This is a genomic window from Actinomycetes bacterium (assembly GCA_035489715.1).
Classification (GTDB): Bacteria; Actinomycetota; Actinomycetes; order JACCUZ01; family JACCUZ01; genus DATHAP01.
The window spans coordinates 1-41,687 of the sequence record DATHAP010000023.1 but is presented as its reverse complement, the minus strand read 5'-3'; the positions used below and the strand labels follow the sequence as shown (position 1 = coordinate 41,687).

Annotated in this window: 42 protein-coding genes and 2 pseudogenes; 25 read left to right on the top strand and 19 right to left on the bottom strand. The window is 72.7% G+C overall.

The window, feature by feature from the left end; genetic code table 11:
• The coding region (locus tag VK640_02100; GenBank protein ID HTE71976.1) for a transketolase at positions 1 to 525 on the bottom strand (525 nt) is incomplete at its 3' end.
• Between the two features lie 238 nt (positions 526 to 763).
• Here VK640_02100 and VK640_02095 point away from each other — a divergent pair.
• Positions 764 to 1,714 carry a heme o synthase gene (locus VK640_02095; GenBank protein ID HTE71975.1) on the top strand — a complete coding sequence of 317 codons (951 nt, stop codon included), beginning with the start codon at positions 764 to 766 and terminating at the stop codon, positions 1,712 to 1,714.
• A 21-nt stretch (positions 1,715 to 1,735) separates the two neighbouring features.
• Here VK640_02095 and VK640_02090 read toward each other — a convergent pair whose 3' ends face one another.
• The 3 genes from VK640_02090 to VK640_02080 all read right to left on the bottom strand — a co-directional run bounded on the left by VK640_02090 (position 1,736) and on the right by VK640_02080 (position 4,481).
• On the bottom strand, positions 1,736 to 2,467 hold the full coding sequence (locus tag VK640_02090) for a L,D-transpeptidase family protein (protein HTE71974.1): 732 nt from the start codon (positions 2,465 to 2,467) through the stop codon (positions 1,736 to 1,738).
• Between the two features lie 83 nt (positions 2,468 to 2,550).
• Entirely contained in the window at positions 2,551 to 3,789 is a 1,239-nt protein-coding gene (locus tag VK640_02085; GenBank protein ID HTE71973.1) for a HAMP domain-containing sensor histidine kinase, read from the bottom strand.
• On the bottom strand, positions 3,786 to 4,481 hold the full coding sequence (locus VK640_02080) for a response regulator transcription factor (protein HTE71972.1): 696 nt from the start codon (positions 4,479 to 4,481) through the stop codon (positions 3,786 to 3,788). The genes VK640_02085 and VK640_02080 overlap by 4 nt, the downstream gene beginning before the upstream one ends.
• 122 nt (positions 4,482 to 4,603) lie before the next feature.
• On the opposite strand from VK640_02080, the gene VK640_02075 reads away from it, so the two are divergent.
• The 3 genes from VK640_02075 (at position 4,604) to VK640_02065 (ending at position 6,532) form a co-directional block, all read left to right on the top strand.
• On the top strand, positions 4,604 to 5,095 hold the full coding sequence (locus tag VK640_02075) for a hypothetical protein (protein ID HTE71971.1): 492 nt from the start codon (positions 4,604 to 4,606) through the stop codon (positions 5,093 to 5,095).
• A gap of 103 nt (positions 5,096 to 5,198) precedes the next feature.
• On the top strand, positions 5,199 to 5,660 hold the full coding sequence (locus tag VK640_02070; GenBank protein ID HTE71970.1) for a hypothetical protein: 462 nt from the start codon (positions 5,199 to 5,201) through the stop codon (positions 5,658 to 5,660).
• An 8-nt stretch (positions 5,661 to 5,668) separates the two neighbouring features.
• Positions 5,669 to 6,532 carry a serine/threonine-protein kinase gene (locus VK640_02065; GenBank protein HTE71969.1) on the top strand — a complete coding sequence of 288 codons (864 nt, stop codon included), beginning with the start codon at positions 5,669 to 5,671 and terminating at the stop codon, positions 6,530 to 6,532.
• Here VK640_02065 and VK640_02060 read toward each other — a convergent pair.
• From VK640_02060 to VK640_02045, 4 genes are read right to left on the bottom strand one after another with little or no spacing between them, the layout of a single operon-like run.
• Positions 6,474 to 7,457: a COX15/CtaA family protein gene (locus tag VK640_02060; protein HTE71968.1), complete on the bottom strand. Its 984-nt coding sequence runs from the start codon at positions 7,455 to 7,457 to the stop codon at positions 6,474 to 6,476. The genes VK640_02065 and VK640_02060 overlap by 59 nt on opposite strands.
• A 39-nt stretch (positions 7,458 to 7,496) precedes the next feature.
• On the bottom strand, positions 7,497 to 8,279 hold the full coding sequence (locus VK640_02055; GenBank protein HTE71967.1) for an ABC transporter permease: 783 nt from the start codon (positions 8,277 to 8,279) through the stop codon (positions 7,497 to 7,499).
• Positions 8,276 to 9,208, bottom strand: coding sequence for an ABC transporter ATP-binding protein (locus VK640_02050; GenBank protein HTE71966.1), 933 nt, complete (start codon positions 9,206 to 9,208; stop codon positions 8,276 to 8,278). Before VK640_02050 ends, VK640_02055 begins: the two co-directional genes overlap by 4 nt.
• A gap of 22 nt (positions 9,209 to 9,230) precedes the next feature.
• Positions 9,231 to 10,040, bottom strand: a complete 810-nt coding sequence (locus VK640_02045) for an AAC(3) family N-acetyltransferase (GenBank protein HTE71965.1) — start codon at positions 10,038 to 10,040, stop codon at positions 9,231 to 9,233.
• Between the two features lie 111 nt (positions 10,041 to 10,151).
• Here VK640_02045 and VK640_02040 point away from each other — a divergent pair, with 111 nt between their 5' ends.
• Genes VK640_02040 through VK640_02005 form a run of 8 tightly spaced genes read left to right on the top strand, consistent with a single transcriptional unit; the run spans position 10,152 to position 16,714 of the window.
• Positions 10,152 to 10,853 carry an ArsR family transcriptional regulator gene (locus VK640_02040; protein HTE71964.1) on the top strand — a complete coding sequence of 234 codons (702 nt, stop codon included), beginning with the start codon at positions 10,152 to 10,154 and terminating at the stop codon, positions 10,851 to 10,853.
• On the top strand, positions 10,850 to 12,271 hold the full coding sequence (sufB, locus tag VK640_02035) for a Fe-S cluster assembly protein SufB (GenBank protein HTE71963.1): 1,422 nt from the start codon (positions 10,850 to 10,852) through the stop codon (positions 12,269 to 12,271). The genes VK640_02040 and sufB overlap by 4 nt, the downstream gene beginning before the upstream one ends.
• A 3-nt stretch (positions 12,272 to 12,274) precedes the next feature.
• Positions 12,275 to 13,504 (top strand): Fe-S cluster assembly protein SufD, encoded by a 1,230-nt coding sequence (gene sufD, locus VK640_02030; GenBank protein ID HTE71962.1) that lies wholly within the window; start codon positions 12,275 to 12,277, stop codon positions 13,502 to 13,504.
• A gap of 1 nt (position 13,505) precedes the next feature.
• The gene (locus VK640_02025) at positions 13,506 to 13,829 is read left to right on the top strand and encodes a non-heme iron oxygenase ferredoxin subunit (protein HTE71961.1); all 324 of its coding nucleotides are present in this window, start codon (positions 13,506 to 13,508) and stop codon (positions 13,827 to 13,829) included.
• Positions 13,826 to 14,593: a Fe-S cluster assembly ATPase SufC gene (gene sufC / locus VK640_02020; protein HTE71960.1), complete on the top strand. Its 768-nt coding sequence runs from the start codon at positions 13,826 to 13,828 to the stop codon at positions 14,591 to 14,593. Before VK640_02025 ends, sufC begins: the two co-directional genes overlap by 4 nt.
• Positions 14,590 to 15,873 (top strand): cysteine desulfurase, encoded by a 1,284-nt coding sequence (locus tag VK640_02015; protein ID HTE71959.1) that lies wholly within the window; start codon positions 14,590 to 14,592, stop codon positions 15,871 to 15,873. Before sufC ends, VK640_02015 begins: the two co-directional genes overlap by 4 nt.
• A complete protein-coding gene (locus VK640_02010; protein ID HTE71958.1) occupies positions 15,870 to 16,367 on the top strand; it encodes an SUF system NifU family Fe-S cluster assembly protein in 498 nt (165 codons plus the stop codon). The genes VK640_02015 and VK640_02010 overlap by 4 nt, the downstream gene beginning before the upstream one ends.
• On the top strand, positions 16,364 to 16,714 hold the full coding sequence (locus VK640_02005; protein ID HTE71957.1) for a metal-sulfur cluster assembly factor: 351 nt from the start codon (positions 16,364 to 16,366) through the stop codon (positions 16,712 to 16,714). The genes VK640_02010 and VK640_02005 overlap by 4 nt, the downstream gene beginning before the upstream one ends.
• 128 nt (positions 16,715 to 16,842) lie before the next feature.
• Here VK640_02005 and VK640_02000 read toward each other — a convergent pair whose 3' ends face one another.
• Positions 16,843 to 17,721 carry a neutral zinc metallopeptidase gene (locus VK640_02000; protein HTE71956.1) on the bottom strand — a complete coding sequence of 293 codons (879 nt, stop codon included), beginning with the start codon at positions 17,719 to 17,721 and terminating at the stop codon, positions 16,843 to 16,845.
• Between the two features lie 168 nt (positions 17,722 to 17,889).
• Here VK640_02000 and VK640_01995 point away from each other — a divergent pair, with 168 nt between their 5' ends.
• The 8 genes from VK640_01995 (at position 17,890) to VK640_01960 (ending at position 28,662) form a co-directional block, all read left to right on the top strand.
• Positions 17,890 to 19,506, top strand: a complete 1,617-nt coding sequence (locus tag VK640_01995) for an ABC-F family ATP-binding cassette domain-containing protein (GenBank protein HTE71955.1) — start codon at positions 17,890 to 17,892, stop codon at positions 19,504 to 19,506.
• Between the two features lie 234 nt (positions 19,507 to 19,740).
• Entirely contained in the window at positions 19,741 to 19,950 is a 210-nt protein-coding gene (locus tag VK640_01990; protein HTE71954.1) for a helix-turn-helix domain-containing protein, read from the top strand.
• Entirely contained in the window at positions 19,947 to 20,711 is a 765-nt protein-coding gene (locus tag VK640_01985; protein HTE71953.1) for an enoyl-CoA hydratase/isomerase family protein, read from the top strand. Before VK640_01990 ends, VK640_01985 begins: the two co-directional genes overlap by 4 nt.
• Positions 20,712 to 20,718: 7 nt before the next feature.
• Positions 20,719 to 21,867 (top strand): acyl-CoA dehydrogenase family protein, encoded by a 1,149-nt coding sequence (locus tag VK640_01980; protein ID HTE71952.1) that lies wholly within the window; start codon positions 20,719 to 20,721, stop codon positions 21,865 to 21,867.
• Positions 21,868 to 21,987: 120 nt separating this feature from the next.
• Complete coding sequence (locus VK640_01975) at positions 21,988 to 24,345, top strand: PAS domain-containing protein (protein ID HTE71951.1); 2,358 nt, start codon at positions 21,988 to 21,990, stop codon at positions 24,343 to 24,345.
• Positions 24,346 to 24,445: 100 nt separating this feature from the next.
• A complete protein-coding gene (locus tag VK640_01970) occupies positions 24,446 to 26,344 on the top strand; it encodes an ABC transporter ATP-binding protein (GenBank protein HTE71950.1) in 1,899 nt (632 codons plus the stop codon).
• Between the two features lie 33 nt (positions 26,345 to 26,377).
• Positions 26,378 to 27,616, top strand: a complete 1,239-nt coding sequence (locus tag VK640_01965) for an acyl-CoA dehydrogenase family protein (GenBank protein HTE71949.1) — start codon at positions 26,378 to 26,380, stop codon at positions 27,614 to 27,616.
• On the top strand, positions 27,613 to 28,662 hold the full coding sequence (locus VK640_01960) for a phosphotransferase family protein (GenBank protein HTE71948.1): 1,050 nt from the start codon (positions 27,613 to 27,615) through the stop codon (positions 28,660 to 28,662). The genes VK640_01965 and VK640_01960 overlap by 4 nt, the downstream gene beginning before the upstream one ends.
• A 32-nt stretch (positions 28,663 to 28,694) precedes the next feature.
• Here the strand turns inward: VK640_01960 and VK640_01955 are convergent.
• The 3 genes and pseudogenes from VK640_01955 to VK640_01945 all read right to left on the bottom strand — a co-directional run bounded on the left by VK640_01955 (position 28,695) and on the right by VK640_01945 (position 30,872).
• Positions 28,695 to 28,847 (bottom strand): annotated as a pseudogene (locus VK640_01955) (aldo/keto reductase).
• A 309-nt stretch (positions 28,848 to 29,156) separates the two neighbouring features.
• A complete protein-coding gene (locus VK640_01950; protein HTE71947.1) occupies positions 29,157 to 30,083 on the bottom strand; it encodes a phosphotransferase in 927 nt (308 codons plus the stop codon).
• Positions 30,084 to 30,107: 24 nt separating this feature from the next.
• Positions 30,108 to 30,872 carry an SDR family oxidoreductase gene (locus VK640_01945; protein HTE71946.1) on the bottom strand — a complete coding sequence of 255 codons (765 nt, stop codon included), beginning with the start codon at positions 30,870 to 30,872 and terminating at the stop codon, positions 30,108 to 30,110.
• Between the two features lie 29 nt (positions 30,873 to 30,901).
• On the opposite strand from VK640_01945, the gene VK640_01940 reads away from it, so the two are divergent.
• A complete protein-coding gene (locus VK640_01940; GenBank protein ID HTE71945.1) occupies positions 30,902 to 31,822 on the top strand; it encodes an LD-carboxypeptidase in 921 nt (306 codons plus the stop codon).
• Entirely contained in the window at positions 31,822 to 32,505 is a 684-nt protein-coding gene (locus tag VK640_01935) for a GNAT family N-acetyltransferase (protein ID HTE71944.1), read from the top strand. The genes VK640_01940 and VK640_01935 overlap by 1 nt, the downstream gene beginning before the upstream one ends.
• On the opposite strand, the gene VK640_01930 is transcribed toward VK640_01935, so the two are convergent.
• Both VK640_01930 and VK640_01925 read right to left on the bottom strand, forming a co-directional pair.
• Entirely contained in the window at positions 32,432 to 34,267 is a 1,836-nt protein-coding gene (locus VK640_01930) for a glycoside hydrolase family 15 protein (protein ID HTE71943.1), read from the bottom strand. The two genes, VK640_01935 and VK640_01930, sit on opposite strands and share 74 nt — an antisense overlap.
• Positions 34,264 to 35,070: an SURF1 family protein gene (locus tag VK640_01925; GenBank protein HTE71942.1), complete on the bottom strand. Its 807-nt coding sequence runs from the start codon at positions 35,068 to 35,070 to the stop codon at positions 34,264 to 34,266. The genes VK640_01930 and VK640_01925 overlap by 4 nt, the downstream gene beginning before the upstream one ends.
• Positions 35,071 to 35,121: 51 nt before the next feature.
• Between VK640_01925 and moaA the strand changes: the two genes are divergently transcribed.
• Complete coding sequence (gene moaA, locus VK640_01920) at positions 35,122 to 36,105, top strand: GTP 3',8-cyclase MoaA (protein HTE71941.1); 984 nt, start codon at positions 35,122 to 35,124, stop codon at positions 36,103 to 36,105.
• Here moaA and VK640_01915 read toward each other — a convergent pair whose 3' ends face one another.
• A complete protein-coding gene (locus VK640_01915; GenBank protein HTE71940.1) occupies positions 36,106 to 36,372 on the bottom strand; it encodes a hypothetical protein in 267 nt (88 codons plus the stop codon).
• A 124-nt stretch (positions 36,373 to 36,496) separates the two neighbouring features.
• A complete protein-coding gene (locus VK640_01910; GenBank protein HTE71939.1) occupies positions 36,497 to 36,829 on the bottom strand; it encodes a DUF3099 domain-containing protein in 333 nt (110 codons plus the stop codon).
• A 53-nt stretch (positions 36,830 to 36,882) separates the two neighbouring features.
• Between VK640_01910 and VK640_01905 the strand changes: the two genes are divergently transcribed.
• Positions 36,883 to 37,095, top strand: a complete 213-nt coding sequence (locus VK640_01905) for a dodecin (protein HTE71938.1) — start codon at positions 36,883 to 36,885, stop codon at positions 37,093 to 37,095.
• Between the two features lie 112 nt (positions 37,096 to 37,207).
• Here VK640_01905 and VK640_01900 read toward each other — a convergent pair.
• From VK640_01900 to VK640_01890, 3 genes and pseudogenes are all read right to left on the bottom strand, one after another.
• Positions 37,208 to 37,757, bottom strand: a pseudogene (locus tag VK640_01900) (sugar O-acetyltransferase).
• 61 nt (positions 37,758 to 37,818) lie between these two features.
• Entirely contained in the window at positions 37,819 to 39,153 is a 1,335-nt protein-coding gene (locus VK640_01895; GenBank protein HTE71937.1) for a sulfatase, read from the bottom strand.
• A 721-nt stretch (positions 39,154 to 39,874) separates the two neighbouring features.
• Positions 39,875 to 40,054, bottom strand: coding sequence for a hypothetical protein (locus VK640_01890; GenBank protein HTE71936.1), 180 nt, complete (start codon positions 40,052 to 40,054; stop codon positions 39,875 to 39,877).
• Between the two features lie 527 nt (positions 40,055 to 40,581).
• Between VK640_01890 and VK640_01885 the strand changes: the two genes are divergently transcribed.
• Complete coding sequence (locus tag VK640_01885) at positions 40,582 to 41,523, top strand: threonine/serine dehydratase (GenBank protein ID HTE71935.1); 942 nt, start codon at positions 40,582 to 40,584, stop codon at positions 41,521 to 41,523.
• Positions 41,524 to 41,687: the final 164 nt, after the last annotated feature.

The window sequence follows — 41,687 nt, the reverse complement described above, 5'->3', positions numbered from 1 at the left end:
GCTGATGCCCTCCTCGATGTCGCCGTCCGAGGCGATGCACCACACCCGGTGGTCGAAGGGGCTCTCGCCGGGCGCCGCGTCCGGGTCGAGGAGACCGCGCTCCCGGCGGGCGGCCATCGCCATGCCGACCGCGTTGCCGATACCCTGGCCGAGCGGGCCGGTGGTGGTCTCGACGCCGGCGGTGTGGCCGTGCTCGGGGTGCCCGGGGGTCAGCGAGCCCCAGGTCCGCAGCGACCGGAGGTCGTCGAGCTCGAGGCCGTAGCCGGACAGGTAGAGCTGGATGTAGAGCGTCAGGCTGGAGTGGCCGGCCGACAGGACGAACCGGTCACGACCGGGCCAGCCCGGGTCGGTCGGGTCGTGGCGCAGGTAGCGCTGGAAGAGCAGGTACGCCGCCGGGGCCAGGCTCATGGCCGTCCCAGGGTGCCCGTTGCCCACCTTCTGCACGGCGTCCATCGCGAGGACACGCACCGTGTCGACGGCCTTCTGGTCCAGCTCGGACCACTCGAGCTTCTGCTGGGGGCTCACGGGCGTCAGGGCTCCTTCGACGAGTGGCTCGGCAGACCTGGTGGGGCTCAGGCGTGCTCGAGGACGGGCTCCAGGCAGTGCGCGACCTGATCTGCCCGGAGCGTACTCACGGCGGGCCGGTCGCGCCCTCCCCGTTCCGGGCGGGCGGATACAGTGGGGCTGCCCCGGATCACCCCTCCGAAACGGCCGCCCGCGGACCTTCGGGGACATCGCCTGGCACAACGGAACGAGGTAGCGCGTGACGGCTCTCGACGGACGCGTCGTGGTGCCCGTCGGGCGTCCGCCCGCAGACCGTCCGCCGCGCACCGCACGGCAGGTCGTGGGTGGGCTGGTCGCCCTCACCAAGCCCCGGATCATCGAGCTGTTGCTCGTCACGACCGTGCCGACGATGCTGCTGGCCGAGGGCGGCGTCCCCGCGCTGTGGCTGGTCGCCGCCACGTTGATCGGGGGCAGCCTCGCGGCGGGCAGCGCCAACACACTGAACTGCTACCTGGACCGCGACATCGACCAGGTGATGCACCGCACCGAGCGCCGGCCGCTGGCCACCGGGTTGATCAGCCCGGGCGAGGCGCTGGCGTCCGGTGGCGTGCTCGGTGTCCTCGCGGTGGCCTGGCTGTGGGTCACGACCGGCTGGCTGCCCGCGCTGCTCGCGCTGGCCGCGATCGCTTTCTACGTCGGGGTCTACACCCTGGCCCTCAAGCGGCGCACCCCGCAGAACATCGTGTGGGGCGGGGCGGCCGGCTGCATGCCGGTGCTCATCGGCTGGTCGGCGGTGACGGGGTCGCTCGCCTGGACGCCGGTGGTGCTCTTCGCCGTCATCTTCTTCTGGACGCCGCCGCACTACTGGCCGCTGTCGCTGCGCTTCCGCGACGACTACGCCGCGGCCGGCGTGCCGATGCTGCCGGTCGTCGCCGACGCGGTGACCGTCGCCCGCCAGGTCGTCGCCTACAGCTGGGTGATGGTGGCCGTGTCCCTGCTGCTGTGGCCGGTGGCCGGCACCTCCGCCGTCTACGGCGTCGCCGCGCTGGTGCTGGGCGCGGGCTTCCTGCGTGAGGCGCACGTCCTGCTGGGGCGGGCCCGCGGCGGTACGTCCGTGGAGGCGGCCGCGATGCGACTCTTCCACGGGTCGATCACATACCTGACCCTGCTGTTCGTCGCAGTCGGCATCGACCCGCTGCTGCCCTTCTGAGCCGGTCCTCGGCGGGGGCCGTCAGACGTTGTTGGCCACCCGCGGATCGGCCTCCGGGCGCAGCCAGGTCACGATCCACCGCATCTCGGCCGGCTGGCCGACCTGGGTGCAGCCCTCGGTCGGCGCCCACTCCTGCCCTTGCCGGCTGGTGTGGTAGAAGATCCCGCTGCCCTTCCCCTGGACCGCGTAGGGGCCGGGGTCGCCCCGGAACCGGGCGTTGTTGTAGTTCACCCAGAACCCGTAGCGCATCGCCGGCCGGTTGCCGTCGGTGCGACCGGGCTCCTCGATCCACACGTTGTAGAGGCGGCCGGAGTAGTTGGTCACCGACGACGTCGGCAGCCGCCGTCGCCACGGCATCAGGCCGGGGTTCGTCGTGGTGGTCGAGAACGTCGTCTTGATCCGGTAGACCCCGGTGGGGCTGCGATCGTCGTTCTGCCGCTTGGCGCCCGGGGCGGCGAACCCACGCGGGCCGACGGTCGAGCGGAAGACGGCCACCCGGCCGTCCTCGAGCCGGGCCAGCGCCCAGCCGTCGCCGACCTTCTGCCACGCCTGCGTCTTGGTGCAGTAGACCTGGTCGCACCACCGGTGGGTGCGCACCGTGCGCACGACCTGCGTGGTGGTCGCCGGCACCCGATCCGCGAAGGCCGGCTGGCCCGTGGCGGCAGACGCGGCGGGAGCGGTCACTGCCGTCAGGGTCACCGCGACGGTGGCAAGGGTCGCGGCGAGCGCCGCTGCAAGGGGGCGACGGGTCATGGGGGCGCTCCGGGACATGGGTCGATGGTCTCCGAGGGTCATCGGGAGGTCGAGGAGGCTGGTGAAGCGTTTTCTCGTGTCGGTCAGCCGGCGGGGGGCCCGAGCCGCATGGTCACCTCGCCGCCCCCACCTGGGGCGCGGGCGATGGTGAGCTCGCCGCCCGAGGCGCCGGCTGTCCGGCGGGCGATGTCCAGGCCCAGACCGGTCGAGCCGGCCCGGCTCTCGCCGCGGCGTAAGACCTCCGGGTCGGCGAAGCCCGGTCCCTCGTCGCTGACCACCACGACCCCGCCGCCGCCGGCCAGCGGCCGCAGCCGGACCGCCAGCCCCACCCCCTCCGGGGTGTGGGCGACGACGTTGCCGAGCAGCGCGTCCAGCGCCGCCTCGAGATCAGCCGGGCTGACCCGCACCGGGCAGGCCTGATCGGGGAGGTCCAGCCGGACCGCGCGGCCCTCCTCCTCGGCGAGCGGGGTCCAGAAGGCGACCCGCTCGGCCACCACCGCCCGGGCGTCGGCCCGGGCGTCCACGCCCTCGCGGACCGGCCGGCGGGCCTCGCGGATCAGCCGGTCCACCTCACGAGTGAGCTCCTCGACCGAGCCGGTGAGTCGGTCCCGCTCCGGCCCCTCGGGCAGGGACTCCACCTCCAGCCGGAGCGCGGTGACCGGCGTGCGCAGCCGGTGCGACAGGTCGGCGACGGACTCCCGCTCGCCGGCCAGCAGCTCGCGGATCCGCCCGGCGAGCAGGTTGATCGCTGCCCCCACCTCGCGCACCTCCTCCGGGCCGTCCGGCTCCACCCGCGTGCTCAGGTCGCCCTGGCCGAGCCGGTGGGCGGCGTCGGCGAGCTCGCTGATCGGCCGGGTGATCCGTCGCGCCAGGCGGTCGGCGACCACCAGCGAGAGCCCGATCAGCACCAGGCCGAGGAGGAGCAGCACGATCCGCGCACGGGCCACGCCCTCGCGCAGCTGGTCGGGCGGGATGACCGTCTGCACGACCCGGGTGCGCCCGTCGACCACGACCGGCTGGCGGATCAGCGCGGCCCTGTCGTCGGTGCGGGTCACGGTCGCCCTCGGCCGGGTGGTCGCGCCGGTCTCGTCGACGACGGTGACCGCCAGGCCGTTGGCGGCGAGCTGGTCGGCGAGGGAGGCGACCGCCTCGTCGTCGGCGCCGGCCGCCACGGCCGACACCACCGACTGGCTGCGCGCGGTGGCCAGCGACACCGCGTTGCTCTCCGCCGCGCGCGCGACCAGGACGGCAGCCGGCAGCAGGAAGGCGAGCAGCACCACCGAGGTCGTGGCGGCCACCAGCAGGGCGAGCCGACGCCTCATCGCGGCGCGGAGCCGGGTGGCTCGACCAGCTTGACGCCGACGCCACGCACGCTGTGCAGCAGCCGAGGCTCGCTGGCCGTCTCGCCGAGCTTGCGGCGCAGCCACGACAGGTGGACGTCGACCGTCTTGTCGGCACCGCCCATCGGCTGCTGCCACACCTCGGCGAGCAGGGTGCGCTTGCTCACCACCTCGCCGGGGCGCGCGGCCAGGTAGGCGAGCAGGTCGAACTCCCGCGGTCGCAGCTCCAGCTGCTCGCCGGCCAGCTCGACCGTCCTGGCGCGCAGGTCCACGACCAGGTCGCCGACCTCGAGCCGGGTCACCGTTTCGTCACCCGCGGTGCGGCGCAGCACCGCGCGGATCCGCGCGTCGAGCTGCTCGGCGCTGAACGGCTTGACGACGTAGTCGTCGGCGCCGGCGTCGAGCGCGGCCACGGTGGCCGCGTCGTCGTCGCGGGCGGTGGCGACGATGACCGGGACCCGGCTCACCGGCCGCAGCATGCGCAGCAGCTGGATGCCGTCGACGTCGGGCAGGCCCAGGTCGAGCACCACGAGGTCGGGCGGGTCGTCGAGCACCCGCTGCAGCCCCCGCAGACCGGCCGGCTCGGACGAGACGGCGTGCCCCCGGTCGGTCAGGGCCCGGGTCAGGGCGGTCCGGATGCGGGGGTCGTCCTCGACGAGGAGCAGCACGGCCACCCGCCGACCGTAGTGCTCGACCGGCCGCCGGCAGCGCAGGTCGGCGGGCGGGAGGGACAGCGATGGCTGCACGTTAGGAGCCGCTTAACCCGGCACCGGCAGACCGGCCGCAGACTTGGGGCATGGACCGACGACTCGCCCTGGTCGCCGTGTGGACGCTCTTCGCCGCGGCGGCCGTCGGCGTCGGCTTCGGCGCCGCCGGCTTGGTGGGTGACCCCTTCACCGACAGCGGGGTGAGCGCCGACGCCGTCACGTCGTCCGCGACCCCGACGACGAGCAGTGCTGCCCCGACCACGAGCAGCGCTGCGCCGTCGACGACGACGACGGCGGGGCCGCGACCGGTGAAGCGCAGCGTCTCGACACGGGGCGGGCTGGTCACCGGCACCTGCCGCGGTGGGCTGGTGACCCTCGGCGCCGCCCCGAGCGTCGGCTGGGAGATCGACGACCTCGACGACGAGCCCGAGCGCGAGGCGAAGACGAAGTTCGAGCGGGTCGACGACGGCGACGGAGAGGTCGAGGTGCGGGCGCGCTGCGTGGGCGGCGTGCCCACCTTCTCCGTCGACGAGGACTCGTCCGGCTCCGGTCCCGGCGGCTCCGGGGACTCGGGCGACTGACGGGCGCGGGGCGACGCTTGCCCAGCGGTGACCGTGGGTTGGGGCGGCGTTAGGGCCGGTGCCGCGAACGTCGTGGAGACACACCCCGACGTGAGGAGACCCGATGAACACCCTGGTCCGTGCCGCTGTCGCGTTCGCCGCCGCCCTGCTTGGGCTGGGCGGCTTCGTCACCGTGCAGGCGGCCACCGGCCCCGACGACCAGCAGGCGGCCAAGCGGGAGGACAGCCTGGCCGCCCTGACCACCGTGGACGACACCCCCTCGCCCGACGACACGCCCTCCCCGGACGACAGCCCGTCGCCGGAGGACGGCGTGGTCCAGCAGGACACCCCCGCGCTGCAGGACGACTCGGTGACCCCCGGTGCCGACGACCCGTCGACCCGAACCCGCACCGGGCACGACGCCGTGACGTCCGGCCCGACGAACGACGCGAACACGTCCGGCCCGACCAACGACGTCGACACCTCCGGCCCGACGAACGACGTCGACACCTCCGGCTCCGACACCCGCGGTGACGACGACGGCTCGGACGATGACCGGTCCGGCTCCAGCTCGGGCCGCGGGTGACGACCCGGATGACCGTCACCACCGTCACCACCATCAGCACCAGCCGCACCGACAGCTGGAACCTCCGGGCCGGGGACGAGCTCGTCCCCGGCCGGGCGGTCCACGCCCTGCTCGGCGGCGGCACGTCGTACGAGGCCTACCTGGTGTTCGACCAGGAGCTGCATTACGCCGCCGTGGCGAAGGTCCTCCGGCCGTCGCGGGCCGAGGACGTCGGGGCGCGCCGTGGGCTGGCGCGCGAGGCCGCCCTGCTGGAGCAGCTGCGCCATCCGGTCGTCGTCCGCTCCCTCGGGGCGGTCCTCGACGGTCCGCGGCCGCACATGCTGCTCGAGCACCTCGAGGGCCCGCGACTGTCCACCCTGGTCCGGCGACACGGTCCGCTGGCCCTGGAGCAGCTGCTGCCGCTGGCTCTGGAGCTGGCCTCCGCGCTGCACCACCTGCGGGTCCGGGGGCTGGTCCACCTCGACGTGAAGCCGGGCAACGTCGTGATGGGCGCGCCGCCCCGGCTGATCGACCTCAGCGTGGCGCGGACCGTCGAGCAGGCGGCCGCCCTGCAGCACGTCGTGGGCACCGACGGCTACCTGGCGCCCGAGCAGGAGCACCCGTGGACCGGCGAGGTGGGCCCGGCTGCCGACGTGCACGGGCTCGGGGCGACCCTGGTGCACGCCGCCACCGGTCGGCCCCCCACCGGTGGCGGCTTGGGCGGCCTGCCTGACGGCGTGCCGGCCCGCCTGCTCGGGATCGTCCGCTCCTGTCTGGCGCCGCGGCCGGCGGACCGGCCGACCCCCGCTCAGGTGGCCGAGGCGGTGGAGCCGCTCATCGCGCTGCTGCCGAGACCCGTGCTGGCGGGCTTCCGGCCGACGCCTCGTCGGTGACGGCCGGACCGGCTCCCTCGTCCCGCCGCGCAGGCACCGCGGCGAGCAGCACGAGCAGCGTCGCGATCCAGACCAGGCAGGCGCCGAGCACGTGCGAGGCGACCAGTGCGACCGGCAGGTCGGTGACGTACTGCACGTAGCCCACCAGCCCCTGGGCCAGCACAACCAGCAGCAGCGCCGCCAGCCGCCGGGACAGCAGCCGTGGTGCCCGCGCCGCGACGGCCGCGACCACCAGCCCGATGGTCAGCCCGAGCACCAGGAACACCGCGTCAGCGTGCAGCTGGGTGACCGCTTCCAGGTCGAAGGGCAGCCGGTCGGCGGCCTGCTTGTCGCCGGAGTGCGGCCCGGTGCCGGTCACGACCGTGCCGAGCGCCAGGGTCGCCGCGACCGCCGCGGTCAGGATGCTCGCCCCGACCGCGAGGGCCTGGTCGTACGTCGCGGCCGGCCCGTCCGGCGAAGGCACCCGCCTGCCGGCGGCCCGCTCGTAGGCCACGACCGCCACGGCGATCAGTCCCATCGAGAGCAGGAAGTGCGCCATCACGGTGAGCGGGTTGAGCCCGGTGAGCACGGTGACACCGCCGAGCAGCGCCTGCGCCACGATGCCCAGGAGGAGGAGCCCGGCCGGGCGGAGCAGGTCGCGCCGGCCGGCCCGCCAGGCGGTGACCAGCGCGGCCAGCACCGCCGCCGAGAGCGCGAAGGTGAGCAGCCGGTTGCCGAACTCGATCGCCCCGTGCGCGCCCATCTCGCGGGTCGCCACCAACGACTCGTCCGTGCACCGCGGGAAGGTCGGGCAGCCGAGCCCCGACGCGGTCAGCCGCACGGCGCCGCCCGTCACGACGATCACCGTGTTGGCCACCAGGGCACCGAGGAAGGTGCCGCGGAGCACCGCCTCCGTCGGCCGCCACGACCGCACCCGCTGGAGCATGCGCCCAGCGTACGGGCCGGCCCGCCGGCGGTCGGCGCCCTACTCCCAGCGGAACCAGCGGGCCGCCAGCACCGAGCCGACGGCCCCCCACACCAGCAGCACCACCAGGTCGCCGACCGGGAGCCGGGCGCCCTCGGACAGGCAGTCCCGCAGTCCGTCGGCCAGCGCCGCCGACGGCAGCAGCTCGAGCAGCGGGCGCAATCCGTCGGGGAACCGGTCCAGCGGCACCGCGATGCCGCCCGTGACGAGCAGCAGCAGGTAGACCAGGTTGGCCGCCGCGAGCGTCGCCTCGGCGCGCAGCGTGCCGGCCATCAGCAGCGCGAGCGCCGCGAAGGCGCCGGTGCCCACCAGCAGGAGCAGCAGCGCGCCGGCCCAGGCGGCGGCATCCCGCGGCGGGTCCCAGCCCAGCAGCAGGGCGACCCCCAGGAGCAGCACGACCTGCAGCGCCTCGACCGTCAGCACGGCGAGCCCCTTGGCGCCCAGCAGTGCGCCCCGCGGCAGCGGCGTCGCGCCCAGCCGCTTCAGCGCGCCGTACCGCCGCTCGAAGCCGGTGCCGATCGCCAGCCCGGTGAAGGCGGTGGACAGCACCGCCAGGGCGAGCACCCCGGGCACCAGGAAGTCGAGGCGCTCCGACCGGCCGCCGAGGTCGACGACTTCGACGCTGCCGAAGAGGAGCAGGACCAGCACCGGGATGACCACGGTGAGCAGCAGCTGCTCGCCGTTGCGCAACACCATCCGGGTCTCGAGACCGGCCTGGGCGCGCAGCATCCGGGGGAGTGGTGCCGCTCCGGGTCGCGGGACGTACGTCCCCGGCCCGGTCATCCGCGCAGCTCCGACCCGGTGAGCTCGAGGAAGACGTCCTCGAGCGAGCGCCGGCCCACGGTCAGCCCCTCGGGCATGAGGTCCCGGGCCGCGCACCAGGCGGTGAGGTCGGCGACGAAGCGGCTGTCCACCTCGCCGTCGACCCGGTAGCTGCCGGGTGACGTCTCGTGCACCTCGGTCGCCGCCGGCAGTGCGGCGCCCAGCGCGGCGAGGTCCAGCCCGGGGGCGGCGCGGAAGCGCACCGATCCGACGGCTCCCGCCGTCAGGTCGGCGGGGGAGCCGGCCGCGACCACACGTCCGCGGTCGACCACGACGACGTGGTCGGCGAGCTGCTCCGCCTCGTCCATGTGGTGGGTGGTCAGGACAACGGAGACACCGTCGCGGCGCAGGTCGGCCACCAGCTCCCAGGCTGCCCGGCGGGACTGCGGGTCGAGACCCGCGGTCGGCTCGTCGAGGAAGACCAGGTCCGGGCGGCCGATCACGGCCAGGGCGAGTGCGACCCGTTGCTGCTGGCCGCCGGACAGCCGGCGGTACGGCGTCCGGCTGACCGCGCCGAGGCCGAGCCGCTCGACCAAGCCGTCGGGGTCGAGCGGGTCGGCGTGCAGGGCGGCGACGTGCCGGAGCATCTCCGCGGCCCGGACCGACGGGTAGACGCCGCCGGACTGGAGCATGACGCCGACCCGTGGCCGCAACCGTCGCCCGTCGCGCGCCGGGTCGAGCCCGAGCACGCGGACCGTGCCGGCGTCCGCGGTGCGGTAGCCCTCGCAGATCTCCACCGTCGTCGTCTTGCCGGCGCCGTTGGGGCCGAGCAGCGCGGTCACCGCCGCGGCCGGGAAGGCCGCGGTGAGACCGTCGATGGCCGGCCGGGCGCCGTACCGCTTGACCAGGTCGACCAGCTCGACCGCGTGGTCCCCGCGCTCGACGCTCACGGGCGGGCAGTCTAGGCAGTGCTCAGCCGGCCCCCTGCGTGCCTCGGTCGCGGTGCCCGGTCATCCAGCCGACCGCGAACGCGACCGCGGTGGACAGCTCGACCAGGTGGCAGTCGGCAGCGCCTACCCGGCCGGTGCGGACCGACCCGGTGGCCAGCAGCGCCTCGCCGATCTGCTCGAAGTCGTCTTCGTCGAGGTCCAGGTCCTCGTACGTCGCCCAGGTCCGCCCGCCGCCCTCGGTCCGGACCGCCGCGCCGTCGGTCTTGGTCGGAGCCGCGCCGGGCACGCGGTACTCGGCGAGGTGGAACGCGGTGCACGAGCCGAAGTCGGCCCCGAGGACCAGCACCCGGGCGCCGAGCCGCTCGAGGGTGGCCAGCGGCGACCGCTCGCCGCACTGCGAGTCGAGGTCGTGGACGGCCACCACCTGCTCGGCGAGCGGGCCGAGCGCCGCGAACGACGTCTGCGGGTGCGCGCTGCGCCGGGCACCGGGCCAGGTGCGGACCACCTCGGGGACCTTGCCCATCCACTCGCTGGGCGTGATGGCGGGCTCGAACGCGGGGGTGTGCTCCCGGATCACCGGCCACCACTCCGCCGGCACCGGCGGGTGCTGCCAGGCGCTGGGGTCGCTGTTGCCCGCGGTCTGGGTCGGCACCACGATCGTCCCGTCGGCGCCGACCGCGTCCCGAAGGGCCTGCACGACGGCGACCGCGCCGCCGGGGATCCAGCCCAGGGCCTTGACCGACGTGTGGACCAGCAGGAGGTCGCCGGGCGCGACTCCCAGGTCGCGCAGGCCTGCGGCGATCTCCGGGCGGGTGTGGATCTCGCTCACCATGCCAGTGTGGCCGGGCGGGGCGGCCGCTGGCACCTCAGATGTGAGAGACGCCACGGCAGCCCGATGGCCCGGTCGTTTGCGATCGGTCCCGAATAACGCGACACTGGTGTTGTGAAAAACGCGCTGGAGGACTCGACCCGCAACCGGGTCGCGCGCACCATCCTCGAGACCGGCCCCACCACCGCCGCCGGCCTCGCCGCGGCCCTGCGCCTCACCCCGGCGGCCGTGCGGCGCCACCTGGACGCCCTGCTGTCCGACGGCCTGATCGAGGAGCGCGCGCCACGCCCCACCGCGGTCCGCGGCCGGGGCCGTCCGGCCCGCCTCTTCGTGCTCACACCCGCCGGTCGCGACGAGTTCGACCAGGCCTACGACGACCTCGCCGCCAGCGCGCTGCGCTTCGTCGAGGAGCGGGGCGGCCGCGAGGCGGTCGCCGCGTTCGCCCGGCAGCGGGTCGCCGAGCTCGAGGGCCGCTACCGCGACCGGGTCGCCGGCGCCCCGGCCGGTCGCCGGGCCGAAGCCCTTGCCGAGGCGCTGTCGGCCGACGGCTACGCCGCCTCGACCCGCCCCGCGGCAGCCGCACCGGGGGAGCAGCTGTGCCAGCACAACTGCCCCGTCGCCCACGTGGCCGAGCAGTTCCCCGAGCTCTGCGAGGCCGAGACCGAGGTCTTTGCCCGGCTGCTCGGCACCCACGTCCAGCGCCTGGCCACGATCGCCCACGGCGACGGGGTCTGCACGACGTACGTGCCGAGGACGTCCGACCTGCCCAGCACCCCGACCCTCCCCAGCACCCCGATCCGGAGGAACGCTCAGTGACTGCCATCCCCGAGACCACTCACGCCGAGGTCGACGCCCTCGGCCGTTACGCCTTCGGCTGGGCGGACTCCGACATCGCCGGCGCGACGGCTCAGCGCGGCCTGTCCGACGCCGTTGTCCGCAACATCTCGGCGCTCAAGTACGAGCCCGAGTGGATGCTCAACCTGCGCCTCAAGGGGCTGCGGCTGTTCGGCAAGAAGCCGATGCCGACCTGGGGCTCGGATCTCTCGGGCATCGACTTCGACAACATCAAGTACTTCGTCCGCTCCACCGAGAAGCAGGCCACCTCCTGGGACGAGCTGCCCGCAGACATCAAGAACACCTACGACAAGCTGGGCATCCCCGAGGCCGAGAAGCAGCGGCTGATCGCGGGCGTCGCGGCGCAGTACGAGTCCGAGGTCGTCTACCACCAGATCCGCGAGGACCTGGAGGAGAAGGGCGTCCTCTTCCTCGACACCGACACCGCGCTGCGCGAGCACGAGGAGCTCTTCAAGGAGTACTTCGGCACCGTCATCCCGGTCGGCGACAACAAGTTCGCCGCGCTCAACACCGCGGTCTGGTCCGGCGGCTCCTTCATCTACGTCCCGCCCGGCGTCAAGGTGGACATCCCGCTGCAGGCCTACTTCCGGATCAACACCGAGAACATGGGCCAGTTCGAGCGGACGCTGATCATCGCCGACGAGGGCTCCTCGGTGCACTACGTCGAGGGCTGCACCGCCCCGATCTACTCGTCGGACTCGCTTCACTCGGCCGTCGTCGAGATCATCGTCAAGAAGGACGCGCACGTCCGCTACACGACGATCCAGAACTGGTCGAACAACGTCTACAACCTGGTCACCAAGCGCACAGCGGTGCAGGCCGGGGGCCGGATGGAGTGGATCGACGGCAACATCGGCTCCAAGGTGACCATGAAGTACCCCGCCTGCTACCTGCTCGGCGAGCACGCGCAGGGGGAGACGCTTTCAGTCGCCTTCGCGGGCGAGGGCCAGCACCAGGACGCGGGCGCCAAGATGGTGCACTCGGCGCCGCACACGTCGTCGACCATCATCTCCAAGTCGGTGGCCCGCGGCGGCGGCCGCACCTCCTACCGCGGGCTGGTCCAGGTGCTCGAGGGTGCCAACGGGTCCCGGTCGACGGTGAAGTGCGACGCGCTTCTGGTCGACACCGTCAGCCGCTCGGACACCTATCCCTACGTCGACGTGCGCGAGGACGACGTGACGATGGGCCACGAGGCCACGGTCTCCAAGGTGAGCGAGGACCAGCTCTTCTACCTGATGAGCCGCGGCCTGTCCGAGGACGAGGCGATGGCGATGATCGTGCGCGGCTTCGTCGAGCCGATCGCCAAGGAGCTCCCGATGGAGTACGCCCTCGAGCTCAACCGCCTGATCGAGCTGCAGATGGAAGGAGCCGTGGGCTGATCCATGTCCACCACCCCTGAGACCGTCACCCCCTCGGTGGCCGGCGAGATCCTCTCGCCGGAGACCGGCGGGTTCAGCGGGAAGCCCCACTCCCACGGCGCCGTCCCGGTCCCCGGCGACAGCCGCGGTGAGCGGGCGCGCTCGTTCGACCTCGCGGCGTTCGGGGTCCCCACCGGCCGCGAGGAGGAGTGGCGCTTCACCCCTCTCGACCGCCTCCGCCACCTGCACGAGGACGACGGCGCCGGCACCGGCACGGTGACCGTGGAGGTCGACGCCGCCCCGGAGGTGGTGGTCGAGACGGTCGACCGCGGTGACGCCCGGCTCGGTGGTGGCGGCGAGCCTGCCGACCGGGTGGCCGCTCGGGCCTGGAACGCGTTCGAGAAGGCGACGGTGCTCACCGTGCCCACCGAGGCCGTGGCCAGCCGGCCCACCACGGTGAACGTGCGCGGCACCGGTGTCGACGCGGGGCCCGCCTTCGGGCACCTGCTCGTCGACGTGCAGCCCTTCGCCCGCGCCGTCGTGGTGCTGGACCACACCGGCTCGGGGACGTACGCCGACAACCTCGAGCTGGTCGTCGGCGACAGCGCGGAGCTGACCGTGGTCGTCGTCAACGACTGGGCCGACGACACCGTTCACCTTTCGCAGCAGTCGATCCGGCTGGGCCGGGACGCCAAGCTGCGCACCATCGCCGTCGGGTTCGGCGGCGACGTCGCGCGGGTGTCGTCCGAGGCGCGCTTCACCGCGCCGGGCTCGGAGGTCGAGATGCTCGGCCTCTACTTCGCCGACGACCACCAGCACCTCGAGCACCGGCTCTTCGTCGACCACGCCGTGCCGCACTGCAAGAGCAACGTGGTCTACAAGGGCGCGCTGCAGGGCGAGGAGGCGCACACGGTTTGGATCGGCGACGTGCTGATCCGGGCCGAGGCCGAGGGTACCGAGACCTTCGAGCTCAACCGCAACCTCGTGCTCACCGACGGCGCCCGTGCCGACTCGGTGCCCAACCTCGAGATCGAGACCGGCGAGATCGTCGGCGCCGGCCACGCCTCGGCGACCGGCCGCTTCGACGACGAGCAGCTGTTCTACCTGCAGTCCCGGGGCATCCCCGAGGACGAGGCGCGCCGGCTCGTCGTCCGCGGCTTCTTCGCCGACGTGATCAACAAGATCGGGGTCCCGGAGGTCCGCGACCGCCTGCTGGCCCAGGTCGAGCGGGAGCTGGAAGGCGCGGTGCACTGAGGTGGCCGACTACCAGCGCGCCTGCGCGGCGGCCGACGTGGCCGACGGCGCGGCGGTCCGGGTCGTGGTCGACGGGGTCCCGGTGGCGATCGTGCGCAGCGCCGGCGAGGTCTACGCCATCCACGACGTGTGCTCGCACGCCAACGTCGCCCTGTCCGAGGGCGAGATCGAGGACCAGACGATCGAGTGCTGGCTGCACGGCTCGCGCTTCGACCTGGTCACCGGCCGTCCGACCGGGCTCCCGGCCACCCAGCCGGTCCCCGTGTACCCCGTGAAGATCGACGGAGACGACGTCCTCGTGTCCGTCATGAAGGAGAACCAGTGAGCACGCTCGAGATCCGCGACCTGCACGTCACCGTCGACACCGGTGACTCCGGCACGCGGGAGATCCTGCGCGGGGTCGACCTCACCGTCCGGGCCGGTGAGACCCACGCCATCATGGGGCCCAACGGCTCCGGCAAGTCGACGCTGGCCTACTCGATCGCCGGGCACCCCAAGTACACCGTCACCGGCGGCACGGTCACGCTCGACGGCGACGACGTCCTCGCGATGACGGTCGACGAGCGGGCCCGCGCCGGGCTGTTCCTGGCGATGCAGTACCCCGTTGAGGTGCCGGGAGTCTCGGTCTCCAACTTCCTGCGCAGCGCCAAGACCGCTGTCGACGGCGAGGCGCCCAAGCTGCGCACCTGGGTCAAGGAGGTGAAGGAGGCGATGGAGCGGCTGGCCGTCGACCCGTCCTTCTCCGAGCGCAGCGTCAACGAGGGCTTCTCGGGCGGCGAGAAGAAGCGCCACGAGATCCTCCAGCTCGAGCTGCTCAAGCCAAAGATCGCCGTCCTCGACGAGACCGACTCCGGGCTCGACATCGACGCGCTCAAGGTCGTGTCCGAGGGCGTCAACCGAGTCCGCGCGGGTGGTGAGACCGGTGTCCTGCTGATCACGCACTACACCCGGATCCTGCGCTACATCGCCCCCGACTTCGTGCACGTCTTCGTCGACGGCCGCATCGTCGAGGAGGGCGGCCGGGAGCTCGCCGACACCCTCGAGGCCGAGGGCTACGAGCGCTTCCTCAAGGCGGGCGCTCAGGCATGAGTTCCTTGTCTGTCGCGTCGCCGCTCGACGTCGAGAGGATACGCAAGGACTTCCCGGCGCTCGAGCGGCTGGTGCACGGCGACCGACCGCTGGTCTACCTCGACAACGCGGCGACGTCGCAGAAGCCCCGCCAGGTCCTCGACGCCCTCGACGACTACTACACCCGGCACAACGCCAACGTGCACCGCGGCATCCACACGCTGGCCGAGGAGGCCACCGCGCTGTACGAGGGCGCACGCGACAAGGTGGCGGCCTTCGTCAACGCCGCCGACCGCGCCGAGGTGGTTTTCACCAAGAACTCCACCGAGGCGCTCAACCTGGCGGCCAACACCATCGCGTGGGGCGGCTCCGCCTTCCGTGGCCTGCGCGCGGGCGACGAGATCGTCGTCACCGAGATGGAGCACCACTCCAACCTCGTCCCGTGGCAGATGGTCGCGGAGCGCACCGGCGCGACGCTGCGCTGGATCGGGCTGACCGACGACGGACGGCTCGACCTCAGCGACCTCGACGCGCTGGTCAACGAGCGCACCCGCGTCGTGTCGTTCGTGCTGGTCTCCAACATCCTGGGCACCGTCAACCCGGGCGCCGAGATCGTGCGGCGGGCCCGCGAGGTGGGCGCCCTGGTCGTCGTCGACGCCTCTCAGGCGGCCCCGCACATGCCGCTCGACGTCCAGGCGCTTGGCGCCGACCTGGTGGCCTTCACCGGGCACAAGATGTGCGGCCCCACGGGCATCGGCGTGCTGTGGGGACGTCGCCAGGTGCTCGAGGACCTGCCGCCCTTCCTCGGTGGCGGCGAGATGATCGAGGCGGTCAGCATGACCGGGTCGACCTACGCCGCGTTGCCGCACAAGTTCGAGGCGGGCACCCCGCCGATCGCCCAGGCGGTCGGCCTGGGCGCGGCGGTCGACTACCTCTCCGCCCTCGGCATGGAGACGGTCGCCGAGCACGAGCACGTGATCACCGCCTACGCGCTGGAGCGGATGCAGCAGGTCGAGGGCCTGCGCGTCGTCGGGCCGCCGACCGCGGAGAACCGCGGGGCTGCGGTCTCCTTCACGCTGGGCGACCTGCACCCGCACGACGTCGGCCAGGTGCTCGACGAGCTCGGCATCGCGGTGCGGGTCGGTCAGCACTGCGCCCGACCGGTCTGCCTGCGCTACGGCGTGCCGGCCACCACCCGGGCGTCGTTCTACGTCTACTCGACGATGGCCGACGTCGACGCGCTGGTCGACGGGCTCGAGCACGTGCAGCGGTTCTTCGGGCGCACGGGAGGCGCGGCGTGAGGCTGGAGTCGATGTACCAGGAGATCATCCTGGACCACTACCGCAACCCCCACCACAAGGGGCTCCGGGAGCCGTTCGACGCCGAGGTCCACCACGTCAACCCCACCTGCGGCGACGAGGTCACCCTGCGGGTGCGGCTCGGCAGCGACGGCACCACGGTCGAGGACGTCTCCTACGACTCGCTCGGCTGCTCGATCTCGCAAGCCTCGGTGTCGGTCATGACCGACCTGGTGATCGGGCGCAGCCTCGGCGAGGCGACGACCGCCTACGACGCGTTCCTGGCCCTGATGCGGGCCAAGGGCGACGCGTCCAGCGCCGCCGAGTCGGTCGAGGGTGACCTCGAGGAGGTGCTCGAGGACGCCGTCGCGTTCGAGGGGGTCTCGAAGTACCCGGCGCGCATCAAGTGCGCGCTGCTCGGCTGGATGGCATGGAAGGACGCCACGGCCCGTGCCGGTGGCGTGGATGAGCACGAGACGGCGGAGGAGATGGCATGAGCGAGACCGCGACCAGTGCGGCCACCGGGGGACCGGGCCTGGCCAAGGTCGAGGACGTCGAGGAGGCCATGCGCGACGTGGTCGACCCCGAGCTCGGCATCAACGTGGTCGACCTGGGCCTGGTCTACGGCATCCACGTCGACGGCGACAACGCGTGCACCCTGGACATGACCCTCACGTCGGCGGCCTGCCCGCTGACCGACGTCATCGAGGACCAGACCAACTCGGCATTGTCCGGCCTGGTCAAGGAGACCCGGATCAACTGGGTCTGGATGCCGCCGTGGGGCCCCGACAAGATCACCGACGAAGGTCGTGACCAGCTGCGCGCCCTGGGCTTCAACGTCTGACCCGGCTGCGGGAATGATCACGTTCACGTGATCACTCCACCCCGTGCATGGCCTACATGCCGTGCATGGCGTGCATTGATCATGTAACCGTGATCATTTCGGGTGTGGATGCTGGGCGGCGCCGGTCCTCAGCCGAAGGTGTTGCAGCGGTTGACGTCGCCCGAGCGGCGGCCGGTCAGGAACCAGTGGCGCCGCTGCTCGGCGGACCCGTGGGTCCAGGACTCGGGGTCCACCCTGCCCTGCGTCTTCTGCTGGATCCGGTCGTCGCCGACCGCCTCGGCCGCCCCGATGGCCTGGTCCAGCTCGGCCTCGCCGACCGAGACGTTGCCACGGTCGTCGGCGAGCCGGCTCCAGACGCCGGCGTAGCAGTCGGCCTGCAGCTCCATCGCGACCGATAGCTCGTTGGCCGCGTTCGGCCGGGCCTGCTGGGAGGCGCGGACCTTCTGCTCGGTGCCGAACAGCGTCTGCAGGTGGTGCCCCGCCTCGTGGGCCATGATGTACGCCTGGGCGTAGCGCCCCTCGGCGCCGAACTCCTGCTGCAGCTGGTCGAGGAAGCCGATGTCGATGAAGATGCTCCGGTCCGGCGGGCAGTAGAACGGACCGACCTGTGACGACGCGGTGCCGCAGCCGGTCTGCACCGCCTGGGTGAAGAAGGTCAGCCCCGGCTGCTCGTACTGCTCGCCGGCCCGCGCGAACTCGTCGGTCCAGACCTCGTTGATCTCGTTGTAGACCTTCACCAGGAAGCAGTCGTCGTACTGCTCGATCGCACCCTCGGTGTTGCACCGCTGCTCGAGGTCGCCGGTGCCGGCCCCCTCGCCCTGGACCGCGCCGTCCTGGGGCACCAGCTGCGTCGTGTCGACACCGTTGCCGCCGCCGAGCACGGACACCAGCACGAAGATGATCAGGCCCACGATGCCGAGACCGCCGCCCCCGACCGCGATCGGGCCGCCCATGCCGCGCCGGTCCGAGACACCGGAGGTGTCGACGGACTGGTCGTCGAAGTCGATACCCACGGGAAACGCGCTCCGTCCTGTCGGCGGGCCGTCCGTAGACTAGGGCGCATGCCGTCGTCGCCGTCCCGCTGAGCCGCTGGCCGATACCCCGCCAGGCCGCCCGCCACACGGATCCGATGCAGATCCGACGCGGGAACCTCCCATGCAAAAGGACGCACGACGATGATCACCGCCACCGGTCTGGAGCTCAGGGCCGGCTCCCGGATCCTGCTCGGCGACGCCACGTTCCGGATCGCGCCGGGTGACCGGGTCGGGCTGGTCGGCCGCAACGGCGCCGGCAAGACCACGCTGACCCGGGTGCTGGCCGGCGAGGGCCCGGCCGCGTCGGGCGAGGTGACCCGGTCCGGTCACGTCGGCTACCTGCCGCAGGACCCGCGCACCGGCGACCTTGACGTGCTGGCCCGCGACCGGATCCTGTCCGCACGCGGCCTGGACGCCGTCGTCCGCCGGATGCGCGAGACCGAGGGGGAGATGGCCAGCGCCGACCCCGCGACGCACGAGCGGGCGATGAGCCGCTACGCCCGGCTGGAGACCGAGTTCCAGGCCGCCGGTGGCTACGCCGCCGAGAGCGAGGCGGCTGCCATCGCGTCCAGCCTCGGGCTGCCGGAGCGGGTCCTCGGCCAGCCGCTGCACACCCTCTCCGGCGGCCAGCGGCGCCGGGTCGAGCTCTCGCGGATCCTCTTCTCGTCGACCGGGACCGGTGCGGACGGCTCGACCTTGCTGCTCGACGAGCCGACCAACCACCTGGACGCCGACTCGATCGTCTGGCTGCGCGAGTACCTGCGGACGTACAAGGGCGGCCTTGTCGTCATCAGCCACGACGTCGGCCTGCTCGAGCACACGGTCACCCGGGTCTTCCACCTCGACGCCAATCGGGCCGAGCTCGACGTCTACAACCTCGGCTGGTCGGCGTACCTGGCGCAGCGCGAGACCGACGAGCGGCGGCGCAAGCGCGAGCGGGCCAACGCCGAGAAGCAGGCCGACGCGCTCAAGGCGCAGGCCGACCGGATGCGCTACAAGGCCACGAAGGCCAAGGCGGCGCAGAGCATGGACCGACGGGCGCAGCGGCTGATGGCAGGTCTGGAGCAGGTGCGCCGCAGCGACAAGGTTGCCAAGCTGCGCTTCCCGGAGCCCGCGCCGTGCGGCCGGACCCCGCTGACCGCCGAGGGCCTGTCGAAGTCCTACGGGTCGCTCGAGGTGTTCACCGACGTGGACCTGGCCATCGACCGCGGCAGCCGGGTCGTGATCCTCGGGCTCAACGGCGCCGGCAAGACCACCCTGCTGCGGCTGCTGGCCGGCATCGAGACCCCGGACACCGGTGCGGTCCGCCCGGGGCACGGGCTCAAGGTCGGCTACTACGCGCAGGAGCACGAGACCCTCGACCCGGAGCGGACCGTGCTGGAGAACATGCGCTCGGCCGCGCCCGACACCAGCGAGGTCGAGCTGCGCCGCATCCTCGGGTCGTTCCTCTTCTCCGGCGACGACGTCGAGAAGCCGGCCCGGGTGCTCAGCGGCGGGGAGAAGACCCGGCTCGCGCTGGCCACGCTGGTGGTGTCAAGCGCCAACGTGCTGATGCTCGACGAGCCGACCAACAACCTCGACCCGGCCAGCCGCGAGGAGATTCTCGGAGCCCTGCAGACCTTCTCCGGCGCCGTCGTCCTGGTCACCCACGACGAGGGCGCGGTCGAGGCGTTGGCCCCGGAGCGGCTGATCCTGCTGCCCGACGGGGTCGAGGACCTGTGGAACGAGGACTACGCCGACCTGGTCGCTCTCGCCTGACGCCGGGTCGGCCGACTGCAAGATCGTTTGCGACGTCCGCGGCTGCGACACGCCGTCGACACGGCGTGTCGTCGACGAACGCGTCGCAAACGATCGCGTCGTGGTGTGCAGAAAGGATCTTTCGGGCAGAACACCGAGCCGCCCCAACTGCCTATGGCGCGATGGGGCACGGGCGACGATCATGGCGGCACGACCCACTCACCCGACGGGCCGAGTGACGATGAGGAGGCCGGCGTGGTCGAGCTCAAGAAGGGCGCCCGGATCACCGGCGGAGACCGCAGCAAGCTCGCGGCGGACCTGAAGAAGAAGTACTCGGGCGGGGCCAGCATCCGCGAGCTCGCGGCCGAGACCGGCCGGTCCTACGGGTTCGTGCACCGCATCCTGGCCGAGTCCGGGGTGACACTGCGCGGTCGCGGCGGCGCAACCCGCGGCAAGAAGTCCTGAGCGTCGAGCTGGCGCGGGACGGCGCTCTGGCGACCGTCTCGCTCGACCGGCCCGACAAGCGCAACGCGCAGACCCCGCAGATGTGGCGGGACCTCACGGCGATCGGGCACGACCTGCTCGCCGACGACACCGTGCGGGTCGTCGTGCTGCGCGGGGAGGGCGAGTCCTTCTCGGCCGGCCTGGACCGGGCGATGTTCGGCGCAGGCACCGGCGACGAGCCCGGCCTGGCCGCCCTCGCCGGCTCCGACGACGCGGCACTCGACGCCACGATAGCCGGCTTCCAGGAGGCGTTCACCTGGTGGCGCGACACGCGCGTGGTGAGCATCGCGGCCGTGCAGGGGCACGCGGTCGGTGCCGGGTTCCAGCTCGCGCTCGGCTGCGACCTGCGGGTCCTGGCCGACGACGCCCAGCTCGCGATGAAGGAGCCCAGCCTCGGCCTGGTGCCCGACCTGGCCGGCACCAAGCCACTGGTCGACGCGGTCGGCTACTCCCGCGCGCTGGAGATCTGCGCGACCGGACGCTGGGTCGACGCGGCGGAGGCGATCCGGATCGGGCTGGCCAGCGTCGTCGTACGTCGCGAGGAGCTCGACCAGGCCGCCCGCGACCTGGCGGCCGCGCTGCTGGCCGCGCCGGCCGAGGCGGTGCGGGCCACGAAGAGTCTGCTGCTCGGGGCGGCGGGCCGATCGCACGCCGAGCAGCAGGCAGCTGAGCGGACGGCCCAGGCCGGGCGGTTGCGCGACCTGGCCGGCGGCGCGGGATGATCGCCGGGTGCAGCTGACTCTCAGCGAGGACCAGCGGGCCGTCCGCGCCGCCGTGCGCGAGTGGGTCGACGAGGTCGTCGTGCCGCGAGCCCTGAGCAACGACCGCGAGGAGCGCTTCCCGCAGGAGGCGCTCGACGGGCTCAGGCAGACCGGCTTCGTCGGCATGTCCATCGACGAGGCCTACGGCGGCGGCGGGGCCGACCCGCTCACCTACTGCCTGTTCATGGAGGAGCTCGCGCGGGGCGACGCCAACGTCCGCTCGATCATGTCGGTGCACCTCGGGCTGGTCGCCGGCTCGGTGCAGCGCTGGGGCAGCGAGGAGCAGCGTCAGGAGTGGCTCCCCCGAATGGCCACCGGCGAGGTCCTGGGGTGCTTCGGGCTGACCGAGCCCGACCACGGCTCCAACCCGGCCGACCTGCGGGCGACCGCCGAACGGAAGGCTTCGGGGTGGCGGATCTCCGGGCGCAAGGTGTTCATCACCAACGGGTCCATCGCGGGTGTCGCCCTCGTCATGGCGCGCACCGGCGGGCCCGGCGCCCGCGGGGTGTCCGCGTTCCTGGTGCCCACTGACCGCCCCGGCTTCTCCGCGGCGCCGCTGCACGGCAAGCTCGGGCTGCGCTCCTGCGACACCGCCGAGCTGGTGCTCGACGGCGTCGAGGTGGGCGAGGAGGCCGTCCTCGGCGCCGAGGGGGAGGGCATCAAGGTGGCGCTGTCGGCGCTGGACGACGGCCGGATGTCGATCGCCGCGTCGTGCACCGGCATCGGGCAGGCCGCGCTGGACGCGATGGTGGCCTACGCCGGGTCGCGGGAGCAGTTCGGCAAGCCGATCGCGGGGCACCAGCTTGTGCAGGAGCTCCTCGCCGACTCCGCCGTCGATGTGGACGCGTCGCGACTGCTCACCTGGGCTGTGGCCGACCTGAAGACCCGCGGTGAGCGCTACTCCCTCGCCGCGTCGAAGGCCAAGCTCTTCGCCACCGAGGCGTCGGTGCGGGTGGCCAACGCGTGCATCCAGGTGCACGGCGGCTACGGGTACGTCGACGAGTACCCGGCCGCGAAGTACCTCCGCGACGCCCGGGTGACCACGCTTTACGAAGGCACCAGCCAGGTGCAGAAGCTGCTGATCGGCCGCGCCCTCACCGGCATCAGTGCCTTCTGAGGTCCAGGATCGATCCTGGGCTGCTCCCAGGCCGCTCCGGGCCCGCTCCGGGGCCGCACGGGTGAATGGGTGCGTCATGACCCGCGGAGCGGTTACGTTGGGGGGTCGGCTGGAGGGGACATGCCGGAAGGCACCGTGCGCGCGGGTCCGCCCTGGCAGGTGCTGGCTGTCGATTCCCTGGATCTGGCGGTCACCCTGGTGGTGGAGGGCACGCTCCGCCACGCCAACGCCGCTGCGTCGCGCCTTCTGCGCCTGGGACAGGAGGGGCCCGACGGCGCACCCGGCGTCCCGACCTACCGCCTGTTCGACGAGCACGGCGCACCCGTCGACCCGGGCGGTGACCCGATCGCGGTCGCCCTCGCCGACGGGTGCGGGGCGGCGGCGACCATGGAGCTGCGCTGGCCCGACGGCCGGTCCCGGTGGGTCGAGTGCCGGGCCACTCCGGTCACCGACCAGGGGTCGGCTGCCGCGGTCGTTGCCTACCGCCAGGTCGAGCCGCCTCGCGCGGCAGACACGGCGGGGCGCGGGGAGCTGGCCTGGCTGCAGACGATCCTCGACGCGGCGCCGGTGGCGGTCTACGCGAAGGACGCCGACGGCCGGCTGATGATGGTCAACACCGCGTTCGAGGAGATGGTCCGCGGCCACCGGTCCGACCTGATCGGGCGGCGCAGCGAGGAGGTCTTCGGGCCCGACGTGGGTGCCCGGCTGTGGGCCAACGACCGTCGGGTGGTGGGCAGCGGCCAACCCGAGACGATCGTCGAGGAGGTGCCCAGCAACGGCGAGGCACGCACCTGGGCCGCCGTGAAGGTGCCGCTGCGGACGGCCGACGGGACGACGTACGGCGTCGCGGGCGTCTGGTCCGACATCACCGAGCAGACCCGTGCCTACGAGTCGGCCGCGCGGCTCGCCGTCGCGATGGAGGCGACCGGCGACGGCATCGGGACCTTCGACCGCGACCTGCTGGTCACCAGCTGGAACGCGGCGGCGGAGAAGCTCTCCGGCTTCACCGAGGAGCAGATGGTCGGCCGCCACGTGAGCGCCCTGGCGCCGCTCGCCCTCATGCCGGGGGACGTGGACCGGGTGACGGCGTTGTACGAGACGGTGCTCACCGGGCGGGTCTTCGAGCGTGAGGCCCGGCACCGGACGGCGTCGGGCGAGGAGATGGTGCTGCGCACGCTGCTCTACCCGATGCACGACCGGGACGGGCAGATCCTCGGCGGGCTGGTGCTCGGGCGCGACGTCACGACGGAGCGGGCGGCCGAGGCCGAGCGGCTGCGCCTGCAGCACGAGGTCGAGCACCTGCAGCGGCTGGAGAGCCTGGGGCAGCTCGCGGGCGGCGTCGCCCACGACTTCAACAACCTGCTGGCCGTCATCAACCTCACCGCCGAGATGCTGCAGTCATCGCTGGAGCCGGACAGCCCGCAGGCGGCCCAGACCGAGCAGATCCTGGCGGCGACGGCCCGCGGGGTGGCACTGACCCGCAAGATGCTCGTCTTCGCCCATCGCGAGCCCGGCCGCCAGGTCGTCGTCGACCTCAACGAGGTCGTCCGCCGGGCCGAGGTGCTGATCGAGCCCAGCCTCGGCGAGCGGGTGACGCGCACGACCGACCTGACGCCGGGCCCCGCACTCGTGGTCGGCGACCCGCTGCAGCTCGAGCAGGTGGTCATCAACCTGGCGCTCAACGCGCGCGACGCCATGCGCTCCGGACGCGGCCGGCTGCGGATCGCCACCAGCGTCGTGCACGTGGACGAGGACTCCGCGATGCGCCGGGGGGTCACCCTGGCCGCAGGAGAGTACGTCGTCATGTCGGTCACCGACGACGGGTCCGGCATGGACGAGCAGACGCTGGCCCACGCCCTGGAGCCGTTCTTCACGACCAAGCCGACCGGCCAGGGCACCGGGCTCGGGCTCGCCATGGTCTACGGCGTCGCGGCGAGCGCCGGCGGCACGGTGCTGGTGCGGTCGCTGCCCGACGTCGGGACCACCGTCGACCTCTACCTGCCGGTCGTCGAAGGTGCCCCCGAGACCGAGCCGGTCCGCCGGCCGGCCCCGTTGGACGGCCAAGGCGAGCTGGTGCTCGTCGTCGAGGACGCGCCGGAGCTGCGCGCGCTGGTGGTCGCCGTGCTCTCCCGGGCCGGCTACCGGGTGATCTCCCACGCCGACCCGGTGCAGGCGCTGGCGGCGGCCATGCCCCGGACCCCCGACCTGCTCGTCAGCGACGTGGTCATGCCGGGGATGGACGGCCCGTCGCTCGCCGCCGAGCTGCGCGGCCGGCACCCCGGGCTGCGGGTGCTGCTGATGTCGGGCTACAGCCCGGAGCACGCGCTCGGCGGCGCCGCCTCGAGCGATCCGCTGCTGCCCAAGCCCTTCGTCGCCGAGGACCTGCTGCACGCCGTGCGCGACGTGCTCGACGAGCCGGCGGGCGACGGCCTCGACGAGCCGGCGGGCGACGGCCTCGACGCACCACCCGGCGGCTGAGCCGGCGCCGGTGTCGGGACCCGCGCGTACCGTCGGGAAGCGATCCGCCACGCTCGGCGTTGGACGGGTGTAATCGTGATTACAGGAGGCGCCCGTGTCGATGTCGCAGAGCCCGTGGGCGGCGATGCGCTCCCTCACCCGTGACGGTGAGGTTGCGAAGAAGAAGCTTGCCCCGGGCACGATCCCGCGCATCGCCGCGTTCGCGCGCCCCTACAAGAAGCAGGTCTCGATCTTCCTGGTCCTCGTCGTGCTGGACGCGATGCTCGTCGTCGCGCTGCCACTGCTCTTCAAGGTGATCATCGACCAGGGAGTGCTCAAGGACGACCGCGGTGTCGTGGTCGGCGTGGCGCTGGCAGTGGCCGGGCTCGCCGTCTTCGACGGGATCCTCACGCTCTTCCAGCGACTGCTGTCATCGCAAGTCGGCGAAGGCCTCATCTACGACCTGCGCACCCGGGTCTTCACCCACGTGCAGCAGATGCCGGTCGCGTTCTTCACGCGCACCCAGACCGGTGCCCTCGTCAGCCGCCTCAACACCGACGTCATCGGCGCTCAGCAGGCCTTCACGTCGACGCTGTCCTCGGTCGTGTCCAACGTCATCGGCCTGGTGCTTGTGCTGATCACCATGCTCGTCCTGTCCTGGCAGGTCACGCTCGCCGCCCTTGTGCTGACCCCGCTCTTCCTCCTGCCGGCCCGCTGGGTCGGCCGCAAGCTGCAGGCCATCACCCGCGAGGCGATGCAGCTCAACGCCTCGATGAGCACGACGATGACCGAGCGGTTCAACGTGTCCGGCGCGCTGCTGGTCAAGCTGTTCGGCCGGATGCCCGACGAGTCCGAGGCCTTCTCCGACAAGGCCGGCCGGGTGCGCGACATCGGCATCAAGCAGGCGATGTACGGCCGAGTGTTCTTCACCAGCCTGACGCTGGTCGCCTCGCTGGCCACGGCGATGATCTACGGCTTCGGCGGCGTGCTGGCGATCGAGGGGACCATCGGCGTCGGCACCCTGGTGGCGCTGACCGCGCTTCTGGGCCGCCTCTACGGGCCGCTGACCGCGCTGTCCAACGTGCAGGTCGACGTCATGACGGCGCTGGTGAGCTTCGAGCGGGTCTTCGAGGTGCTCGACCTGCCGCCGATGATCGACGACAAGCCGGACGCCGAGCAGCTGCCCCGCGGGCCCAGCGACGTGGAGCTGCGCGACGTGTCGTTCCGATACCCCACGGCCGACGAGGTGTCGCTGGCGTCGCTGGAGTCGGTCGCCGTGCTGGACCAGGCGCCCAGCCAGCAGGTGCTCGACGGCGTCTCCTTCGTCGTCCCGGCAGGCACCATGACCGCCCTCGTCGGCCCGTCCGGGGCCGGCAAGACCACCATCACCAGCCTGGTCGGCCGCCTCTACGACGCGGTCGCGGGCTCGGTGCGGGTCGGCGGGCGCGACGTACGCGACGTGAAGCTCGCGTCGCTGCACGAGGTCGTCGGTGTCGTGACCCAGGACGCGCACATGTTCCACGAGACGATCCGCAGCAACCTGCTCTACGCCCGGCCCGACGCGACCGACGAGCAGCTCGTCGACGCCCTGCGCGCCGCGCAGATCTGGGACCTGGTCGCGTCGCTGCCTGACGGGCTCGACACGACGGTCGGCGACCGCGGCTACCGGCTCTCCGGAGGCGAGAAGCAGCGGCTCGCGATCGCCCGCCTCCTGCTCAAGGCGCCCGACGTGGTCGTCCTCGACGAGGCCACGGCGCATCTCGACTCCGAGTCCGAGGTCGCCGTGCAGCGTGCCCTCAAGGTCGCGCTCGAGGGGCGGACCTCCCTGGTCATCGCGCACCGGCTCTCGACGGTGCGCGAGGCGGACCAGATCCTCGTCGTCGACGACGGCCGGGTGGTCGAGCGAGGGCGGCACACCGAGCTGCTCGCGGCGGGCGGGCTCTACGCCGAGCTCTATCGCACGCAGTTCGCTGCGCAGGAGGACGGCCCCGTCGTCCGCGACCCGGCCGAGGTCGCCTGAGGGGACCGGCCGTGCCCCCGGCAGGATGGCGGCATGGACTTCGGGCGCAGCGAGCGCGGGCAGCACTACCTCGACCGCCTGCAGGCGTTCATGGACGAGCACGTCCTCCCGGCCGAGCCGGTCTACGCGGCCCAGCGGGCCGAGCTGGTCGCCGCCGGGCGCCCGCACGGGTTGCCGCCCGTGGTGGAGGAGCTCAAGGCCGAGGCACGGCGTCGTGGGCTGTGGAACCTGTTCCTGCCTGACGCCGACGACCCGGCGCACGGGCTCGGCGTCCTGGACTACGCGCCGCTCGCCGAGCTCACCGGCTGGTCTCCCGAGCTGGCCCCGGAGGCGACCAACTGCGCCGCGCCGGACACCGGCAACATGGAGATCCTGCACCTCTTCGGCACCGCCGAGCAGAAGGAGCGCTGGCTGGCGCCGCTGCTGGCGGGCGAGATCCGGTCGGCCTTCGCGATGACCGAGCCGGACGTGGCCTCCAGCGACGCGCGCAACATCCGCACCTCGATCGACCGCGACGGGGACGAGTACGTCGTCAACGGCCGCAAGTGGTGGACCACGGGGGCGCTCGACGAGCGGTGCCGGGTGCTGGTGGTCATGGGCAAGACCGACCCGGCGGCGGAGGCCCACCGCCAGCAGTCGATGGTGCTGGTGCCGATGGACAGTCCCGGCGTCGAGGTCGTGCGCAACGTCGACGTCTTCGGCTACGCCGACCAGCACGGTCATGCGGAGATGACCTTTACCGACGTGCGGGTCCCGGTGTCGAACCTGCTCGGCGAGGAGGGCGGCGGCTTCGCCGTCGCCCAGGCCCGACTCGGCCCGGGCCGGATCCACCACTGCATGCGCGCCCTGGGCATGGCCGAGCGTGCGCTGCGGCTGATGGTCGACCGGGCCACCGAGCGGGAGGCCTTCGGCCGGCCGCTGGCCCACCAGGGTGTCGTCCAGGAGTGGATCGCCACGTCGCGGGTCGAGATCGAGCAGGCCCGGCTGCTCACCCTCAGGGCGGCGTGGATGATCGACACGGCTGGGGCCAAGGGGGCCCGCAAGGAGATCGCGGCGATCAAGGTCGTCGCCCCCCGGGTGGCGCTCGCGGTCGTGGACCGGGCGATCCAGACCTTCGGCGGCGCCGGGGTGAGTCCCGACACCCCGCTCGCCTCGATGTGGGCCGGCCTGCGCACCTTGCGCATCGCCGACGGCCCCGACGAGGTGCACCTGCGCGACATCGCGCGCCTCGAGCTGCGTGAGCGCGCCGCCGAGAGGTCGTCGGCCGGGTGACCGTCGAGGTCCGCGACGTCCGCGCCGAGGACGCGTTCGACGTCGCGGCGGTGCACGGCTGGCTGCAGCGTGAGTCGCCGGAGCTGGCCGGGCAGCCGCTGCCGCAGGTCCGGCAGTTCGCGGGGGGAGCGAGCAACCTCACCTACCTGCTGGCGTACGGCGACCGCGACCTCGTCCTGCGCCGGCCGCCGCGCGGCCGGAAGGCTGCCTCCGCCCACGACATGGGCCGCGAGGTGCGGGTCCAGGAGCGGATCCGCCCGGTCTTCCCCGTCGTCCCACGCATCTACGGGTTCTGCCAGGACGAGTCGCTGATCGGCAGCGAGTTCTACGTCATGGAGCGGCTGCACGGCGTGATCCTCGGACGGCCGCTGCCCGAAGGGCTGCTCCTGGACCGCGACGACGCGAGGACGCTGGGCGAGAGGCTCTTCGACACTCTGGCCGACCTGCACTCCGTCGACGTCGAGGCGGCCGGGCTGGCGGACCTGGGCCGAGGCCCCGGCTACGTCCGGCGCCAGGTATCCGGGTGGTCGAGCCGCTTCCGCGACGCGCGGACCGACGACGTGCCGGACGGGGAGGTCGTGATGGCCTGGCTGGACAGCCGGCAGCCGGCCGACGTGGCCGCGCGCCTCCTGCACGGGGACTGGAAGATGGACAACCTCGTCCTCGACATGCCTGTGTCACCCCGGGTCACCGGGGTCCTCGACTGGGAGATGGCCACGGTCGGCGACCCGCTGATGGACCTCGGCTCGGCCCTGGCCTACTGGGTCGGCGCGGCCGACGACCCGGCGTTCCGCGCGCTCGCCTCGCAGGTGAGCGACCTGCCCGGCATGCCGACGCGCGAGCAGGTGGTGGCGCGTTACCTCGACCGGACCGGCCTGCCGGTGGACGACTGGACCTTCTACGAGGTCTTCGGGCTGTTCCGGCTGGCCGTGATCGTCCAGCAGATCTGGGCCCGCTACCGGGCGGGCAGCACGACCAACGCGCGCTTCGCATCCTTCGGGTCGGTGGCCGGGGTGCTCCTGGACCGCGCCGAGCGGCTGACCTGACAAGCCGTTAGCGGCCCGGCCCGCCCGGGCCATCAGCCGTCGATCGATGCCATGTTCGCTTCGTCGTGGCGTTCACCGGCGGCCGGGGTGAGCCTGTTGAGTCGGTCGAGCTGGCCGGTGGTGAGCTCTACGCCGTCCGCGGCCGTGTTCTCCTCGACTCGGGCGACGCGACGGGTGCCCTCGATCTCTTGGCGAGCTGGACGACCACACCGCGCGTCCGGCACCACCAAACCGCCGTGGACGACATCTCGTGAAAGTCCGCGCTCATCTGCCGCGATGGCGCACTACAGTAGTGCCCTTCTGACGTTCGGACGTTCCGCGGAAAGGCGTCCGGCGGGAGCAGCACTTCTGGTGCCGTAGCGGCCGAGATCGGGTCACCGGCGACCCCGAGCGATCACCGCAACAACTCGAGGTGCCGGTTCGTCCTTAGAAGCCGGCGCAGGTTGCCTCCCCGGACCGCCTTGTGCGCCGGGATCGCACCTCGCGCAGATGCGTCACGTCGTCGCGCGCGCCACACCGGCCAGCGACTCGGTGAGCAGGTCGGGCATGCCGTTCTGGTCCGCGTAGTCCGCGAGGGCCGCGCACAGGCACAGCGCGAGGACCCGGGCCCGCAGCTCGCGCGGCCGGTCCGGCCGGGCGCCGTACGCCTCGAAGAACGCGTCCCGCACCGACCCGCTGAACGCGGCGTAGGCGAGGGACAGGTCGAGCGCCGGGTCGGCGAGGCACGAGTCGCCCCAGTCGATGACGCCGGCCGCGGTGCCGTCAGGAGCGATTAGTAGGTGCCGCAGGTGCAGGTCGCCCTGGACGAGCACCGGCTCGCCGGTCGGCGGCCCCAGCGGGTCGGCGGCCGCCACGATGTCGTCGACGGCGCGGTCCACCGCCGAGCCGGCCACCCAGGTGCCGCGGCTCGCCAGCAGGTCGAGGAAGTCCCGTGTCATCGGGCCGCGGGTGCTCGGGATCGCCCGACGCATGGGGTCCGTCAGCAGGTCGGCTCCGAGCTCACCGGCCAGCGCCGGGTCGTGCAGGACGCGCAGGAAGCCACCGATCTCGCGGGCCAGCCGCTCGCGCGCGTCGTCGGGCAGGCCGGCCTCGGCCAGCTCACGGCCGGAAAGGAACGGCGCGCCCCAGAAGGTCCACGGGAACTCGTCGGTCGGCCGCCCGACGAGCTGGGGGACCGGCACCGGCAGCGGGAGCTGCGGGGCCAGCGCGGGCAGCAGCGCGATCTCGCGCAGCAGGGTCGGCACGGCGACCTCGCGGCGGGGGAAGCGGACCGCCCAGGTGCCGTCGACCAGGTAGACCGTGACGTCCCAGCCGACTCCCAACGGTTCGACGCTTTCCAGCGCGAGGTCAGGGAACTGCTCCCGCAGCAGGACACGCGCCAGTTCCTCGCCGACCACACGCTCGGGCTCCCAGACGTTCACTCTCCCGACGGTAGCCAGGAGTCGTCAGAGCGCGCGGGAAAGACCGCCGTCGACCGGGATCGCGGCGCCGTTGAGGTACGACGCGGCCGGTGACAGGGCGAAGGCAGCCACCCGGCCGAACTCGGCCGCCTCGCCGTAGCGCCCGAGCGGGATCCGCCGCTCGAACTCTTCGCGCTGTTTCTTGGGCCGCCCGCTCGCCTGGTCCAGCTCGCGGACGCGGTCGGTGTCCAGCCGGCCGGGGAGCAGCGAGAGCACCCGGATGTTCCGCGGGCCGAGCTCGTCGGCCATGGTCTTGGCGAGCATGCCGAGCCCGGGGCGCAGCCCGTTGGACGACGCGAGCCCGTCGATCGGCTGCTTCACCGACAGGGACAGGACGAAGGCGATCGCGCCGCCCTCGTGGCCGATCGCGGAGGCGACCGCGCGCACGATGCGCACCGTGCCCAGGAACACCGACTCGAACGAGCTGCGCCACACCTCGTCGGTCAGTTCGAGCGCCGGTCCGCCGGGCGGGCCTCCGACGCTGACCAGGGCGCCGTCGAGACGACCGAAGCGACCCACCGCGGCGCCGGCCAGCCGGGCGCCGAGACCCGCGTCGGCCATGTCGCCGGGCACGGCCAACGCGTGGTCCGGCCCGCCGAGCTCGGCAGCCGCCGCGGTCAGCCGCTTCTCTTCGCGGGAGCAGAGGACGACCCGGGCCCCGTCAGCGACCAGCGCCTGTGCGCTGGCCAGCCCCAGGCCCCGACTGCCTCCGGTGACGACGTACACGTGGTCGCGCAGTCCGAGATCCATGACGGACATCCTGCCCATAGGGTGCTGCGGTGCAATCGCTGACCCGGCCGCGACGGCTGCGTCCGGGCGACCGGGTCGCCGTGGTCGCGCCGAGCGGCCACGTCGCGCGGGACCGGCTGGAGCGCGGCTGCGAGCTGCTGCGGTCGTGGGGCCTCGAGGTGGTCGTCGGCGAGCACGCGCTGGCCAGGACCCGGCACCACGCGGGCACCGATGCCGAGCGCGCGGCCGACCTGCAGTCGGCCTGGTGCGACCCCTCGACGGCGGCGGTGCTGTGCGCCCGCGGGGGCAGCGGCGCGGCCCGGCTGGTCGACCGACTGGACTGGGCGGCGATGGCCGCGGCCGGCCCGAAGGTGCTGGTCGGCTTCAGCGACGTGACCGTCCTGCATGAGGCGGTGGCCCACCACCTGGGGCTGGTCGGGCTCTTCGGCCCGATGCCGGCGGCGGCGGTGTTCGGCGGTGAGCACCCGGACCCGGTGAGCGTCGAGCACCTCCGGCGAACACTCTTCGAGCCCGACGCGGTGCGCCAGCTGGCGTGGCCGGGCTCGACGGTTTGCCACGTCGCGGGGCGGGCCACCGGCCTGACCGTCGGCGGCACCCTGGCGTTGCTGGCCAACACCGTCGGCACCGCGGAGTCCCGGCCGGGCTCCGGCGGCATCGCGGTGCTCGAGGACGTCGCCGAGCCCGCCTACCGCCTCGACTCCCTGCTCACCCAGCTGCTGCGCACCGGCTGGTTCGACGGGGTGGCCGGTGTCGTGCTCGGCTCGTGGGTCGACTGCGGCGACGGGGCGGTCGACACCGTCGCCGAGCGGCTGGCCGGCCTCGGCGTCCCGCTGATGTCCGGACTGCCCTTCGGGCACGGCATCCCGCAGCTGACGGTGCCGCTCGGCGTCGAGGCCGAGCTCGACGCTGCCGCCGGGACGCTCACCACGCTGGTGCCGGCCCTGCGCTGATGCTCGTCCGGACGTACGACCTCAGCGACCGCGCGGCGGTCTACGACATCTGCCTTCGCACCGGTGACGACGGTGGCGACGCCTCCGGCCAGGTCTCCGCCGAGCTGATGGGTGACGTCTGGGTCGGCCCCTACCTCGCGCTCGAGCCGGCGACCTGCTGGGTGGCGGTCGAGGGCGGCGCCGTCGTGGGCTACGTCATCGGAACGCCGGACACCCGCCGTTACGAGGCGGCGTGCGAGGCGGGGTGGTGGCCGCGGCTGAGGCGGCGGTACGTCGCCCCGCAGCTCGACGAGACGGACCCGCGGGGCTGGACTCTCGACCAGCGGCTCCGCCACCTCGTGCACCACCCGCCGCGCTCGCCCGACGACGTGGTCGCCGGCCACCCGGCGCACCTGCACCTCAACCTGCTGCCGGTGGCGGAGGGCCGTGGCATCGGCCGGGCCCTGCTGACCGAGGCCCTCGGGGCACTGGGTGTGCAGGGCGCGCCCGGTGTGCACGTCGGGGTCAGCCCCACCAACGCGCGCGGGCTCCGGTTCTGGAACCGCGGCGGCTTCGTGCCGGTCCGGCAGGACCCGGGTGTCGACTGGCTGGGCCGCCCGGTGCCCGAGCTCAGTCGGCGCGCTGCTCGGCAGGTGCTTCGCGGCCCGGGGCGGGCACGTCCTCCAGGTTCAGCGCCGAGTTGACCAGCGCGAGGTGGCTGTAGGCCTGCGGCACGTTGCCGAGCTGGCGGCCGGCCTCGACGTCGTACTCCTCGGCGAGCAGGCCGACGTCGTTGCGCAGGTCGAGGAGCCGCTCGAACAGCGCGCGTCCCTCGTCGATCCGGCCGTCCAGGGCCAGCGCGTCGGCCAGCCAGAACGAGCACGCCAGGAAGGCACCCTCGTCGCCGGGCAGGCCGTCGACCGACCCGGCGGCCGCGCCGGTGTCCGCGCCGTCGGCGTCGACGTCGTACCGACGGATCAGCCCACCGTCGGTGCAGAGCTCGCGCTGGACGGCCCGCACGGTGCCGCGCACGCGCTCGTCGTCAGCGGGCAGGAAGCCGACCTGGGGGATGAGCAGCGTCGCGGCGTCCAGGCCGCGGGAGCCGTAGTACTGGGTGAAGGTGCCGCGGTCGGTGTCGAAGCCCTTGGCGCAGACGTCGGCGTGGATCTCCTCGCGCAGCGCCCGCCACCGGTCGACCGGACCCTCCAGGCCGGAGCTCTCGACGGTCCGCACCGCGCGGTCGGCGGCCACCCAGGCGAGCACCTTGGAGTGGGTGAAGTGCTGACGCGGACCGCGCACCTCCCACAGCCCCTCGTCGGGGTCGCGCCACCCGCTCTCGAGCCAGGTCATCAGGCCCCGCTGCATGCGCCAGGCGTCCTCGTTGGGGTCCAGGCCGTACGTCCGGGCCAGCCACAGCGTGTCCATGACCTCGCCGTAGACGTCCAGCTGGCGCTGCCCGGCCGCGTCGTTGCCGACCCGGACCGGCGCCGACGCCTCGTAGCCGGCCAGCCACGGCAGCACCTGCTCAGGCACCCGGCGCTCACCGGCCACGCCGTACAGGATCTGCAGCCGGCCGGGCGCGCCGGCGATGGCCCGCAGCAGCCACTCGCGCCAGGCGACGGCCTCGTCCGCGTAGCCGGTCTTGACCAGGGCCTGCAGGGTGAACGTCGCGTCGCGCAGCCAGCAGAAGCGGTAGTCCCAGTTGCGCACGCCGCCCAGCTGCTCGGGCAGGGAGGTCGTCGCGGCGGCGACGATCCCGCCGGTCGGGGCGTAGGTGAGCGCTTTGAGCGTGAGCAGCGAGCGGACGACCGCCTCGCGGTAGCGGCCCTCGTACCGGCACTGCGCCGCCCAGTCGGTCCAGAACCGCTCGGTGTCCTCCAGCGCGGCAAGCGGGTCGACCGGGTTGGGCCGGTGGACGTACGACGGGTTCCAGGTGAGGACGAACGAGACGCGCTGGCCGGCCTCCACGGTGAAGTCGGCGAACGACGCGAAGTCTCGGCCGTGGTGGGCGACGTCCGACGCCAGCCAGACCGAGTCGGGGCCGGCGACCGCGGCGATCATGCCGTCGAGGTGGCGCACCCACGGCACGACGTCGCCGTAGCCCGGCCGCAGCCGCAGCTCGCTGCGCATCCGCACCGAGCCGGCGATGCCCTCGACGATGCGCACCACGTCGGGTGCCTCGCCGCGCTCCGGCATGAAGTCGATGACCCGCACCGACCCGTCGGGACCGTCCCACTCGGACTCGAGGATCATCGTGTCGCCGCGGTAGGAGCGGCGGGTGGCCGGCCCGCCGTCGCGCGGCGCGACCCGCCAGTGGCCGTTCTCCTCGGTGCCGACGAGGTTGGCGAAGACCGCGTCGGAGTCGAATCGCGGGAAGCACAGCCAGTCGATCGACCCGTCGCGACCGACCAGGCCGGCCGCGAGGCGGTCGGAGATGAGGGCGTAGTCCTCGATGCGCAGCGTCACGGGCGCACCCGTACCCGCGTCAGGGGCTGTTCGCGCGTCGTTCCGGCGGTCAGGTCGGCCTCCTCGCGCCGGGCGAGCAGGACGTAGCCGCCGAGCGCGAGCAGGGCGAACAGGAACCACTGGAAGGCGTAGGCCAGGTGCGGGCCCTCGCTCGGCTCCGGAGCGGGCAGCCGCTCCGGGCGGTCGCGCAGGCGCGGTTGCTCGGCGGTCACTTCCCCGTAGCCTCCGTAGACCGGGTAGGGCAGCGTCTTCGCGATGGCCGGGACGTCGATCCGGGTCACCTGGCCCTCGGGCGGTGTTCCGGTGGTGGAGGGCGGCTCGCTCTGCCTGATCCGGGCCGTGACCGTCACCTCGCCGGACGGCGGCGGCGGTACGTCCGGCAGCGACTCGGCCGTCGGGCCACCGGGCACCCAGCCGCGCACCGCGAGCAGCGCCGGGCCGGCGTCGGTCACGAACGGGGTCAGCACGTAGTAGCCGACCTGCCCCTGGAACGGGCGGGTCCGGACCAGCAGCCGCCGGTCCTCGTCGTAGCGACCGGTCGCACGGATCCGGGCGAACTGGTCGCCGTCGCGCGGTTCCCGGCCCACCGACAGCAGCTCGGCGGGCGCCACCGGCGCGCTGGTCAGGTTGCGGCGGAGCAGGTCGTTGCGCTCGTGGCGCTGCCCCAGCCGGTCCAGCTGCCACCGGCCGAGCAGAACGCAACCCAGTGCCACCAGGAGGGCCACGACGAGGAGGCCGACCCACCGCCTGGACAGCAGGAACCGGTAGGGCCGACGCACTGCTCCGCCCTGCGGACCGGCCATCACCGCAGACCGTAACCCGCCGTTGTCGGCCGGGGGACGTAGGGTGGACCGGTGCTGGTGGACACCTTCGGTCGTGTGGCGACCGACCTGCGGGTCTCGCTGACCGACAAGTGCAACCTGCGGTGCTCCTACTGCATGCCGCCCGAGGGGCTGGAGTGGCTGCCCGGCCCCGAGCTGCTCACCGACGACGAGGTCGTGCGGCTGGTGTCGGTCGCCGTGGCCGAGGGCGTCACCGAGGTCCGCTTCACCGGCGGCGAGCCGCTGCTGCGCCGGGGTCTGGTGTCGATCGTCGAGCGGGTCACCGCGCTGGAGCCCCGGCCGCACACCTCGCTGACCACCAACGGCATCGGGCTGGCCAAGGTCGCCGGAGCGCTGGCCGACGCCGGGCTGGACCGGGTCAACGTCTCGCTGGACACGCTCGACGCGCAGCGGTTCGCGACCATCGCCCGGCGGGACCGGCTCTCCGACGTGCTCGACGGCCTGGCCGGCGCCGAGGCAGCGGGCCTGACCCCGGTCAAGGTCAACGCGGTGCTGGTGCGCGGCGTCAACGACGACGAGGCGGTCCCGCTGCTGCGGTGGGCGATCGACCACGGCTACCTGCTGCGGTTCATCGAGCAGATGCCCCTCGACGCGCAGCACGGCTGGGACCGCAGCCAGATGGTCGACGCCGACGAGATCCTGGCCCGGCTGGCCGACGCGTTCACCCTGACCGAGGTGCCCGAGGACCGGGGCAGCGCGCCCGCCGAGGAGTGGCTGGTCGACGGCGGCCCCGGCCGGGTCGGCGTCATCGGGTCGGTCACCCGGCCGTTCTGCGGAGCGTGCGACCGGGTGCGGCTGACCGCCGACGGGCAGCTGCGCAACTGCCTGTTCGCCCGCGAGGAGTCCGACCTGCGCACGGCGATGCGCGCCGGGGTCGACGACGACGGGCTCGCTGCGCGGATGCGGGCCTCGCTGCTGGCCAAGCGGGCCGGGCACGGCATCGGCGACCCCGGCTTCCTGCAGCCCGACCGGCCGATGTCGGCGATCGGCGGCTAGCTAGCCCTCCTGACCCGAGAGCCGGTCCACGGCGGGCGATGCGGACGCCGAGGCGTGCCACTCGGCGATCGAGCGGGTCTCCCGCATGAACCCTCGGGAGGCGAGGAACTCGGTCAGCGACTCCTTGTGCTCGTCGCACGCGGTCCAGGTCTTGCGCCGGTCCGGCGTGTGCAGCCGCGGATTGTTCCAGGCGAGGACCCAGGCGGCGTCGGCACGGCACCCCTTCGCCGAGCACACCGGCGAGGCGGCTTCAGGGCCCTCGGTCACCGGCTACCCCCGACAGGGCGATGCCGGGCAGCCACGGGGGGAGCCGCCCGGCATCGCGCTCGAGTCGTCGCGCGGAAGAGCCGCACGACGCTGTGGCGGGAGTATTGCACGGATCGATGTCACCTCAAGAGCCCGAGCGGCCAATTGCGCGCCGGTCGTCCGCAAGGTCCGATTCGGGCAGGTCGACCACCCTCTCGCGGCCCCCGTTGGCGAACACCACCGACAGGTAGGGGAGCGCGATCGCGCCCGCGATGAAGACCCAGCGCAGCCAGCCGTCGAAGACCACGGCGAGCACGAAGCAGATCGTGCGGATGCCCATGGAGATCAGGTAGCGCCGGGTGCGGGTGTCGACGTCCTCCCGGACGCCGCGCCGGGCGCCGGTGATCTGGTAGACCGGCTCCCGGGCGCCGGACCGCCTGCGCAGGAGCCGTGGTGCGCGCTGCGAGGTGCGGGCCACGCGTCTCACCCTAACCGCCCCAGACCGACCCGACACCCTTCGAGGAGCACCGGATGAGCAACCGCACCTACCGCGTCACCGAGATCGTCGGCACCTCCGAGGAGGGGGTCGACGCCGCCATCCGCAACGGCCTGGCCAGGGCCGCCCAGACCCTGCGCCACCTGGACTGGTTCGAGGTCACCCAGGTGCGTGGCCAGGTGGTCGACGGGGCGCCGCAGCACTTCCAGGTCGGCATGAAGGTGGGCTTCCGCCTCGAGGACGCCTGACGGCGCCACGGGAGGCGCGGCTGGGGGCATGCCCGGTAGTTCGTGCCCGGTGCTGCCCGCGGATGCGTGACGAGCGCGCCGTACGTCATCGTCGGCCGTCCGAGGAGGCGAGTCAGGGCTCGACGGCCCGGACCGCCTGGGCCGGGTTGCCGACCACGACCACGTCCGGCGGGACGTCCTTGGTGACGACGGCGCCGCGCCGACGACGCTGTTGGCGCCGATCGTGACTCCGGGCAGTACGACCGCGCCACCGCCGAGCCAGACGTTGTCACCGATCGTGATCGGCAGCGCCGCCTCCCACTTGTCGCGGCGGGGGCCGGCGGCCACCGGGTGGGTCGGGGTGAGCAGCTGCACGTGGGGGCCCATCTGCACGTCGTCGCCGATGGTGATGGCGCCGACGTCGAGGGCCACGAGGCCGTAGTTGGCGAACGTGCGGGCGCCGACCGAGATCAGGGCCCCGTAGTCGACGTAGAGCGGAGGCCGGATCTCGGTCCCCTCGCCGACCGACCGAGCAAGGACTCGAGCAGGTGCCGCCGCAGCGGCCCCTGGCGCGGGGTCGTCGCGTTGTAGGAGGCCATCAGGTCCTGCGCCGCGGCGAGGTGCTCGGCGATCTCCGGGTCGTCCGCGACGTACAGGTCGCCGGCGAGCATCCGCTCGCGCATCGAGCGGGGGTCGTCGTCCCTCGGCGCTGCCACGGGAGGACCCTAGCCATCCGGCCCGGGTTCAGGAGAAGCCGGGAGGCCGCGGGACCGAGCCCTCGAGCGTCCGCAGCCGCATCGAGCGCACCCGTTCGGCATGGTCCGGGTCGCCCGCCCGGTTGCGCGCCTCGAACGGGTCCTCCCGGTAGTCGTAGAGCTCCTCGAAGCCGTCCGCGTAGCGCGCGAACAGGAAGTGGTCGGTGCGCAGCCCGCAGTAGGCCGGGTGCGGCACCGATCCGTCCAGCCGCTGCCACTTGCGTCCCTCGACGAGCACGCCGGACCGCTTCTCGTCGCTCATGACGCTGGTCCCGTCGGTGTCCAGGGTTGCGCCGGTCGCCTCGATGATGGTGGTGGTCACGTCGACCGTCGCGACCAGCCGCCGGTCGACCTCGCCGGCGTCGACGTGGCCGTCCCAGCGCACCACGAGCGGCACGTCCGTCGCGAAGCGGTAGGGCAGGGACTTGCCGATCATGCGGTGGTCGCCGGTCATCAGGCCGTTGTCCGACATGTAGATCAGAAGCGTGTTGTGCAGCCGGCCTGACTCGCGGAGGGCATCGACGATCTCGGCCACGGCGTCGTCGACGGATGCCAGCTGCTCCTGCTGCCTCGCCCGGACCCAGTCGATGGTCGCCTGCTTCACCCGCGGGCGGTCCCTCAGGAAGGGCGGCTTGTCCGCCACCCTCTCGGTGACCGAGCGCGGCTGGTACGTCGGCAGGTCGGCGAAGTCGCCCTTGTGCCGCGGTGCCGGCCGGTAGGGCTTGTGCGGGCCGAACGGCGAGAACAGCAGGAACAGCGGCTGGTCGGGATCGGTGCTGCGGATGAACCGGGCGGCTCGCCCGCCGAGCACGTCGGTGGAGTAGTCCGCTGCGTCCTTCCCGTGGTGGCTGCCGTCGGTGAGCGTGTAGTCGTAGTAGGCGCCGGTGCGCTTCCGGAAGGTGAGGAAGACGTCCCACCCCGGCGGCCGGTGACCGGCCGTGAGGCCCAGCTCGTTCTGGGCGAAGCCGTTGAGGTACTTGCCGACGATGCCGGTGCGGTAGCCATGCCCTTGCAGCGCCGTCGCCAGGGTGCGGCTCTCGTTGCCGTTGTCGAAGAAGGTCCGCCACCCGCCGTCCGGGTGCGAGTTGCCGTAGACCCCGGTCCGCCGGGCGGACAGACCGGTCAGCAAGGATGACCGAGAGGGGCAGCAGGTCGGCGTGGGCGACACCATCCGGCTGAACCGGGTGCCCTTGCCGACGATGTGCTCACGCACCGCCGGCATGTGCGGCAGCGTGTCCGGGCGCTGGTCGTCGGTGAGGATCACGACCACGTCGGGGCGCCCGCGGCGGGCAGCGGCCGTGTGCTCTTCCGACGAAGCGTCCACCCTGACTCCTTCTGCGCGGCTTGCGACGACGACGCACCTACCCGCGAGGACTGTCGGTCACGCGCGGGAGGAAGGGCGTGTGCTGCGGTCAGCCGCCTAGCTGGCCTTGGACACCGACGACATGTTGTCCTCACCCCGCATAGTTGGCAACGGTTGACTGTGCATGGCACTTGCCCTCTAACCTGCGGAAACGCTGCTGACAACCGTTGGCAGTAGTTGACCGCAAGCGAACGTCTTGCGGACTATCTGCGGACTCACAAGGGGACCCCATGGGGAACGAATCCTCGAGCGGACCCCGCGGGCGGCTCCAACCGGCGGTTGGCATCGCTGCTGGTAGGCGTCAGTGCGTTGCTTGGTGCGTCCCTCAGCCTCCTCGCAGCGTGGATCAGCGACGACGCACAAGAGGGATCGGCTGCGCGAGACGTCACCGATGTCCGCTCAGCGCCAGCAGCACCACGCAGCCGATGAGGACGATCACACCGATGGACGCCACCACGTCACCCAACCCGGTGCTCCCCGTCTCAGTCAGCGTTGGCGCCAGACGGCGAACCCAAACGGAATGAGCGCGGCGGCCGCGACCGCACCGCTCGACAATGCGCCCGCCAGGAGCAGGACCAAGACCGCTGACGAGAGATAGACCGTGACGTCGAAGAGCCGACCCTGTTTCCCCGTCGCGCCATGGCTGGGACCTTACCGGCATGGTGGACAAGGAGGGTCAGGCTTACTCATGCTGCTCTGGCACCAGCGACGCTAGGTCGACGAGCTCGGCCACGGTGGCGCAGTCTGCGAGGTAGCTGCCTCTCCGGACCCGCAGCATCTGCCGAGCCGGCTGGTCGAGGTGACGAGTGACGAGGATGCGCTCCACGCGCACCCCATCCGGGCCGATCAGCGCCTCGCGCACGGGCGGTGATGCCACGTCCCTGGCGTTGGGGTCGCAGGACGGCTTACCTATGCGTCGAGTGGCTCGGCTGATACGCCGGCCACGTGGACTGAACGTCCTCTACCAGGCGACTCACCCTCGGCACGTCCTCCGCGGACACGATGGCGTCCGGAGCTCCTTCCTGCACGGCTGCTGTCGCTGACGGAAGGGCGGAGTTGAGGCGCCGCCGCGCTTCGACGAAGGCCAAGTACTTCTCACGCTTGCGTGGGTTCACCATGGCAGCGACGGTAGCCCTGACGGATTGCTGTCAACCCCGGGTTGTCACCGATGTCGTATCCGGATCGTGACCGTCCTAGTCTCGATCCGTGCCGCCCGACCACGGCGTCACCCGCTACACCGACTACGGGTGCCGCTGCGAGCCGTGCGTCGAGGCGCAGCGAGAGTCGATCCGTCGCCGGCTTGGCCGATCACAGCGGACCCCGTAACGCCCACCGATCCGCTCGGTATCCGGCATTCTGTCGCGCACCACCGCAAGTGATACTGGCCAGGTGAGGGTCACTCGAGACGACGTTCTCGCCGCATCCCGTCGCATCGAGGGGCGCATCCGTCGAACCCCCCTGATGAGCCCGGCAGGCAGCGACACCGTGTGGATCAAGTGCGAGTTCTTGCAGCATTGCGGCGTCTTCAAGACCCGGGGGGCCTTCAATCGCCAGCTCACTGCGATCGAACGCGGCGAGCTCAGCGGGGCCGGAATCGTCGTTGCTTCTGGTGGCAACGCGGGGCTCGCTCAAGCCTACGTCGCGGATGAGCTGGGGGTTAGAGCGACGGTCTTCGTGCCGGAGACCGCACCCGAGGTCAAGGTTGCGCGCATCCGCAGCTACGGCGCGGAGGTCAGACGCTTCGGCACCGAGTACGCCGAGGCCTACCAAGCGGCCGTCGATTTCGGCGAGTCAACCGGTGCGGCCTTCGCCCACGCCTACGACCAAGTTGAGGTCGCAGCCGGTGCAGGGACGCTAGGCGAGGAAATCCTCGGAGAAGAGCCGACGATCGACACGATCGTCATTGCAGTGGGTGGTGGCGGCCTCTACGCCGGGGTCGCCGCAGCTGCTCTGGGTCGCGCTCGTGTCGTTGCCGTCGAACCGGAGCAAAGCCCCACACTCAACCGAGCGATGAGCGTCGGCCGTCCCGTCGACGTCGAGGTTTCCGGCTGTGCGGCGGACGCTTTGGGGGCGCGCCGGATCGGCGACCTCGCGTTTGCCGCTCAGGCGGCCGAGCCGCCCATCTCGGTACTTGTCGCCGACGAGGACATCATCCAGGCCCGTGCGCAACTGTGGAGCGAGTACAGGATCGCGTCAGAGTTCGGTGCGGCCACGGCATACGCAGCGATCTTGTCCAAGCAATACACGCCGAGCGACGACGAGCGGGTCGCAGTTGTCGTGTGCGGTGCGAACACAGATCCGCGCTCCCTCGGCAGAGATTTACTGCGCTGACCGGGCACCCTAAGTGCCCTACCTGTTGACTCGATGGCAGCCCGCAGCCGGGCCAGGTGCGGGTGAGGTGGTCGGCGAGTCGCTCGATAAGTGCCTGCCCACGATCTTGTGTGGCTCTCTAACGGGATGCGTCCTCGCCGGCCGCCGTCTGGCGGGTCGTGGCT

Excerpts from the sequence above, each read along its gene's own strand:
- VK640_02090 (HTE71974.1), bottom strand. The coding sequence starts at position 2,467 with ATGACCCGTCGCCCCCTTGCAGCGGCGCTCGCCGCGACCCTTGCCACC.
- VK640_02085 (HTE71973.1), bottom strand. The coding sequence starts at position 3,789 with ATGAGGCGTCGGCTCGCCCTGCTGGTGGCCGCCACGACCTCGGTGGTG.
- VK640_02075 (HTE71971.1), top strand. The coding sequence starts at position 4,604 with ATGGACCGACGACTCGCCCTGGTCGCCGTGTGGACGCTCTTCGCCGCG.
- VK640_02070 (HTE71970.1), top strand. The coding sequence starts at position 5,199 with ATGAACACCCTGGTCCGTGCCGCTGTCGCGTTCGCCGCCGCCCTGCTT.
- VK640_02065 (HTE71969.1), top strand. The coding sequence starts at position 5,669 with ATGACCGTCACCACCGTCACCACCATCAGCACCAGCCGCACCGACAGC.
- VK640_02060 (HTE71968.1), bottom strand. The coding sequence starts at position 7,457 with ATGCTCCAGCGGGTGCGGTCGTGGCGGCCGACGGAGGCGGTGCTCCGC.
- VK640_02055 (HTE71967.1), bottom strand. The coding sequence starts at position 8,279 with ATGACCGGGCCGGGGACGTACGTCCCGCGACCCGGAGCGGCACCACTC.
- VK640_02045 (HTE71965.1), bottom strand. The coding sequence starts at position 10,040 with ATGGTGAGCGAGATCCACACCCGCCCGGAGATCGCCGCAGGCCTGCGC.
- sufD (HTE71962.1), top strand. The coding sequence starts at position 12,275 with ATGTCCACCACCCCTGAGACCGTCACCCCCTCGGTGGCCGGCGAGATC.
- VK640_02015 (HTE71959.1), top strand. The coding sequence starts at position 14,590 with ATGAGTTCCTTGTCTGTCGCGTCGCCGCTCGACGTCGAGAGGATACGC.
- VK640_02005 (HTE71957.1), top strand. The coding sequence starts at position 16,364 with ATGAGCGAGACCGCGACCAGTGCGGCCACCGGGGGACCGGGCCTGGCC.
- VK640_01995 (HTE71955.1), top strand. The coding sequence starts at position 17,890 with ATGATCACCGCCACCGGTCTGGAGCTCAGGGCCGGCTCCCGGATCCTG.
- VK640_01975 (HTE71951.1), top strand. The coding sequence starts at position 21,988 with ATGCCGGAAGGCACCGTGCGCGCGGGTCCGCCCTGGCAGGTGCTGGCT.
- VK640_01970 (HTE71950.1), top strand. The coding sequence starts at position 24,446 with ATGTCGCAGAGCCCGTGGGCGGCGATGCGCTCCCTCACCCGTGACGGT.
- VK640_01965 (HTE71949.1), top strand. The coding sequence starts at position 26,378 with ATGGACTTCGGGCGCAGCGAGCGCGGGCAGCACTACCTCGACCGCCTG.
- VK640_01945 (HTE71946.1), bottom strand. The coding sequence starts at position 30,872 with ATGGATCTCGGACTGCGCGACCACGTGTACGTCGTCACCGGAGGCAGT.
- VK640_01935 (HTE71944.1), top strand. The coding sequence starts at position 31,822 with ATGCTCGTCCGGACGTACGACCTCAGCGACCGCGCGGCGGTCTACGAC.
- VK640_01925 (HTE71942.1), bottom strand. The coding sequence starts at position 35,070 with ATGGCCGGTCCGCAGGGCGGAGCAGTGCGTCGGCCCTACCGGTTCCTG.
- VK640_01905 (HTE71938.1), top strand. The coding sequence starts at position 36,883 with ATGAGCAACCGCACCTACCGCGTCACCGAGATCGTCGGCACCTCCGAG.